At 53.1% G+C, this 56,971-nt stretch carries 57 protein-coding genes and 7 pseudogenes (1 of these 64 running past the window's edge); 26 read left to right on the plus strand and 38 right to left on the minus strand.

Features of this window, described 5'->3' with window-relative positions:
* Positions 1-146 (minus strand): annotated as a pseudogene (locus tag DW082_RS15110) (DNA-binding protein); the annotation flags it as partial.
* On the minus strand, positions 143-436 hold the full coding sequence (locus DW082_RS10040; protein ID WP_004319131.1) for a helix-turn-helix domain-containing protein: 294 nt from the start codon (positions 434-436) through the stop codon (positions 143-145). The pseudogene DW082_RS15110 and the gene DW082_RS10040, both read right to left, overlap by 4 nt.
* 542 nt (positions 437-978) lie before the next feature.
* On the opposite strand from DW082_RS10040, the gene DW082_RS10050 reads away from it, so the two are divergent.
* From DW082_RS10050 to DW082_RS10090, 9 genes and pseudogenes are all read left to right on the plus strand, one after another.
* Positions 979-1,230 (plus strand): hypothetical protein, encoded by a 252-nt coding sequence (locus DW082_RS10050; protein WP_004303766.1) that lies wholly within the window; start codon positions 979-981, stop codon positions 1,228-1,230.
* 12 nt (positions 1,231-1,242) lie between these two features.
* Complete coding sequence (locus DW082_RS10055) at positions 1,243-2,235, plus strand: hypothetical protein (protein WP_118032984.1); 993 nt, start codon at positions 1,243-1,245, stop codon at positions 2,233-2,235.
* A gap of 45 nt (positions 2,236-2,280) precedes the next feature.
* Positions 2,281-2,690 (plus strand): annotated as a pseudogene (locus tag DW082_RS10060) (PcfK-like family protein).
* Positions 2,691-2,692: 2 nt separating this feature from the next.
* Positions 2,693-3,976, plus strand: coding sequence for a PcfJ domain-containing protein (locus DW082_RS10065; RefSeq protein WP_009123635.1), 1,284 nt, complete (start codon positions 2,693-2,695; stop codon positions 3,974-3,976).
* A gap of 40 nt (positions 3,977-4,016) precedes the next feature.
* Positions 4,017-4,343, plus strand: a complete 327-nt coding sequence (locus DW082_RS10070; RefSeq protein ID WP_004295437.1) for a hypothetical protein — start codon at positions 4,017-4,019, stop codon at positions 4,341-4,343.
* A 42-nt stretch (positions 4,344-4,385) separates the two neighbouring features.
* Complete coding sequence (locus tag DW082_RS10075) at positions 4,386-4,703, plus strand: hypothetical protein (RefSeq protein ID WP_004295436.1); 318 nt, start codon at positions 4,386-4,388, stop codon at positions 4,701-4,703.
* 46 nt (positions 4,704-4,749) lie between these two features.
* On the plus strand, positions 4,750-5,016 hold the full coding sequence (locus tag DW082_RS10080; protein WP_004295438.1) for a DUF6956 domain-containing protein: 267 nt from the start codon (positions 4,750-4,752) through the stop codon (positions 5,014-5,016).
* 4 nt (positions 5,017-5,020) lie between these two features.
* Complete coding sequence (locus DW082_RS10085; RefSeq protein WP_004295439.1) at positions 5,021-5,200, plus strand: hypothetical protein; 180 nt, start codon at positions 5,021-5,023, stop codon at positions 5,198-5,200.
* On the plus strand, positions 5,184-5,387 hold the full coding sequence (locus DW082_RS10090) for a hypothetical protein (RefSeq protein WP_004295440.1): 204 nt from the start codon (positions 5,184-5,186) through the stop codon (positions 5,385-5,387). Before DW082_RS10085 ends, DW082_RS10090 begins: the two co-directional genes overlap by 17 nt.
* 69 nt (positions 5,388-5,456) lie before the next feature.
* On the opposite strand, the gene DW082_RS10095 is transcribed toward DW082_RS10090, so the two are convergent.
* The 22 genes and pseudogenes from DW082_RS10095 to DW082_RS10205 form a co-directional block, all read right to left on the minus strand.
* Positions 5,457-6,344 carry an IS3 family transposase gene (locus tag DW082_RS10095; protein WP_117615371.1) on the minus strand — a complete coding sequence of 296 codons (888 nt, stop codon included), beginning with the start codon at positions 6,342-6,344 and terminating at the stop codon, positions 5,457-5,459.
* Entirely contained in the window at positions 6,275-6,823 is a 549-nt protein-coding gene (locus DW082_RS10100) for a helix-turn-helix domain-containing protein (RefSeq protein ID WP_014775357.1), read from the minus strand. The genes DW082_RS10095 and DW082_RS10100 overlap by 70 nt, the downstream gene beginning before the upstream one ends.
* Before the next feature lie 46 nt (positions 6,824-6,869).
* Complete coding sequence (locus tag DW082_RS10105) at positions 6,870-7,256, minus strand: hypothetical protein (protein WP_004295441.1); 387 nt, start codon at positions 7,254-7,256, stop codon at positions 6,870-6,872.
* 361 nt (positions 7,257-7,617) lie between these two features.
* Positions 7,618-9,569 (minus strand): annotated as a pseudogene (locus tag DW082_RS10115) (DUF4116 domain-containing protein).
* A 63-nt stretch (positions 9,570-9,632) separates the two neighbouring features.
* On the minus strand, positions 9,633-10,076 hold the full coding sequence (locus tag DW082_RS10120) for a DUF3872 domain-containing protein (RefSeq protein WP_118458466.1): 444 nt from the start codon (positions 10,074-10,076) through the stop codon (positions 9,633-9,635).
* A 13-nt stretch (positions 10,077-10,089) separates the two neighbouring features.
* Complete coding sequence (locus DW082_RS10125; protein ID WP_118458468.1) at positions 10,090-10,674, minus strand: conjugal transfer protein TraO; 585 nt, start codon at positions 10,672-10,674, stop codon at positions 10,090-10,092.
* A 1-nt stretch (position 10,675) separates the two neighbouring features.
* Positions 10,676-11,596, minus strand: a complete 921-nt coding sequence (gene traN, locus DW082_RS10130) for a conjugative transposon protein TraN (RefSeq protein ID WP_004295447.1) — start codon at positions 11,594-11,596, stop codon at positions 10,676-10,678.
* Positions 11,597-11,668: 72 nt separating this feature from the next.
* The gene (traM, locus tag DW082_RS10135; RefSeq protein ID WP_017141464.1) at positions 11,669-12,949 is read right to left on the minus strand and encodes a conjugative transposon protein TraM; all 1,281 of its coding nucleotides are present in this window, start codon (positions 12,947-12,949) and stop codon (positions 11,669-11,671) included.
* Positions 12,924-13,223, minus strand: coding sequence for a TraL conjugative transposon family protein (locus DW082_RS10140; RefSeq protein ID WP_004295449.1), 300 nt, complete (start codon positions 13,221-13,223; stop codon positions 12,924-12,926). Before DW082_RS10140 ends, traM begins: the two co-directional genes overlap by 26 nt.
* Before the next feature lie 4 nt (positions 13,224-13,227).
* Positions 13,228-13,851: a conjugative transposon protein TraK gene (gene traK / locus DW082_RS10145; protein WP_004295450.1), complete on the minus strand. Its 624-nt coding sequence runs from the start codon at positions 13,849-13,851 to the stop codon at positions 13,228-13,230.
* Positions 13,852-13,862: 11 nt separating this feature from the next.
* Complete coding sequence (traJ, locus tag DW082_RS10150; RefSeq protein WP_029429443.1) at positions 13,863-14,945, minus strand: conjugative transposon protein TraJ; 1,083 nt, start codon at positions 14,943-14,945, stop codon at positions 13,863-13,865.
* Between the two features lie 19 nt (positions 14,946-14,964).
* Positions 14,965-15,585 (minus strand): DUF4141 domain-containing protein, encoded by a 621-nt coding sequence (locus DW082_RS10155; RefSeq protein ID WP_182424149.1) that lies wholly within the window; start codon positions 15,583-15,585, stop codon positions 14,965-14,967.
* 35 nt (positions 15,586-15,620) lie between these two features.
* Positions 15,621-15,935, minus strand: coding sequence for a DUF3876 domain-containing protein (locus DW082_RS10160; RefSeq protein WP_032558181.1), 315 nt, complete (start codon positions 15,933-15,935; stop codon positions 15,621-15,623).
* 14 nt (positions 15,936-15,949) lie between these two features.
* A pseudogene (locus DW082_RS10165) lies at positions 15,950-17,527 on the minus strand (TraG family conjugative transposon ATPase); the annotation flags it as partial.
* A 113-nt stretch (positions 17,528-17,640) separates the two neighbouring features.
* The gene (ltrA, locus tag DW082_RS10170) at positions 17,641-19,302 is read right to left on the minus strand and encodes a group II intron reverse transcriptase/maturase (protein ID WP_004319152.1); all 1,662 of its coding nucleotides are present in this window, start codon (positions 19,300-19,302) and stop codon (positions 17,641-17,643) included.
* Positions 19,303-19,903: 601 nt separating this feature from the next.
* Positions 19,904-20,824 (minus strand): annotated as a pseudogene (locus tag DW082_RS10175) (TraG family conjugative transposon ATPase); the annotation flags it as partial.
* Entirely contained in the window at positions 20,821-21,147 is a 327-nt protein-coding gene (locus DW082_RS10180) for a DUF4133 domain-containing protein (protein ID WP_029429442.1), read from the minus strand. The pseudogene DW082_RS10175 and the gene DW082_RS10180, both read right to left, overlap by 4 nt.
* A gap of 20 nt (positions 21,148-21,167) precedes the next feature.
* Positions 21,168-21,470, minus strand: coding sequence for a DUF4134 domain-containing protein (locus tag DW082_RS10185; protein ID WP_004319158.1), 303 nt, complete (start codon positions 21,468-21,470; stop codon positions 21,168-21,170).
* Between the two features lie 145 nt (positions 21,471-21,615).
* Positions 21,616-22,356, minus strand: a complete 741-nt coding sequence (locus DW082_RS10190; RefSeq protein WP_004303801.1) for a hypothetical protein — start codon at positions 22,354-22,356, stop codon at positions 21,616-21,618.
* Entirely contained in the window at positions 22,353-22,772 is a 420-nt protein-coding gene (locus tag DW082_RS10195) for a DUF3408 domain-containing protein (protein WP_004295458.1), read from the minus strand. The genes DW082_RS10190 and DW082_RS10195 overlap by 4 nt, the downstream gene beginning before the upstream one ends.
* 41 nt (positions 22,773-22,813) lie before the next feature.
* Positions 22,814-23,236, minus strand: coding sequence for a DUF3408 domain-containing protein (locus DW082_RS10200; protein WP_004295459.1), 423 nt, complete (start codon positions 23,234-23,236; stop codon positions 22,814-22,816).
* Between the two features lie 6 nt (positions 23,237-23,242).
* Positions 23,243-23,995, minus strand: coding sequence for a ParA family protein (locus tag DW082_RS10205; RefSeq protein WP_007559008.1), 753 nt, complete (start codon positions 23,993-23,995; stop codon positions 23,243-23,245).
* Between the two features lie 703 nt (positions 23,996-24,698).
* Between DW082_RS10205 and mobA the strand changes: the two genes are divergently transcribed.
* The 6 genes from mobA (at position 24,699) to DW082_RS10240 (ending at position 29,514) form a co-directional block, all read left to right on the plus strand.
* Positions 24,699-25,121 (plus strand): conjugal transfer protein MobA, encoded by a 423-nt coding sequence (gene mobA / locus DW082_RS10215; protein WP_004295462.1) that lies wholly within the window; start codon positions 24,699-24,701, stop codon positions 25,119-25,121.
* Positions 25,115-26,260, plus strand: coding sequence for a conjugal transfer protein MobB (mobB, locus tag DW082_RS10220; RefSeq protein ID WP_004295463.1), 1,146 nt, complete (start codon positions 25,115-25,117; stop codon positions 26,258-26,260). The genes mobA and mobB overlap by 7 nt, the downstream gene beginning before the upstream one ends.
* Positions 26,261-26,297: 37 nt before the next feature.
* The gene (gene mobC / locus DW082_RS10225; protein WP_007662663.1) at positions 26,298-28,307 is read left to right on the plus strand and encodes a conjugal transfer protein MobC; all 2,010 of its coding nucleotides are present in this window, start codon (positions 26,298-26,300) and stop codon (positions 28,305-28,307) included.
* A 142-nt stretch (positions 28,308-28,449) separates the two neighbouring features.
* Positions 28,450-28,731, plus strand: coding sequence for an Imm17 family immunity protein (locus tag DW082_RS10230; protein ID WP_009123648.1), 282 nt, complete (start codon positions 28,450-28,452; stop codon positions 28,729-28,731).
* Between the two features lie 4 nt (positions 28,732-28,735).
* Complete coding sequence (locus DW082_RS10235; RefSeq protein ID WP_004295258.1) at positions 28,736-29,131, plus strand: hypothetical protein; 396 nt, start codon at positions 28,736-28,738, stop codon at positions 29,129-29,131.
* Positions 29,128-29,514, plus strand: a complete 387-nt coding sequence (locus tag DW082_RS10240; protein WP_004319173.1) for a hypothetical protein — start codon at positions 29,128-29,130, stop codon at positions 29,512-29,514. Before DW082_RS10235 ends, DW082_RS10240 begins: the two co-directional genes overlap by 4 nt.
* A 28-nt stretch (positions 29,515-29,542) precedes the next feature.
* On the opposite strand, the gene DW082_RS10245 is transcribed toward DW082_RS10240, so the two are convergent.
* From DW082_RS10245 to DW082_RS10275, 8 genes and pseudogenes are all read right to left on the minus strand, one after another.
* On the minus strand, positions 29,543-30,133 hold the full coding sequence (locus tag DW082_RS10245) for a DUF4948 family protein (protein ID WP_004295259.1): 591 nt from the start codon (positions 30,131-30,133) through the stop codon (positions 29,543-29,545).
* Positions 30,134-30,157: 24 nt separating this feature from the next.
* Complete coding sequence (locus tag DW082_RS10250) at positions 30,158-31,108, minus strand: hypothetical protein (protein ID WP_007662662.1); 951 nt, start codon at positions 31,106-31,108, stop codon at positions 30,158-30,160.
* A gap of 55 nt (positions 31,109-31,163) precedes the next feature.
* The gene (locus DW082_RS10255; protein WP_118458472.1) at positions 31,164-32,024 is read right to left on the minus strand and encodes a hypothetical protein; all 861 of its coding nucleotides are present in this window, start codon (positions 32,022-32,024) and stop codon (positions 31,164-31,166) included.
* A gap of 46 nt (positions 32,025-32,070) precedes the next feature.
* Positions 32,071-32,583, minus strand: a complete 513-nt coding sequence (locus DW082_RS10260; protein ID WP_008763874.1) for an ankyrin repeat domain-containing protein — start codon at positions 32,581-32,583, stop codon at positions 32,071-32,073.
* A gap of 47 nt (positions 32,584-32,630) precedes the next feature.
* Positions 32,631-33,182, minus strand: a complete 552-nt coding sequence (locus tag DW082_RS10265; RefSeq protein ID WP_117508533.1) for an ankyrin repeat domain-containing protein — start codon at positions 33,180-33,182, stop codon at positions 32,631-32,633.
* Between the two features lie 73 nt (positions 33,183-33,255).
* On the minus strand, positions 33,256-33,702 hold the full coding sequence (locus DW082_RS10270) for a pentapeptide repeat-containing protein (protein ID WP_118032884.1): 447 nt from the start codon (positions 33,700-33,702) through the stop codon (positions 33,256-33,258).
* Positions 33,703-33,728: 26 nt separating this feature from the next.
* A complete protein-coding gene (locus tag DW082_RS14555; protein ID WP_182424150.1) occupies positions 33,729-33,893 on the minus strand; it encodes a hypothetical protein in 165 nt (54 codons plus the stop codon).
* A 66-nt stretch (positions 33,894-33,959) separates the two neighbouring features.
* A pseudogene (locus DW082_RS10275) lies at positions 33,960-35,077 on the minus strand (tyrosine-type recombinase/integrase).
* Between the two features lie 312 nt (positions 35,078-35,389).
* On the opposite strand from DW082_RS10275, the pseudogene DW082_RS10280 reads away from it, so the two are divergent.
* The 5 genes and pseudogenes from DW082_RS10280 (at position 35,390) to DW082_RS10300 (ending at position 45,882) form a co-directional block, all read left to right on the plus strand.
* A pseudogene (locus DW082_RS10280) lies at positions 35,390-36,846 on the plus strand (DUF3945 domain-containing protein).
* Between the two features lie 3 nt (positions 36,847-36,849).
* Positions 36,850-37,065: a hypothetical protein gene (locus DW082_RS10285; RefSeq protein WP_004319199.1), complete on the plus strand. Its 216-nt coding sequence runs from the start codon at positions 36,850-36,852 to the stop codon at positions 37,063-37,065.
* Between the two features lie 15 nt (positions 37,066-37,080).
* Positions 37,081-39,180, plus strand: a complete 2,100-nt coding sequence (locus DW082_RS10290; protein ID WP_118458474.1) for a type IA DNA topoisomerase — start codon at positions 37,081-37,083, stop codon at positions 39,178-39,180.
* A gap of 143 nt (positions 39,181-39,323) precedes the next feature.
* Positions 39,324-39,773: a DUF1896 family protein gene (locus DW082_RS10295; protein ID WP_004295482.1), complete on the plus strand. Its 450-nt coding sequence runs from the start codon at positions 39,324-39,326 to the stop codon at positions 39,771-39,773.
* Positions 39,760-45,882, plus strand: coding sequence for a helicase-related protein (locus tag DW082_RS10300; RefSeq protein WP_118458476.1), 6,123 nt, complete (start codon positions 39,760-39,762; stop codon positions 45,880-45,882). The genes DW082_RS10295 and DW082_RS10300 overlap by 14 nt, the downstream gene beginning before the upstream one ends.
* A 63-nt stretch (positions 45,883-45,945) precedes the next feature.
* On the opposite strand, the gene DW082_RS10305 is transcribed toward DW082_RS10300, so the two are convergent.
* From DW082_RS10305 to DW082_RS10330, 6 genes are all read right to left on the minus strand, one after another.
* Complete coding sequence (locus DW082_RS10305) at positions 45,946-46,959, minus strand: YhcG family protein (protein ID WP_004319206.1); 1,014 nt, start codon at positions 46,957-46,959, stop codon at positions 45,946-45,948.
* A gap of 135 nt (positions 46,960-47,094) precedes the next feature.
* Positions 47,095-47,421: a helix-turn-helix domain-containing protein gene (locus DW082_RS10310; RefSeq protein WP_004295487.1), complete on the minus strand. Its 327-nt coding sequence runs from the start codon at positions 47,419-47,421 to the stop codon at positions 47,095-47,097.
* Between the two features lie 3 nt (positions 47,422-47,424).
* On the minus strand, positions 47,425-47,736 hold the full coding sequence (locus DW082_RS10315) for a helix-turn-helix domain-containing protein (protein ID WP_117508529.1): 312 nt from the start codon (positions 47,734-47,736) through the stop codon (positions 47,425-47,427).
* A gap of 397 nt (positions 47,737-48,133) precedes the next feature.
* On the minus strand, positions 48,134-48,994 hold the full coding sequence (locus tag DW082_RS10320; RefSeq protein ID WP_004295489.1) for an RteC domain-containing protein: 861 nt from the start codon (positions 48,992-48,994) through the stop codon (positions 48,134-48,136).
* A 105-nt stretch (positions 48,995-49,099) separates the two neighbouring features.
* Positions 49,100-49,957 (minus strand): helix-turn-helix transcriptional regulator, encoded by an 858-nt coding sequence (locus DW082_RS10325; protein WP_004294809.1) that lies wholly within the window; start codon positions 49,955-49,957, stop codon positions 49,100-49,102.
* A gap of 403 nt (positions 49,958-50,360) precedes the next feature.
* Positions 50,361-52,403: a hypothetical protein gene (locus DW082_RS10330; RefSeq protein ID WP_118458478.1), complete on the minus strand. Its 2,043-nt coding sequence runs from the start codon at positions 52,401-52,403 to the stop codon at positions 50,361-50,363.
* A gap of 260 nt (positions 52,404-52,663) precedes the next feature.
* Between DW082_RS10330 and DW082_RS10335 the strand changes: the two genes are divergently transcribed.
* The 6 genes from DW082_RS10335 to rpsI all read left to right on the plus strand — a co-directional run.
* Positions 52,664-53,140 carry a pyridoxamine 5'-phosphate oxidase family protein gene (locus DW082_RS10335; protein WP_118458513.1) on the plus strand — a complete coding sequence of 159 codons (477 nt, stop codon included), beginning with the start codon at positions 52,664-52,666 and terminating at the stop codon, positions 53,138-53,140.
* Positions 53,141-53,153: 13 nt separating this feature from the next.
* Complete coding sequence (locus tag DW082_RS10340; protein WP_118458480.1) at positions 53,154-53,660, plus strand: flavin reductase family protein; 507 nt, start codon at positions 53,154-53,156, stop codon at positions 53,658-53,660.
* A gap of 171 nt (positions 53,661-53,831) precedes the next feature.
* Positions 53,832-54,701 carry a BACON domain-containing protein gene (locus DW082_RS10345; RefSeq protein WP_118458482.1) on the plus strand — a complete coding sequence of 290 codons (870 nt, stop codon included), beginning with the start codon at positions 53,832-53,834 and terminating at the stop codon, positions 54,699-54,701.
* An 11-nt stretch (positions 54,702-54,712) separates the two neighbouring features.
* Entirely contained in the window at positions 54,713-56,026 is a 1,314-nt protein-coding gene (locus DW082_RS10350) for a hypothetical protein (protein ID WP_118458484.1), read from the plus strand.
* 335 nt (positions 56,027-56,361) lie between these two features.
* Complete coding sequence (gene rplM, locus DW082_RS10355; RefSeq protein ID WP_055201734.1) at positions 56,362-56,817, plus strand: 50S ribosomal protein L13; 456 nt, start codon at positions 56,362-56,364, stop codon at positions 56,815-56,817.
* 5 nt (positions 56,818-56,822) lie between these two features.
* Positions 56,823-56,971, plus strand: the 5' portion of a protein-coding gene (gene rpsI, locus DW082_RS10360) for a 30S ribosomal protein S9 (protein WP_055203430.1). 238 nt of this gene lie beyond the right edge of the window; 149 of the gene's 387 nt are visible here — the first part of the coding sequence; the start codon lies at positions 56,823-56,825; the stop codon falls past the right edge of the window.

Here is a 56,971-nt window from a genome sequence, read left to right on the forward strand (position 1 = left end):
AATTCCTCGTCGGTGACGAACCGCTCTCCCTTGAGTGTCCGGCCTCCGGAGGATTCCAGTTTATCCAGTGCCTTGCCGGCCTTTTCCAAACGCCGGAAGAGATCCGCCACACGCGGATCGTGCTTGTCGATGAAATAATGGCTCATAACGCGGCGGTATTAGGATAGTGCGACGATTGCAGCAGTTTCCCGACATCTTCCGGTTTGTAGAAGATTTTGTGACGGATGCGGCTGAAAGGCAGCAACCCTTTCTCCCGGTAGGTTTGCAGGGTACGTTTCGATATACCCAGCACGTCACAGACATCCTGGTTGTCCAGCCATTTTTTCAAACTCACGTCCTCTTGCCTGCGGCATAACGCCTCGGCTTTTCTTTCAATGGCTTCCACGTGCCCTGCCAGCGCGTCGAAAGCCTTCACGTCCATACTTATTATTTCCATGTTCTGTTTCATTTTTTGTTTCCCGGATGCCCAAAAGTACACAAATGGACAGTATCTTGTTATCAGCCAGTGGTATATGGACGTATCCGTCTTAAAAGTGGCAGCGAGTGGCGCCACGTCCGGCGGAAACGATCCTCCGCCGATACGGGATCGGCACGCTCCGATACGCCAATCGCCCGTGAAAGGAAATGTTCGCGGGCGATTTATCATTCCATGCAGGGTGAGCCGTGAACCGACTTTCGCGAGCGTTCACGGCATATCGTTTTCTCCCCGTTTCTCTCCCATAACCTTTTCCTCTCTTTTTTTCATGCCGCGGAGCGCGGTATGGAAATCTGTTGTCAGTAGCAAAGGTAGTTACGGGGCTCACGCTGCTGCAAGATCGGGCCGCGGGGCGGTTTGCCGCAAAATCTTCCTCTTTCCCTGCGGGCGAGCGTATTTTCCGACAAAATCTTGCAGCAGCTATCCCCGACACCTTTTGATGCTACCGAAACAGATTCCATCCATACCGGCTCCGCTACGGCATAAAAAAAAAGTCAAAGGTTATGAGAAACGAAGAGAAAAATAAATGGAAACAGAAATCCTCCAACCTTCCACTTGGCATAAAGGCAAAGGTCGGGTTGGCGGTAAAGGTCGGGGCGGTGGCTTTGGGCTTCCACGTGTGGGGTATCGACTTTATTTGGGTCGTTTTGGGCTTCACGTTCTGTTATGACATCCTGCGGGGCATTTTCTCCTGCCTTGTTTCTCTCGTGGCTCTAACCGGCTTTTTCTATTTCCTATTCACTCACATCTTCTAAATTATTACAGGTATGACAAAGTACATTTCATTATTCGGAGCGACTACCACGGACACACGGGTGCAGGTAGTCAAGGAAAACCAGGTAATCATCGGTATCGGTGCGGGTGCGAGCAGAAAGCGTTACGTCGTTTACAAGGTGGAACACACCGCCCGTGGCTACGTGTACCACATGGTCGATACCGAAACAAAGGAAATCAGCCAAACGGACATTCTGCGACCCCTCTCGCAAACATTCGGTATCGGCAGGTACTACGACGACGTGAACCCCGAGTTCATGGACGCTTTCGAGGTGGCTTTGCTTGTGGGGCAGGCGGAAGAGCAAGCCACGGCGCAGGCCATCGCCGCCGCCAAAGAGAAAGCCGAGCATGACCGCATAGCGGAAATAGGGGCGCAGAGGTTACGCCGCATCATGCCCGAAGGGGTGCAGGGCGTAATCATCGCCGAACTCAACGAAACGGAATACACTGACCCCTCTTACGAGTGTTCGACCACCCGAAGCGTGCGTACCGTCATTCTCGGCTTTTCGGCCACCTCCCGCAACGGCTTCGGGGAGTTGAGAAAGGCGGCGGCCAATTTCCCGCAAACGGCGCACCTCTCCGAATACGACCCCAAGAACGAACACCGCTATCCCGTTTTCACGCTCGGCAAAAGTCCGAAATACGGGTGGAGTGTCTGCAAACTGACCCACTACACACGTGAAGGGTACATCGACAGGCTGGCATATATCGCAGGAAACGAGGAGAATATATGTCTGCCCGAGCCGAAAGACGAAAAACGGGCGGAACGCACTGAAACGAGCGTGCAAGGCGGGTTTATCATCGTGGACTATTCCGAGAAGGCGATAGCCGTATTCGGGGACACCAAGCCCGTCAAGGACGCCCTTCACGCACTCGGGGGACGCTTCAACGCACGGCTGACGCATGACGGGCAGAAGAAAGCGGGATGGATTTTCCAAAAGACCAAAGAGGACGAGGTGCGGCGGCTTCTCGGAAAGGACGAATAAATGTTGAACACGGGGCGGCTCGCCGCCCCACAATACCAAAAAATCATGGCACAAGGAACAGATTATTTCAAACTGACGATACAGAACTATCTCGACGCACGGGCACGGGAGGACGAACTTTTCGCACCCCGATACGCCAACCCGAAAAAGAACATTGACGATTGCTGCACTTTCATCATCAACCAAGTACGGCAGAGCGGTTGCAACGGGTTTGCGACGAGGAAATATACTCTATGGCACTCCACTATTACGACGAGGAGGACATCGACATCGGCAAACCCGTCAGTTGCAAGGTAGTGGTCAATCACACCGTTGAACTGACCGAGGAGGAAAAAGCCGAGGCACGGCGGAACGCCATACGGAAGGCCGAGAGCGAAGCCTACGCCAAGTTGGCGAAAGCCAAGTCCAAACCCAAGAAAATCGAAGATAACAAACTAATGCCCAGTCTATTTTAGTTATGAAACCGAGAACAAAATTCCAACAGAGCGTTGTGGCGGCAAGCAAACACCTGCCGCCGCTTACCCCCGCACAAATCGAATGGGGGTACAAGAACTGCATCGAGCATATCGGACGCCGCACGCCGAAAGGACTTATCACCTGCACCGAGTGCGGCCACACGTGGCAGAGCGAAAACGGAGAACTCACGGACAATCTGTTAGGGTGCGAGTGTCCGCACTGCCACACCACGCTGAAAGTGGAAACCACCCTGCGCCGCAAGTTCAACGATTACGAGTATTTGTGCATCGTAACCCGCTGCAAGGGTTTTCAAGTCCTGCGCTTCGTCTATATCGAGTGTTGGGCGAAAGTGGGACAGACACCCGTTTACACCCATATCGAAGCCGTACAGCGGTGGATTGCCCCCGACGGACGCTCCGCAACCTTCGCACGGCTGCGCCCGATGGGCTTCTTCGTTCACGGGTGGAGTTGGTCGAGCGCATTGGAACTGCGGGCGGAGAACGACGGGAAATACAACATCACGCCCACACGCATCTATCCCCGGCAACGGCTTATCCCCGAACTGCGCCGAAGCGGTTACGGCAAACAACTCCCCGATGTAACCCCTTTCGACCTTATCCACCTGCTGCTCTCGGAGAACAAGGCCGAAACGCTGCTTAAAGCGGGACAAACGGCACTCGTGCGATTTTTCGCCCGTTCCTCCCGCAATATCGCCGACTATTGGCCGGCCATCCGTATCGCCATCCGTAACGGGTACGCTATCGGGAAACCGACGGAATGGTGCGACTACATCGACCTGCTGCGATTTTTCGGGAAAGACCTGCATAACGCCCATTTCGTGTGTCCCGCAGACCTGCCCGCAGCGCATGACCTCTACATGGCAAAAAAACGGCGGCACATGCAAATGGAACGGCGGCAGGAGGAACGGCGCAAGGCGTTGGAACAGGAAGCCTCGTTTGTCGAAGCCAAAGGGCGGTTTTTCGGAGTGGAGTTTTCCGACGGGGAAATCTGCATCAAGGTATTGGACAGCGTTGAAGCCATACGGCAGGAGGGCGAGGCCATGCACCATTGCGTGTTTACCAACGAATACTATCTGAAAGCCGACTCGCTCATACTCTCGGCCACAATCGACGGCAAACGTATCGAAACGATAGAGGTGTCCCTAAAACGCATGGAGGTCGTGCAGAGCCGTGGCGTGTGTAACAAGAATACCCCATACCACGGGCAAATACTGAAACTGATGAAGGGGAACATGTCCCTTATACGGAAACGAATGACAGCATAAAAATCGGGGCGGCGAAAGCCGCCCGCAAAAACAAAATAGAATGAACCAAATAGCATATAAATTCGTGTCGTGGGACGTTCCCGCACTCGAAAGCCTTGCAGGCTCAAAAGCGTACATATTACGCAAACGGCTCAATGACGGGGGAACGCTCACCCGTGAGGAGAAAGACTGGATTACCCGTGAGGTAAACCATAACACCTATTTCAAGGACTCCATTCCGCTTTTAGGGTATCGTTTCAACTTTGTCGATGTACTGAAAACATTCGTGGTAAAGCAGTACGGGCATTACACGGAATACAAGGGCGTGGACAAGACGAGCATACGCTCCATGTTGTACGGCAGAGTGGAAAGGATTGTCGAATTATAAAATCGGGGCGGCGAAAGCCGCCCTACAAAAAAAAATATAACAATGAAAATCATCTATAAAAGCTACATGGCACGCCCGCTCAAACCCTTCGGGGAGTGGGATTGGGAAGTTCGGGAAGCAGTCAAGACGGCCCTTGCGCTCGTCGAGGGGAAAAACGGGTTCAAAACCCATTCCGAGATATGGCGAAGGTGCAACCTCGTCATTACCGTGGGACACAACATCTACACCACGAGTATCGAGATACGACCACCCGAGCAGGACGTGATACGCCGCAGGAGCAACTGGCATAACGGCTACGCCTACTACTGCAACGGCGTGTTCTGGGCGAACATGAGCAGGGTTAGAGTGGAACTTGTCTGATTAAAAAATTTCGGGGCGGCAAAAGCCGCCCGTAAAAAGCGAGAATATGAAAACGAATGAAGTAAACAAGGAAATCTCCTATGAAACGCTGCTCGTAACCTTCGGCGAGGGTATCGGGCGGCTCAACACCATGTTCGACGACCCGCAGGTGTGGGGCGTTGCCACGCTGAAGCAGTGGATCGACGGGTATGAAACTACGCGCTTCACCGAAATCGACGACCGAACGGCGGTTATCACATCCGAATACAACATGGACAGCGTGAAGGAATGGCTGCAAAAGAACACACCGATTATCAACCTGGAAAAACGATAAAATCATGCGCAAGTACAAATTATTCATCGGCTACCGGCTGCTGGGAGAGTTTTCCGGTATATGGGAAGCCAAAAATTTCGCCGCTGAAAGCGGCATGAGCGGAATTTTCTCGCTCGTGGGAGAAAATTACCGGGACAGTTGGTACGAACCAAAAAAACAGGACAAGAATGGAAACAAAGATTAAAGACATCACGGGAGCGGAAATAACCGTTACCGACTTAAAAGAGGCGGTACGCCAATGCCGGGAGTGCCTCGCAAGTCCCTACCTGATGCCCTCGGGGCATACCGTGGGGGAAAACCATGCCTACATGTTGCGGCAACTGCTCGCCCTGCAAAGGCGGAAACGGGAACACGGCAGGCAACGGCCGTGAAAATACGACGCGAAAAAAATCGGACGATAACTGAAGTGCACCCCAAATATTGGACGGATTAGTATTTGTTTAGATGGCATGAGTTCGGTATTGTACCGGGCTCATGTTGTTTAAGTATTTCTTTATCCGCTTGTTATTGTAGTAGTCGATATATTCTTCCAATTCTTTTCGGAAATGGTCTATGGATGAGAATTTTTGCAAATATAATAATTCGGACTTCAATAATCCAAAGAAACTTTCCATAGCAGCGTTATCCAGACAGTTACCCTTGCGCGACATGCTCTGTGTAATACCTTTCTGTCTTAAACGGAGCTGATACTGCTTCATCTGATACTGCCAGCCCTGGTCGGAATGCAAGACAATACCCGGAGAATCCGGTATTCTGGCAAACGCATCGTCCAGCATCTTCATGATCTGCATAAAGTTAGGGCGTTCAGCTATTTTATAGCTAATAATCTCCCGGTTATATAAGTCCATAATCGGCGATAGATATAACTTTACGCCGCAAACCGAAAATTCCGTAAGGTCAGTAACCCACTTCTGATTCGGTTTTTCGGCTGCAAAGTCGCGTTGCAGAAGATTGGGCGCTATCCGTCCGATCTGTCCTTTGTATGAACAGTATTTACGGAGCCTGACCTGACTTTTTATCCCGCAAATATTCATCAGCTTAAGTACGGTTTTGTGATTTATCGCATATCCGATCTTATTCATTTCAACGGTAATGCGCCGATAACCATAACGCCCCTTATGTTCGTGATATAACCTTATAATACTCTCTTTTTCGCGAGCATATTTATCGGGTTGTTTTGATTTTCTGAAGTGATAATAAAATGTGCTTCGCGCCATCCCTGCGGCTTTGAGCAATACTGAAAGCCGGCACTGCGGCCTTAGTCCTTCGATGGCTTGGGCTCTTTCCCGCTCTCGCGGACAATGCGCTCCTCGACTAAGGCCTGCAATTTTTTTAAGTAAGCATTCTCGGCACGAAGATACTCCAGTTCCTTAAGCAACTCTTCGTGCGGAGTCGTTTTGAGTTTGACTTTTTTAGTCTTCGATTTACTCATGGCCGGCCTCCTTCTTTGCGGTTTACGCCGCAGGCCTTCAGCACCTTGGTTTTGATAGAGCCGCTCCCATTGACGAATAACAAAAGGGCCCGGAATGCCGAAATGCACTGCTGTCTCCAGCAAAGATAGATGATTTTGGTGCATATGCTTCAAAACTGACAACTTAAATTCTGCACTGTAGCTACCGTGGCGCAGCTTAAGGCCGGCAAGGCCATGGCGCTCGAATAATGTTACCCACAAGTGAACTTGCGAGCGGCCACAGCCCAAGTGACATCCGGCTTCCCTAACCGAAAGTCCGCCTTCGAGTACCAGTTTTACGGCCTTTAAACGAATCTCATAATTATATTTCATAAAAAACACCCCAAAAGTGTCCAACTTTTGGGGTGCAGTACAAACAACCGTCCGATTTTTTTGTTTCCCGTCAATCGACCGCCGTATGGTCGCCCAGCTTCCCGTGCAGTTCACGCCCGATATGTCCGGCAATGCCACGGGGAGAAATTTCAGAGATTGAACCCCACCCGCCATGCGTGTATATGCACGTCTTGAGCGGTTCGGTACGGGAAAGGTAGAACAGATAGCCGTTGCGGAGCAGGATGCCCACAAACACCGAGCCGACCTCGATGTCGGCGATCTCGTCAAAACGTATCTTCCCGTCATTGTATAATACTGCCGTGCCATCCGCATCGGGAATGACGAACAGATCGTCTTCCATGACAATCCCGTGCAACTCGATTAGCGACCCCAGGCATTCACTCGCCGATACCCGGTCGTAATCACCCTTTACCTCATTTGTCGATTTCGTTTCCATATCGCTTTTCTTTAGGTTCAGACAAATACCATACGAAAAAGGCGTGAGAATACGTTAAATACCGGCATTGAGGTACAGCCAAGCACCCATCCACTCGATAGATAATTTCTCCCCACGCCGCTATCGCATACGCTTGACGCATATAGACACGACGATGAAGAAGAGAACTACCCATTATTTTGCGAGCGGATTAAAATTTGGCTGTTTTCAATGCCCCACCATAATGTGTTCCTTCCGTATGTAAATCGCCCGGCGGCACGCCGCCGGAGGATTCGATTGCAAATATAACGATTTCATTCGGGTATCGGCGACAACACGTGCGATTTTTAACAACCTTCCTGCCAAAGAACTACCCGCCGTCCTACAATTTCGGCCCCCGGGCGGGTTTGCGGGGCGCGACCTTCGGCTGCGCCTTCTTCTCCCTGGGCGGTTCGACGATCCGCAGTTTGAGTTTCTCCGTCTTACGGTCGTAACGCACCTCGCAGCAGTCAATCTCACCCGCAACCGACGTCCACACGTTGTTCACACGCACCGCGCCGCCCGAGTAGAGGGTCTTGTATTGTTCGTATTCGAGCGGCTGCCGCAATTTCGCGTCCACCTGACGGTGGAACGAGTAGATATTACGTCCCTTTGCTATTTCGTCGGGAACGTAAACCCGCAACTCGGGATGGGCGGCCTCGGCATAGAGGCACAGATCCGCCGTGCGAAGCTCCCTCGGAACCCACTGGATCATCCTCGGGTCGCCCCGCACGGCCGTATCGGCCACGAGCGGCGTGATGGCCCTCTGGGGAATGTCGTACAGCACCCCCGCATCCTTGCGAACGGCCTCCAACGCCACCTCCTCCGTTACAAGCCGGCGGTTCAGGTGCAGGACACTCATCAACCGGTGTATCTGCTGCGGGTCGTCCTGCTCGCGGAACACCTGCAAGACCAGGGCGGGGTCGCTCAACGCGCTGATAACCGAGAAATCGGTTTTGTCCTTCCCGTAGGTACGCTCGAAAGCCTCCCGGCTCATCTCCGGCGTCCGGGCTTCGCGGGGGACGCCTTTCAGGTTTTGCGGGTTCTCCCGCACCAGGCTCATGTATAGATCCGGGCTTTTCATGCTCTCGGGCAGGTGGGCGATGGCATAGGGACTGCGCCGTATGGCCTCCATGCACAACTCCGGCGTTTTCCACTTCTCGGGGACATATTGCAGGTAGCTCCCGTCGTGCCAGACGGCCCGGCGGCACATCTCCTCGTTCTTGGCGTGGTCGGGAAGGTTGTAGAACAGCTCCGGCTCCAGGGCGAAAATTTCCCGGGCCACCCTCGGCGTGAGGAACCAGGGGTTCATGTTCTCCAAAAAATCGAGGTCTTATCGTAATTCGTGCAATAGAACCCCAACACTTTCAGGTGTATCTCCTCGAAGGGGATATAGCGGAGGACACGCAGGTCGTCGGTACGGGCCAACGCCCGGTTGCAGACCTCCGGCGTGAGCTGTTCGGGGTTGAAAAAGCGGATGGCCAGGGGATCGCGCTCCAGCGCCATCCCGCACAGACGGTCGGTTTTCAGATGTTTCGGAACGTACTCCAGTGCCAGGTAGTTCGAGGACACGGCGGCCTCGCAGACCCGTTCCGTGCGTAATTCCTCCGGCACTTCATGGAGCAGGATGCCGTCCCCGCTGACGGCACGCAGGCAGACTGCCTCCGTGCGCAGTTCCACCGGCACGAGCGAAAGGCAGGACGCGTCCATCCCCACGCCGTGAAGGGCCAGTTCCCCGGTCATGACCTCCGGGGCAATGGAGGCGAAAATCTCGAACTTGTCCACGAACGACATCCCGAATTTTTTCAGCCCTTCCAGGCATATATCGGGATACGGAATGTAAGGGAGTATCTTGTAATCGGCACTGTCCACCGCTTTCAACGCCGCACGGCATATTTGCGGCGTCCTCAATTCCCCGGGGACGGCCTCCAGCACCAGACCGTTGCGCTTCACGGCCGCCATGCACAGTTCGGGGGTCTTCAACCCCTCCGGAACGTAATACAGCGCGTAGCTGTTGCTATCGACGGCGGCACGGCACATTTTCGGTGTCTTCAGACGGTCAGGGACGAATTTCAGTGTTTCGCCCCGGTGGCCGGCCGCGGCAAGACAAAGTTCCGGCGTTTTCATCGCTTCGGGAACGAACTCGATGTTGAAAGCCGATTTCTTGATGGCGAAACGGCAGACTTCCGCCGTTTTCCGATCCTCGGGCAGCGTCTCGAAAAGGTTCTCGCGCCACGGGTTCTCGTACACCCCCGTATCGAGATAGGCTATATCTATTCTCTCTTGCTCTGTCATGGTTTTCAGTATTTATGGAAAGCGCCCGGGTGACGGGCGCTTCTCTTGGTTAGACATATTCCGTTATCGTTCCGTTTCCTCCGTCCCGTTCTCGCTCTGGAACGTGAAGGAGGTCTTCACGACCTGACCCGTGTTGTCCTCGACATAGACGTCGATGGTCTGCTGGTCATCGCTGCGCGATGTGTAATAGAGGCGGAACACCTCACGGTCGAGCGGATAGCGGTCGTTGGGCAGGAACACCGTACCGTCGTCCATCCTCAACTCACCGCGCCCGTCGGGCTGGAAATAGCGGATCGTGTAACGCGCGCCGTCATATCTCCCCTCCCGCACGAGCGTGCAGCGGATTTCAGCGGTTTCACCAACGGAGATTCGCTTCTGAACGGGCATCGTTTCCAGAGAGAACGTGTACGCCTGCTGTATATCCAGCCCGTTGTCGCAGGATGCGCATAAAAGACCCAGGGCGGCGATCCAGACCGCCATGGCCAATATCTTTTTCATCTTTTTCATGTCGCTTGCAAGTTTAATGGATTATGAATTTCACGCCCAGGCCGAACTGCGCGTGGAAATGTCCCGTTGTAGTGCCCCATAGGATACGCTCACGCCCCGTCAGCGAGAGGATAATCCTGTCGGTCAGGTACGCATCGACCTCCAGCGTGACGGCCCCGCCATAGAGGAAACGGTCGCGGTGGCGGAGCGTAGAGCCGTCATAGAGCTGCCTTTCGCCCCGGTTCACACTCTCGTAACCGGCCAGCGCCGAGCCGCCGAGGTAGAAGAAAAAAGTCCTGGACGGGTCGGCGAGGAACTTGTAATAGTAACCGCCCTCGGCAGTGAACTGCGCCACAGGGATACGTTCCGACTTGTAGGGGTAATAACGGTTCAGGAACTCCGCGCCGAACACCCACTTGTCGGCATTCTTCGCGTAGCGGCTCATGGCCAGCCCGAACCAGTAGCCCGTTTCGCTGCGGCTGTCCCGGGTATAGAAGCCGTCGGTCATGCCTCCCCGTATTTCCAGCCCGCGCATGGCGGGCAGGGCACGCTGGGCGTGCGCCCCGTCCGAAAGGAGGAGGCATAACCCCAGCGTGAGAATGAATATCGCCCGTTTCATATCACTTTACCTTTAACTCGTTGATAACACGTGCGCGCACCAGGTCGGCATTCTCCACCGTGAAAGTCTGGTGTCGCCCGCCCTGCTGCTCGTGCAGTTCCACGACCAGCTGCTTGTCGTCGGCCAGCGTGAACTTCGGGAGCGTGAAGACCATGCGCTCGGTACGCTTGCCGCCGATGACCTGCACGTTGTTGTACGCACGCACGGGCCATACGACCTGCTCCTGGATGGCCGTGCGTTTGGCCACCTTCTTGTCCGTAATCTTGAACGTCAGGTAGTCCACGTTGAAAGGCACGTTGGAGGAGTTTTTCAGTTGGAGGTGGAAATAAAGCAGGTCGTTATGCACGTAGATACCTTTGAGGAGGTATTGTACCCCGAAACGCTTGCAACCGATATGCTTGATCTCGCGGCGGTCATTCTTGTAAATGGACTGCATGATCAGTTTGACCAGCAGCGGAGATTCGCATCCCAACTCCTGCAAATAGATGTCCAGCGCATTATTGGGGCGGTTTACCGCCTCCCCGCCATGCAGGAAGTCCGCCATCTCGACCGACAGTTTCACCGGCTCGTCGGCATACTTGACATTGAAGCTGTAATAGGCCCCGTCCTCGGTAATGACCGAAAGGTTGCTCTCGCGCGAGAAATCACGCAGGGCCGCCTTTACACGCAGCACGTTTTCCGTGCCGTCGGCTTTCGCCGCCAGAAGATCCGAAGACCCCAGATCGACGTAACGGATGGCCGAGGGGAAAATCACATGAACGGTCTTGCTGAACGTCACCTCCAGCGCGTAGGGCGGGATAACCCGGTTGAAGGTCAGCGGACGGGTAAGACCGTCGTACAAATCGCCCGTGGAGGGCTTTTCCTGCGCGTGGGCAGCGAACATGCACCCGATAAAAGCGAGTGCCAGAAGAATCTTTTTCATACTCGATAATTTTTTGATTGTTGATAAAAATGGATTTTTTCAGTGGTGTACGGAAGTACGTCGTTTGTACCCTTATTGAAGGGGCGGGAGCAGCAGGACGCTGTAACCGGCCTTGAGCGTGACCTTGACCGAGCGCATCTTCTTGCTCACGTATTGCGACACGCCCTGGATGGCGCTGCGCCCCAGGTCGGAGAGCAGTTGCGAACCGGCATCGTCCGTGATCGTGATACTGCTGCCCATGCCCGCACCCATATTGGCGGCGATCTCCTTCACGGCATTGAGTTCTTCCGACCCCGGCACGGGAATACCCTCGTTGCCGTTCGTGTCATAGACCGACAGATCGACCGGAACGACCGCCCCGCCGTGCTGGACAGCGCTGACCTTGACCGTCAGCCGTTCGCCGTTGATCCTCGCCGCCCCCGTTACGGGCGTACCCGAGGGGATGAGCAGCTCTCCCGCCATCATCGGTTCCAGCAGCCGGAAAGTAACCTCCCCGCCATCGGTGAGCGTCACGGTTTGCTGCACGGCGGCACGGATACTGTTGCGCTCGGGCTCGCGAAGGTCGCTCCCCACCGTGTTGAAACCCCAGTTCCGGGGCTTGACGAACTCACGGGCGAAGACCGAATCGGGCAGCGGGGCGGCGAGCAGCGACACGATGTTACGGCGCACCTGGCGCACGGGCTGCACGGAAGCCTTGCCGGAAACGGAGGCTTTCTGACGCGGGGCTTCAGGGGCTTGACCGCCATTCATGTAGCGGGCGGCGATCTCGTAGGACTTCTCCAGCAGCGCCACCTGCTCCTCCTGGGCCGTTTTCTGCGCCTGCTGTTCTTCCAGGCGGCGTTCCAGTTCCTCGATGCGGGCCTGCATCTCGCGCTCTTCCCCCGTTTCACCGGCGGTGTCCTCGTAGAAACTGCCTAACTGGCGGTTGATGTCGGCATAGGCGGCACGGGAAGTCCGGAAAGCTCCCGACGAACCGCCGGCAGGGCCGGAAGACTTATCCGGCACGGCAGCGGGCATGACGGGCTCTTCCTCCTCGTCCTCCATCCCGAACGCGAAATCCTGCAAGGAGCGCATCTTTTCCCGCTCCCTGCGCCGCATCTCCTCCTGCACGTAGGCATCACGCTTGTCCGAGAGGATACCCTCCGATTCCGGGGTCGGCAGCTCCGTGTTGAAACCCGCCGAAGGCTCCTCCCGTTCTTTTTCGCCGGGGGAGAAGATCAGCCACATGCACCCGGCAAAGGCCAGGAAAAAGAGCGGGAAGACCACCATCTTCTTCCGCATCTGTATCTGCCGGGGCGTGAGTTCCTTTTTCCCCGCCTCCGGCTGTTTATTCTGTTTTTCGTTCGTCGTCATAATTGAAATCTTTTAGATGTTTTACACTGTCGGCCTCCTGTCGTTGTCTTAATTCCAGTTCCAGCCGCTCGATATGCCGTATCTGCATCCGTTCCCCGGCTCCCTTGCCGAAGCGGTAGATGGAAGACACGGTAAAGTAGAGCGACAAGACGGAAAAGAACAAGAGCAGCGTGAGGATCACGATAATCCGCTTATCGGGCGAGAGCGCCCCGCAAGCGCGGCGCAGGTGGTCTTCGACCCACTCCCCGAAAGCCTTTATTCTCTTCTTTGCCATAACCTTATCTTTTTAATGTACGTAAATCGCGGTTCTCCAGAATCTCGAATTTCTCCATGATGAAACCCTGCGGGTTATTGTCCGAACGCCCCGAGTTGATCAGCTCGCAGCGCGTGACCAGCGAACGCTCGGTGATGTTGCTCTCGCGGACAATCATTTGCCGGGCATAGGTCATGGCCCGGTAGGGATAGGCGTTGAAGTCGCACACCACGGAGTCCACCTCGATACGCTGGCTGATGTTCCCCGACACCACACGGTTGTAGTAACCTTTCTCCTGCATGTCCTGGTAATAGGCGAAGGCGCTCTTATCGACCAGGAACAGCGCGCGGTTGATGTTGCTCTCGATGGCCGCACGGTCGGGCGAGAGGGTGAAGAACAACTCGTGAAAACGCCGGATATGTTCGCGCGCCTCCACGGGGCGGTTCTGGCTCAAATCCTGCGAGAGCGCCAGCATCAGCGACTTGCCCCCGTCCAGGACGTAGATCTTCTCGCGCTGCTTTTCGGCGAAACGGAAGCTCGCGACCACGCTGAACACGGATACCAGCGCGCACAGGCAGAGGAACACGATACCGAAAAGCCGAATCTGCCTGAAACTTGTTTCGATGTTTTTTAATGACTTGAATTCCATTGTCCAAATTGTTATGAATGATTATTGTTACCTTGTGTTGCCAGGTTGCGCCCGTTGGGGGCACTGCCCGAAGCCGGGCCGCCAACGCCGCCGTTACCGGAGGAGGAACCGCCACCGCCGCGACGCCCGAACGTGCGGCCGATCATGTTGCCGGCGATACCGCCAGCGACACCCGTGGCGAATGCCCCGGCCTTGTTGATACCGCCCATAGCCCCGCCGGCTCCGCCCGACTGGATCACCCACTCGGCAACGGTGGGGATCGTGAAATAGCCTATGATACCTATAATCAAAAAGATAATATAGACACCGCTGCCGCTGTCGGGAATGTAGTTGGGGTCTTGCAGGGCCAGGACGTCCGCCTGGAGCATCAACGTCTGGATCTTGGCCAGCACCGCGGAGAACAGGTCGGCGATGGGAAGCCAAAGGTACACGCTGATATAGCGGGAAATCCAGCTCGCGAGCGTCGAGTGAAAGCCGTCGTAAATGGAGAGGGCGAACGACAAGGGCCCCAGAATCGACAGCACGACTAAAAAGAATGTCCGCAGCGTGTCGATAGTAAGCCCCGCGGCGTTGAACAACAACTCGAAGAAGTCCCGGACAAGCTGCCGGAAACCGGCCTTGATGTCGTACCACGTGCGTTCGGCCCACATGCTGATAATCTCGCCCAAATCCGTGATACCCATATCCGCAAGCCGTTGTTCATACACCTCGTCGTCCACTAACCAAGCCTTGCCCTCGCGCCTGCGGGCCTCGGCTTCCAAATCGTCCTTCTGTTGCTGGTATGCCTGCAAATCCAATGTCTGCCCCTCCAGTATGGCGTGCGTGCCCTGCACCACGGGCGACATCACGGCGTTGATCGTCCCCAGAACCACGGTGGGAAAGAACATCACGCACAAGCCGATGGCGAAAGGCCGCAGGAGCGGGAACACGTCGATAGGCTCCGCATTGGCCAGTGCCTTCCATACCCGGTAAGCCACGTAAAAGAGCGCACCCAGGCCGGCGATACCTTTCGCCACCCCGATCATGTCGCCGCATAGCGGCATCATCTCCTGATACAGGTTCCGGAGAACCTGGTGTAAATTGTCGAAATCCATGACTGCCTCCGTTTTCAGGTTACCAATATCTGTCGTTCGGGTTCCCGTAAAGTGCCAGCACCCGGTGCGCGTCGCTCTTTTCGCGGCTGCGGATGAAGGACACGGAGATGGTCTTGCGCGTGTAATAGCACGTGAGGTTGCGGTACTCCAGCATCTTCGTGTAAACCTGATCCACCACGTCCATCCGCTCCTTGTCCGAGAGCGAGAGGCCGTTGCCGCCGGTTATGACCGTCTTGAGTTCCGTCACCAGCGCGCCGCCCTCCTCCAGCAGCCGGGCGTAACCCGCCGAGATCGCCGCCAGCTCGTCCACCGTGAAGTTCGGGTCTGAAACCATACGGTTGAATCCCGAGGTGTAGATTTCCGTGATCTCGCTGACCATTTCGAGTGTCAGCTTCACCTTCCGGGCATCCTTGATGATGTTATGCACCGATTTGAGGGCGTCGTAGTAAGCCTTGCTCTGGTTATAAATCTTGATACTCTCTTGCAGCGACTTGACCATGTTGGTCGCCGTGGTCGAGCTTTGAACCGCGCTCTTGATGTTCTGAACGAGGTTCGACGGGTCGATGACCGTCCACTGCGCTTTTGCCTGGTACGTGAAGCAAAGAAGCCCCACGAACAGCGTTAAAATCAATCGTTTCATCCTTTTCATTATTTAATTCGTGAATACTTGGGCGGTCATTCCGACGCCCGGTAATAATCCCCGTAGGCGGAGAGCTGGAGCACCTCGCGCCCCGCATCGTAGGCCAGGGCGACATACCCGTAGAGGTCGAAGTAACGGATACCTCCCCAATACTTCCTCACGGGACGGGAGAAGCGTGTCCCGTCCTTGTAGGACACCTCCACGTAAAAACCGCCGCCCCGGCGTCCCGGGTTGCGGTAGATGCGAACCCGGGGAGAACCCGAGCGGCTTTCCCACTCGCCCGCCACCTCGTACAGCGCGAAGTCCAAATGCGCCGCCGTGGGGTCTGATCCGATACACTTGCGATACATGGCCTGCCCTCCCTTTAACGTTTGCCCTCGGCGAGCTGCCTGATCGCCAGTTCCATATCACCGCCCAGCTCCCCGGCAAGCCGCTGTACCTCCACTTTCTCCGTTTCCTCGGTCGTGTAGGCCAGGTACTCCGGGACGCTGACCTCCGTGGCATAGACCGCCGACTGAACGCCGCCCAGACCGATCCAGACCTCCTTGTATTTACGGGAAGGGTCGTTGGACTGGTTGATCGAGAGAATCTGCGCCTTCTCCTTGTCGGTCAGCCCCAACAAGGACTGAATCGCGTCGAAACGGTTCATGAACTTGCGCTGGTCGAGCAGGATCTTGCAGTCCGAGTTGTTGATGATCGCCTCCTTGACCACCGGGCTGGAAATGATGTCCTCGACCTCCTGCGTCACAACGATGGCCTCACCGTAGTATTTGCGGACTGTTTTATACATATAACGCAGATATTCAGCCATATTGGCCGTAGAGAGCGCCTTCCAGGCCTCCTCGACGATGAGCTGTTTGCGTACCCCCTTGAGCCGTCTCATCTTGTTTATGAAAGCCTCCATGATGATAATGGTGACCACGGGAAAAAGCTCCTTGTTTTCCTTGATGGAATCCACCTCGAAGACCACGAAGCGCTTCGAGAGCAGGTCGATGTTGGCCCGGGAGTTCAGAAGGAAGTCGTAGCGTCCGCCCTTATAATACTGCCGCAGGGTGATGAGCATGTTGTCGATGTTGAAATCCTCGCGGCTGACCCGGATCTCCCGCTCCTCCAGCTCGCGGCGGTAGTCGTCCCGCAGGTACTCGTAGAAACTGTCAAAACACGGCACGATATTCCGGTCGGCGCGGATACGCTCGATATAGGCGTTCACGGCACTGCCCAGCTCGCCGCTCTCGGTCTTCGTGATCTTGTCGTCCTCGGTTTTCCAGAGTGTCAGCAGCAGCGTCTTGATGCTGTCCTTCTTCTCCACGTCGAAATAGTAGTCGTCGGTGTAGAACGGGTTGAAACTGATGGGATGTTCCTCGGTATAGGTAAAATACACGCCGTCCTCACCTTTGGTCTTACGCCGGATCAGCTCGCAAAGACCCTGGTAGCTGTTACCGGTATCCACCAGCACGACATGCGTGCCCTGCTCCCAGTATTGGCGAACTAAATGATTCATAAAGAACGACTTGCCTGACCCCGAGCCGCCTAACACGAATTTATTCCTATTCGTAATGATCCCTTTTTTCATCGGTTCGTCCGAGATGTCCAGGTGTAGGGGCCTGCCGCTTATGCGGTCGCACAGCTTGATGCCGAAAGGGCTGGACGAGGATTTATAGTTGGTTTCCTCCGTGAAGAAACAGACCGCGGGCTCGATGAACGTGTAGAACGATTCCTCGGCGGGGAAATCCCCCGCGTTGCCCGGCATACCCGCCCAGTAGAGCGTGGCGGCGTCCACGGTGTTGTGGCGCGGGCGGCACTCCATCAGAGCGAGCTGGCTGCCCACATCATTGCGGATATGCCGGAGCTCCTGCACGTCGTCCGACCAGGCCAGCACGTTGAAATGGGCCCGGACGGATTGAAGACCGAACGAGTGCGCCTCGTTGAGATACTGGTCGATGTCGAGTAGGTCAGCCCCCTTACGGGAGCTTTCCCCTCTAAGAACCGTACGTGAGAGTTTCCCCTCATACGGCTCAAGCAATTCAAAACTTTTATTTGTAACTAAAAGCCGGCTCATAGTAACTTCCATTTATTTCTGTTAGTAATTCGGCTGCAATGATCATGTATTAGGACTTTCGCCTTTCTACTGCTCCCTGTCATTTCAGTAATTTTCCAGGGAGTTTCCCGTGTGATGTGCTTGCCACACACAGGGCAACATTGCATTTGCTGATTCCACAGGCGATAGATATATTGCTTGCCGTCTAAGTGTGCAAGCATTCTTCGGGTCTTGTATTGATCGAAGAAATCTTTCCAATCGGCATCATATGGGTTGGCCTCACTGCGGATTTTGATATGTCGCTTTATTTTCGTATCCGACAATCTCACAAGAGTGTGGTATTTATCCACTTTCCTGTTTTCAAGCGGTACGGCAAAAGTCCAGCTTCTACCTCTTACAGTGTGATAATACTTGTTGGCAATCCATCGTTTACCTTTTTTGGGATGTCTTCTGCGAGACCATCGCCATAGTTTGTTGAAAATTTGTGCATCTGTTTTACGGAAAGTTTCCGATGCAGAACACCCCTTGTAGTAGTTCGCCCATCCTCTAATGACTGGGTTTAGCAATCGTATCAAAGATTGTTGCTTAGAAGACTTGTTCTTGTCCACTATTTCACGAACCTTATCTAAAAATCTCTTTCGACTCTTCTTGGATGGTTTTGTGATAAACTTGCCTTTATATTTTCTGATATTGAACCCAAGAAAATCAAACCCTTCTTCTATATGAGTTATCTTAGTCTTTTCTTCTGATAAGGTAAGCCCTCTTGCTTGAAGAAACTCAATGACTAATGGTTTAACATGGTTCTCCAACAACTCCTTACTCTCTCCTGTGATAATAAAATCATCCGCGTAGCGAACAAGATTTATCATAGGAGTATAGTAATTTTTCTTCGAGCGGTTTATCGGAAAGCTATCGGCAAGCAGTTTTTCCAGTCCGTCCAAAGTCATATTTGCAAGAGTTGGGGAGATGATGCCGCCTTGAGGAGTTCCCTCCTCTGTCGGAAAAAGTTGCTTGTTGAAAATAAATCCACTTTTCAACCATTTACGGAGCAAAACTTTATCCATAGGGATATTGTCAAGCAACCATTCATGACTGATATGGTCGAAACAACCTTTGATATCACCTTCTAAGATCCATTGTGGGGATGTCGTCCTTGCCAGGTCATTGAAGCATTGTTGAACGGCATCTGCCGTGCTCCTTTCTTTTCTGAAACCATAAGAATTGGCATCAGCCGTTGTTTCAGCTACGGGAGCCAGTGCCATCAGATACAATGCCTGCATAGCCCGGTCTTTCATAGTTGGTATACCCAATGGTCTTAATTTCCCGTTACTCTTTCTGATATGTACTCGTCTCAGAGGTTGGGGTGTATAACCTCTCCTTTTCAGTTCGGTTATTGCACACACTTTAGCATCTGGCGTTTTCCATGTTACCATATCGACGCCAGCCGTTTTACTCCCATTATTGGAAGTTACACGTCTTACCGCTAATGCTTTAGCGTAAAACGAGTGGGTCAGTGTCCACTGCAAGGCTTTGACCTTGTTGTGGCGACCCTCTTTTTGAGCCTTTACAATACGCGCTTGTAGCTTTTGAACCGCAGCTTCGCATTTGAGCCAATTTATACTGTCCCATTTGCTCTGCGTTTGGTCAGTCGATGCACACGATTTTTTAATTTCGTTCATTTGCTTTTCTCCTTTTAAAAGTTCTAAAAGTTTCTTGTAAAGAATCACCTACCGCAGAAGTCAGCCTGCTTTCGCAGCGGGATGATGTTTCAATCCCTATTCACCCCATTACAGGGTGGCATTCGCTTTTTCTGCAATCCTATACCCGCACTCCATTCGGCATTCCTTACGGTCTGCTTACCTGTCATTGGCAGGAGAAATACGGGCTTACTACGTTCCGTGCAAGTAACTTATAAGTGGGTTAGGTTCTGTCTATTACACCGGCAGTACTCTGTTCGTGTATTCCCAGAATGGAGAGGAATAACCGACTGCTTCCCTTTTGGGCTGAAGCCTATCAGTATCTTTGGCTTCTTCAACCTTACGACGTTTAGACGACAGTTCGCTTACGCTAACCATACCACCCAAGCCAAGCTCCCTGACTGTATGATACTAACAGCCATTGTCTTTCCCTCACGGTTCTGACTGCTCCTTTCGGAAGGGCTACCTTGTCTGGACAGCTTTGATACAGTATATTACTATTGGTGCATCTGTCCATAGGCTACCGTTGACGAAACAACGGGTTAAATCTAAGTTTAACAATTACTTACACAGCGACGTATCGCACCCACTCCTTGTTTATCTGGTTCCCGCGGGAGTAGCGGGAAAGGGACTGCATGTTGCGCGCACGTTTCTCGAACATACGCAGGTTTTCGTCGCTGTCTTCCAGGAACACGTACTGGTTGTAAAGGTGGTCGCAGGAAAGCAGAAGCCCCACGGGGGCCGCGAACGAGAGCAGGCAGTCCGAACGGTCGGTGGAAAGACGCTCGTAACGGGTGTCCGTACCCACGTGCCCCGGCAGGTCTTCCGTGTCCGAGAGCGTGTGCAGGCACACCCGTTTGTTACCCACGCGCAGAACCTCGGCCCCCAGCTCGATGTCCTGAAGAGAAGTCGTCTCCGAGAGCGAGAGGGAAAAGTACCGTTCCAGCAGGCCCGGACAATCCGCCGTACCCGTGATCTCGTCCCCAGTGAGGCGGACAAGGGTCAGGAAACCCGAATCGTTCAGAATACGCTCGAACTGTTCCGCCGCCTCCAGGAATTTTGTCGCCGATTCCCGGTTTACCTCTTTGGGAATGATGTTGCCCCGGCAGAGGGTCGAGAAGTCTGAACGCATGTGCATACGCTCCCTCGTCGTTTTCGTCAGGTAGAGGAAGCAGGCGTGGGTCAGGAACGGACGCTCGTTGAAATGCCGCTCGTAACTGCGGGAGAGGAAACTCATGTCCCCCTCGCCCGTGGCCGGGCGGTAACGCTCGCGGATGAACCAGTCCTGCTTGTGTACCACGCTGTATTCGGGCAAGACCTTCAGGGCCTTGCACCAGGCGGCGTGGATCGCCTCGTACTCGGCGGACGTGACGGTGAACAGCTCCGGGAGTTCGACCCGATAGACGACCGTTATGTCCGCGTCCTTGCTGATGATACAACCGCCTTCCACGGCCAGGAGCGGGAACTTGCTTTCCAGCGTGGTGGCTTTCAAGAGGTTTCTCATACGCGGCCCCCCTTTCTTTTCAGCAACCGGCGCAGGGACTTGCGGTTGAGCAGGTAGCGGGGATGCCGGCGCGCGGCGAGCAGCTTCATCAGCCCGTGTTCCCCGTAACGGGTGTTCAGGCGGAAGGTAAGCCAGACCAGCACCGAAGCCGCCGCAACGCCGAAAGCGATACATACCCACTGATCGACCCCTGCCATGTAGAGGATGACGAACACCACGAAGACGGCCAGCAGGCCGCCCGCGAAGATGAAGAGGTACTGCGCCTTCAGGCCCCGGAACTCCACGCTCTTGCCGATTCCCTTGTTGATTCCATATTCCATAATTATTTGCATGACAGGTTGGACTACAAGAAGAAAGAGCGTAGGATCGTCGCGGCGACAATCAGGAAAATACACGCGCCGAACCAGCTCGCGGCGGTCTTCGACGTGTCGGGGTCGCCGCTCGAAAACTTGTTATAGACCTTGATGCCCCCGATAAGGCCGACCACAGCCCCCACAGCGTACACGAGTTTCGTGCCGGGGTCGAAGTAGCTGGTTACCATGTTGGTAGCCTCCGTAATGCCGGCGATGCCGTTGCCCTGCGCGAAAGCGGAGGAGATGGCGGCAAAGAGAAATGCCGCCGGAAGAAGAATCTTGTTCTTTCTCATAACTCGATAATGTTTGAATTGTGGCGCGGGGATGGATAGGCCCCGCACCGGGTTAAACTTCTTGATTCGGATTTTTTCAGTGGTTCGCGGGTAACCTCATGCGCTACCCGTAGTCTTTTTCTTTCATCGTGATGTCATTATGGGGTTAAACAAACTCACGGACGTCGAAACCCGTGGGAACCGAACCCTGCGGAGATGGGCTTTCCGCAGACCTCTCGGACATACGCCGGTGAAAAGCCGAGAGGTAGGTGTCGATCAGGGATTTTACCCTGTCGTTCCCGTCGGGGCGGCCCGAAACGATGACCTCGAACATGTCGGTCTGTTTCAGGCCCAGGAGGACACGTCCCGTTTCCTCCCTTTGCTCGTCTGTTGAAGGTGGATCGTGTACCACGTGGCGGTAGGCTTCGCCCATCTGTTCAAAACTAACCCCCTGGGCAAGCGAGCGGCCCAAAAGGGGCAGCTCTTCGGTGTCGTCTTCATCCTCGTCATAATCCGGCTCCTCCGCGTCCGCATCCGGGAAAGATTCATCGTACAGCGGAAAGTCGATTTCCAGAGGTTCGTTAGGCTCCCCCTCGGGAGCGACACCGAACACTTCATCCAGGTCTTCCGGCGGAATCTGCCGGGGGTGTTCGGGTACATTCGTGGGCACAAATATATCGGCTTTTTCCGTAACTTTTTCAGTTTCAGATTCTACGGCAGCTTGTGGCCGGGAGTGGCGCGGGTCGAGGACAAAGCGGCTCCTGCCGATGATCTCCTGTCGGCAGGGAGTGTCTTCGGCAACGATCCCGTCTGCCGGTTCGTTGCGTTCCATCCGCCGCAGGCGGAAAAACGCCCACAAGGCATACCCCACGGCAAAGAGGGGCAGCAGCCACAACGCCCCGTTCATCGCTCCTCCGCTTTGGGTTGCCGGGAGGCCACGGCCTCACGCTCCTCGAAAAGCCGCTCGATGGTTTCCCGGTTATCGTCCAGGTGCGCCTTGAGAACCTTGTCCACGTAGGCCGTGATCGTCACGTCGCCACGACCGATGACACGGGTGATCTCGCGGATACGCTCGTGATACGACGGACGTATCTTCACGTGCTTGTTACCGGCGAAAGGCAGCCGTAGCAGGCAGATGTAACGGGCCAGGTACTCGGCCTCGGGGGTGGGGACAGTCCCCACGGCGACCTCCCCCGAAGGGCCGTCGGGGACGATAAGGGTTTTCATCCTGCGCCGGTAGCGGCACACGCGGAAGATGAAGGGCACGGCGACGCAAAGGACGGCCGCCAGGATAACAGATAAAATAATTGCTTTGTCTGACATGATGGATTGTTTTTAATAGGTTGTAAATATTGGGTTCATAACTAAAAAATATCGGAGTTCCGTTTCTTGTAGAGTTCCGAAATTTCCTCCTGATAGGTAGCGAAATGCTGCTCCAGCACATTGTCCAGGTAGCTATACAGCGAGAGTTCGTTCTTACCGATAACCTGCACTATCCGGGTTATACGCTCGTGAAACTCCTTGCGGATATACACCGTTTTGCCGCTTCGGGTATTGGAGGGGGCGTTCCGGATAAAAAGACGCTCGTAATCCTGGCCTTTCCCTCTTCGGCGGCGTCCCTCCTCTTTCGTAGCCGACGAGGAGGCGGCCTCGCCGGACGGTTCCGATAGAGCCGATGCCTCCTCCTCTTTTTCCGGCGTGTAAGGATGTAATGGCCGGTTTCGGCTTTTGGCCTGGCTGATGATGAAGGAAGCGTCCAAACCGTCGTCATGTTCTTTTCCGCTCATAAGATCCTACTTTAACAGTTCGATCAATTCATCCACGAGTTTATCCAGGTTGCTGCCCCGGATCAAAGAACGGTCTGCCGGGAAGAGCGTGGAGCGGAAGACAGAGCGACGGCTGGCGTTCTGCTCACGACGAAAACGCTTGGTGTCAGGCAGGAAGGTCTTCAGAACAGGAAGATCCAGCTCTTTCATTACCGCCTCGTAAACCTGATATAACTCTGTTTTTTCACGTCCGTCCACCATGTTCCATAGCATATACAGCCCTTTCATCCGGGACTTCTCGCGGCCCATGATATGCTCTTTTACCACAACCGCGTAATTCAGGGTGCTTTCCATGACAACCCGGTCGGCACTGATCGGGGCGACGAGATAATCCATTCCGGCCAGGGAATGAATCAGATCCTCGTTATTGATCGTACCGGGAAGGTCGAAGAACACATAATCGAAATCACCTTGCGGCAGGAGGTAGTCGGCATCGGCCAACGCCTCTTTCGTGTTGCTTTCCACGACGGGATAGGCTTTCTTTTGAAGCCGGGTGAATTGTTCGTAAGCTAACCTCTTGTAATGTTCGTCTTCGAGGGCAAGCTTCAGGTCACGTTCCCGCATCTCCACGATGGAGTGTTGGGGATAATCGCAGTCGATGACCGCGACATTGAAACCCTTTACATAGTGCAGGTAAGAGGCTGCCAGCACCGTGAGGGTGGTTTTACCCGCTCCGCCTTTCTGGGTGGAGAAGGCCACGAATTTCGTTTTCTCTTTCATTGTTCCATGCGTTTTTAGTTATACAATCGGGTAATCGTTCATCTCTTCACGTATCCGGGCAAGTGACGGCATGAGATTTTATGCAGGTATGCCGGCACGCATATATGCTGGTGCGCTGGCAGGCTGTTACGCCGGTATGCCGGTGCATGGGCGCGTGTCCGATTTTATACTCATGCGCAACCGCATTTGCTTATCCGGACAAAGACCCGCTTTTTCCTCTGCACACGGTGTTTTCTGCATCCGTCCGCACGTGTGCGGACAGGAGGATGTGTCATTGCCCGTATCCGTTCTCACGTGCAAAGTAAACCCTTAAAAACACGGGTTGTATGCTCTTTTTCCGCTATGGCCGCGTGTGGCATCAAAGTGGACGCAAGTGGCGTAATCACTTGTAGTACAAGCGATTGAATAGGTCGGTATCTTTGCCTCGTGAACGATCCCGACGCTAATGAAGCCGTCCTTGCCCCGTTTTACGGCGGCTCTTTCAATGTTCTGTCCGCGAGCGGGCAGAAGGTATTTGCAAAGGGCAAATAGCAAGCTGTGTTTTCTGCTGCACGATTCTCGTTTTGCAGCAGAAAACAGCTTGCCCGCAAGGGGGAGAAAGCACCTCCGGAGTCGGTGCTTTTCAGAAGGGCGGCAAGCCGCGAAGGGATCGGAATTTTCAGGAACCGGTGGGGCCCTGGCCTCTCCTTAAAATTTCGATGCGATGGAAAAGAACAGAAAGCCCCGAGGGGGCAAAGGGGGACGACCCGCGAAAAACGACCCGGCCGTTTACCGCTTTTCGGTAAACTTTTCAGCCGTGGAACATGCCCGTTTCCTCGACCTTTACGAGCAGTCCGGGCTATTGTCCAAAGCCGCTTTTATCAAAGCGAGAGTGTTCAACGAGGCGTTCCGGGTGGTAAAGACCGACCGGGGAACGCTCGAATACGTGGCGAAGCTGACCGCTTTCCACGCCCAATTCCGTGCCGTGGGAACGAATTATAACCAGGTGGTGAAGGAGCTGCACGCGCATTTTTCCGAGAAGAAAACACTCGCGCTGCTCTATAAACTGGAGAGAGCGACACGTGAACTGGCGGCCGTCGGGCAGCAGGTCGTGTCGCTCTCCGAAGAGTTCAAACAGCGATGGTAGCCAATATCACCACCGGAAAAGACGTGTACGGCGCGCTGGCGTACAACCAGGAGAAAGTCGATCGGGGCGACGGGAAGGTGCTGCTGACCCACATCGTGAGGGAGCCGGCGGATGGGCGCTTCAACGTGGCCGCGACGGCAGAAGACCTCCTGCGCTGGATGCCCTCGCACTACCGGACGGAAAAACCCGTCGTGCACGTGTCGCTCAACCCGGCTCCCGAAGACCGCCTCGACGACGGGCAACTCGCGGAGATAGCCGGGGCCTACATGGAGCGCATGGGCTGGGGAGGACAACCTTATATCGTATTCAAGCATACCGACATCGGACGGGAGCATATCCATATCGTGTCGGTGCAGGTGGCCCAGGACGGGCGCAAGATAAACGACAGCAGGCGCAACGAACGCAGCGTGGCCGTTACCGAGGAACTGGAACGGGAGTACGGACTGCATCCCGCCAAAGGGAGAAGGCGGGAGAAAGGGCAAGGGATCGTCCCCGCCGATTACACGCGGGGCGACCTGAAACGCCAGGTGGCAGCGGTAATAAAACCGGCCGTGGCGACATACCGCTTCCAGACCCTCGGCGAGTTCCGGGCATTGCTGTCCCTATATAATATAGGTATAGAGGAAGTCCGGGGAGAGCGGAACGGAACCCCCTACCGGGGATTGCTCTACACGCTGCTGGACGAGAACGGGGACAAGGCAGTGGCCGCGCCGCTCAAATCCTCACTGTTCGGTAAAGAGGTCGGGTATGACGGGCTGGAACGGCACATGGAGCGCAGCGCCGAACGGTTCGGGAAGGACGACACGAGGAGGCAAATCCGTGGCCGGGTCGATAAAGCGCTTCGGGGAGAACCCACGGAGGAAGAACTGCGCGAACGCCTGCGGGGAGCCCGGGTGGATCTCTACATACGACGCAACGAAAACGGCCGCATCGTGGGTGTGACCTTCATTGACCACGAAACACGGACGGTCGTGAACGGATCACGGCTGGGAAAGGCATACTCGGCCAACGCCTTCGAGCTGCGCTTCGGCGGGAAACGGAATCCCGGGGAAAACACGAGGGGCTTGTCCCCGAAACAAGCGCCTGCCGGACGGGACGGGCAACGGAAGCGGAATACCTCACGACGGAGGAAAGTATAACATCTCAATTATCATTCATTTATTAAATTTTACGGTTATGCAACAGGAAGACGACCTTCGGGGTCTTGCAAAAACAATGGATTTCATGCGGGCATTGAGTATCTTGTTCGTGGTTATCAACATCTACTGGTTCTGTTACGGGCAGATACGGGAATGGGGAATCAATATCGGCGTGGTCGATAGGATTCTGCTGAACTTCGACCGCACCGCGGGGCTGTTCCGGAATATACTATGGACGAAACTTTTCGCCGTCGTGTTCCTCGCCCTTTCATGCCTCGGGACAAAAGGAGTAAAAGAGGAGAAAATTACCTGGCGGAAAATCACGGCATCGCTGGCCACGGGAGGCGTGCTGTTCTTCTTCAACTGGTGGCTGCTGGACTTGCCGCTGACGGCAACGGCGAACGCGGCTTTCTACATACTGACCCTATCGGCCGGGTATATCTGCCTCTTGATGGGCGGCGTGTGGATGTCCCGCCTGCTGAAGAACAATCTCATGGATGACCCTTTCAACAACGAGAACGAATCATTCCAGCAGGAAACACGCCTGATCGAGAACGAGTACTCCATAAATCTGCCGACGAAATTTTACTATAACAAACAGTGGAACAACGGGTTCGCCAACGTCGTAAACCCGCAAAGGGCTTGCATCTGCATGGGAAGCCCGGGCAGCGGGAAGAGTTATTGTGTTGTAAACCAGTTCATTAAACAGCAAATCGAAAAGGGCTATACCCAATACATCTATGACTACAAGTTTCCCGATCTTTCGGAAATCGCTTACAACCACCTGCTGAATCACCAGAAAGGTTACAAGAAAATCCCGACTTTCTACGTCATAAATTTCGACGACCCGCGCCGCTCGCACCGCTGTAACCCCATTCACCCGGACTTCATGACCGATATTTCGGACGCCTACGAGAGCGCCTATACCATCATGCTCAACCTGAACCGAAGTTGGGTGCAGAAGCAGGGCGATTTTTTTGTGGAAAGCCCCATTATCCTTTTCGCGGCCGTGATCTGGTTCCTGCGCATCTACGACAACGGGCGGTATTGTACCTTCCCGCACGCCATCGAGTTCCTGAACAAGCGGTACGAGGATATTTTCCCGATTCTGACATCCTACCCGGAACTCGAAAACTACCTCAGCCCCTTTATGGATGCCTGGCTCGGAGGCGCTCAAGACCAGCTCCAGGGCCAGATAGCATCGGCCAAAATTCCGCTTTCCCGCATGATTTCGCCCCAGCTATATTGGGTCATGTCGGGCGACGATTTCACGCTCGACATCAACAACCCGGACGATCCCAAGATACTCTGCGTGGGGAACAATCCCGACAGGCAAAACATTTACGGAGCGGCTTTGGGATTGTATAATTCCCGGATTGTCAAGCTCATAAATAAGAAAGGCCAGCTCAAATCGGGCATCATCATCGACGAGTTGCCGACAATCTACTTCAAGGGACTCGACAACCTGATCGCCACGGCCAGAAGCAACAAGGTCGCCGTGCTGCTGTGCTTCCAGGATTTTTCACAGTTGAAGAGGGACTACGGGGACAAGGAGGCCGCCGTCGTGATGAACACGGTGGGCAACATCTTCTCCGGGCAGGTCGTAGGTGAAACGGCCAAAACACTCTCGGAACGGTTCGGTAAGGTATTGCAGAAGCGGCAGAGCATGACGTTGAGCCGCAGCGACAAATCGACATCCATATCCACGCAGCTGGACAGCCTGATCCCGGCCTCGAAGATCTCGACGCTCACGCAGGGAATGTTCGTCGGGGCCGTGGCGGACAATTTCGACGAACGTATCGAGCAGAAGATTTTCCACTGCGAGATTGTCGTGGACAACGAAAAAGTGAAAGCGGAAACGGCCCGGTACAAGAAGATACCACAAATTACCGACTTCACGGATGAGAATGGGACGGATCACATGAAACAGGTCGTGCAGGAAAACTACGAACGTATCAAGGCAGAGGCCGGCCGCATCGTCGCCGAGGAGCTGGAACGTATCAAGAACGACCCGGTGCTTTGCAAGCTCCTGCCGGAACAGAACTAAATGAACACAAACACCCTCCGTTACCTTAACGGGGGCTGTTTCCTGGTTTTATAACCGCACAGCTGGTGTTTTGGAGCATAAAGTAGTGATTATGTGAACGGAAAACATTATTTTTGTGTTCGGAATCCTTTTAATTATAAGTATGACAGTTACCGATATATACGAAGCAATGAACAGCAAGGCGGAAACGTTTTTCGAGTGGTTGCAGGCTCACCCGCAATACGGGTTGCTGTTTGGTGTCGGGTTGCTTGCCCTATGGCTTGCAGGGTTGCTGTTCCGTTGGAAATGGGCGTGTCATTGGCAGTTTAACAGCAAACTGTGGTTATTTGACGATTGCAAGCCTGAAACACGCCGCAGGGTTCAGATTGTGTTGGTCAGCGTTCTGATTATACTTATATTGGTTGGTTTCTTTGTATGGAGATAACGGTATGGAAAAGGACAATCGCAAATACCGGATCTGCTTCATCGACTATATGTGGTATGTAGCCGAGATATGGCACGAAAGGGAGCGTACCAATCTCAACGGACGTATGCTACTGTTTTGGTGCTGGCTCTTCGTCCTACTCATACCGCTTGGGTTTCCGCCGATATTGCGCCTTTTCGGCTGGATGATTGGTTTGGCCATAGTGATTCCTCTCTGCTTTCTTCCCGATTTATTCTGCAAGCTACGCTATACAGCCGGACGGCGTGAAGCGCTCCGTGAACATTACGGGAAGATGAAACATCCCGGCAGGAAGCTCGCCAAAATAGTTCTTATCGCTATCGCCCTGATCGTGGCAAATGTAGCGCTGATGTTCCACCTCGGATTTATACATTGGGCATGATGAAACGGCAGGAGAATAAGCAACGGTTTTATCTCTGGGATTACCTCTGGTGGATGGGGGAGAAATGGAAGCAGGCAAGACGAACAGGCAGGGTCGATGGCGAAATGATGCTCTCGATTTATATCTTCGCTCTTTTGATATTCCCTATGATGACTGTTACTATCCGGCTTTTTCCAGGTGTGTCGGCATTGTTGCCATGTGTCGTTTTTAGCATTGTCACATTTGCCGTTATGTCGCTCGTCAGCAGGATTTACAAATGGCGAGGCAAAGCAGTGATGTCTCACTATGCCAAGTGCAGGTTTAACGAACTCCTTGCGGTTCTGTTATTTTTCCTTGCGATGGCCATTATCTGCTTTATGATGTATCTTCTTGACAAAAAGTGATACATACTTTGATACGGACTCCGGGCCGTTATATCGAATGGTCTAACTCGATGTACCAGTTTCCCTTGATGGGCTTGTAAAGCGTGGTGTCGTTGTACGTCCTGCGGTAGATCTCGTTCAGGTCGCCATGTTCGGTGATACGGATATTCCGACGGCTTCTCAATCCGGGATCGTAAACGAAACTCTTGGACGTTCCGGCATCCACGATGCCGTGGGAGTAGTACGGCATAACGAGGCTCACATATACCGAATCTGCCGTTCCCCATTCCCTGCGATCAACAAGGATAAAACCGCATCCAATCTCTGATAACAGGGAGTCGAGTAGGATTCGCTCCGGCTTCAACAGTCCATATACCGGGATGTCTTGTTCATCATTCGTTTCATGGGATGTATCGCTTTGCTCCATTGAATCAAGTATAATAACCTCTTCCGGAGAAAGCGGCGGGTAGTGAAAACTACCTTCTGAACTCTCTGCCATGATTTCGTACACCTTACGGAACGCCACCTCGTGCGTGGTGAAATGGCGTATCATTTCCTCGTCCGACGGCGGCATGGGAGGCTCTCCGCAGCTTACGGCAAGCAGGATTACAAATAACAGGATTATGACTGGTGTTCTCATTTTCTAATGTTTAATGTTCTGTGGCTAACCAATCTTGTTTAGGGAGTTGAGCCATTTGTTAATAGCATCCAATCTGTTATTCTGTTTAATGGTATCTTCATTTCTACATAATTTGATTTGCCGAATAACAGAGTTCTGCATAATTGAATCGGATTTGAAAAGCAGTTCTAAAACGGCTTCATAACATTTGGAATATCTGGACAATTCATCCAATATATTTGCGTCTTTTAGAATATACAGGTTGAAATTGTACACAAATGACTTGTAACTGAAAATCTCCGACTGTAATGCTGCTGCATCAAGACAAGTATAAAACAATTCCTTATCGTGCTGATATAGCCACATATAATCAGATGGGTTCAGGTTGTAGTGCAATAAAGTTTCCGAACGGACAAATGGAAGCCCCGTATTTGAGCCTACCAGATAACGGTATGTCTCATTGACTATTGACTCAACTATTTCAATGGATTCTGATTGTTTGTCCGATTCCCGTATTTCTGTAAATGTATCGGCAATAAGAACTTCCACATCCTGCGATTTGTAATATATACCGTTTTTTTGCCAGCGGAATCTACGGATATATTCTTCAGAAGTCGGACAACAGAACAGTAAAGTATTTAACAATCGGTTCAGATATATTCGCTTATCTGGAATATGACAACGGTGTAACCCTATTATGGAGCCATAAGCGTATAGCTTTCCAAACTCGTTTTCCTCCGAATTTGAATTTTTAGGCATGTAATACAACCGCACAATATTGGAAATGAAATAATATATATCAAGATATTTCAATGTATCAGCCGATTCTCCATATTTGTTAAGTAAATGCCGCTCCAGTTTCTCGCCATACCATAAGTAGCCATCGGGATTTATTTGAAACAACCGATGAAACTTAGGTCTTGATAATGAAAAGTTCTTGTTTCTACTTTTCATTCGTTCCAGTAAGGCGACAATAATTCTATTCGTTATATCCATAGCTGTAATGTTCGGCAGCGTTCCGCTTTAAGCGGTAGTGCTGCGTGTTAGCAACTTATTTCCAAAATTTTTCAAGCTCTTTATATTCTCCAAACCAATACTGAAAAGCGACTTTATCAATACCATTTGTGCCCCTCCAAAAATCCACTGGATAATTCCAATCCGAACGACCGCTACTTCTGGGTGGACATCCTCCGTAATATTCATAAAAAGCTCCTTTATATTTTTCAGTATGGAGAATGCCAAGATACCCCATTATTTCCAACAAATTTTGTAAAGCGAGTTCTGCACAAAATTCAGCATCAATACATTTTCCTTCTTTCTTCCAATGCTTGAAAAATTCTTTTTTCTTCAATAATTTGAACACATCACGAATTCCGTCTGATTTCTGCACAGATATAATAGTTTCAAAGACTTCTTTAAGAATATACAGTCCTTCATTTTGAAGCCCTTGATTGTGAAGAGAACTTTGGCTCTCTTTATTTTCTTGCCATAAGCACTGCAACATCTCATAAATATTATCATCACAAGGTCCAATAAGAGGGTCGTAAGGATATTCCTCCAGATTACGCTCAAATTGGCAAGAACATAAAATACAATGTTGAAGATTAGTTTGGTTAACGATTTCTGCTTGCTGTTCTTTGGGCATATCTTCAAAAGCAATTACATTCCGTTCTAAAACTGGTTTCTTATATTCTTTTGCTATTAACCTATCATCCTTGAATCTATCTCCAGTCTTAGGTATATTCAAATACGAGTAAGAATGTACATGAAAAGTTTTCATTTTAGACAATACTTGAAGTCCAAAATGAATCTGTCCATTCACTAACGTTTGCAGAAATAGCTCCGTAAGCCGTTTCTTGTCAGATGAAGCTGCTTCTTTAACTAATAACTCTATGGCTTCGTTATGTGTCATTGTTATTTTTTTACAAGTTGCTAATGTTTGGCAGCGTGCCGCTTGTTCAGTCGGTTTGCTGTTTGTTATCGTTGTTAAAGAATCTTCTTACATCATAATTTGCGATAGTTCTTGCCAATGATTTAGGAGATACTCCATAGTTATTTTTTATATCGGGATTAGCCCCATTTTTCAAAAGTTGTTCGATAAAGAAGCCATCTCCACGGTATCGCATAACGGCTTCCCATAAAGGAGTATTCCCATTTACATTTTGTATATCCAAATCTGCATTGCTATTCAGGAGTATTTCAAAAATATCTTGTAGCTGACACTGAACAGAAAGATATAATGCAGTCCGTCCGTCTTTTCTTTTATCATTTATATCCAATCCTTTTTTTATAAATTCGGATATAATCACACCTGCTGGATGTACAATACTATCATAGTTCATTATATAATAATGAAGTAGATTACTGCCATATTTGTCTTTACTTTTTATGTCATAATCTATTAGAGTCTGCATGAACTTATTTGAGTTATCACTCAATAATTCAAGTTTCATATCTTCTATTGTTTTCATTTTTTTTATTCTAATGTTGACAACGATAATGTCCGGCAGCGTTCCGCTTATTCAGTCGGTTTGCTGTTTGTTAACATCCCATTCTCTATTTCAATAATAATTGGTTTCACATTCAACTTGCGTCCTCCTTTAGTTATACTACCCGAAGCGTATTTTTGAAGTAGATCATAAAATGATACGCCATTGTTGTCGCATGAAAATGGGTTTACACCAGCACGTATAAATCTTATCATTAATTCACAATCTTCGGGATGATATTGTAATGCTATCCGAAGTGCATTTCTTCCTTGATTATCCGTTATATTTTTATCAACGCTTGGATTATCAAGTAAAGAAACTATCATTTCTATATTATATGCCCAAATTGCTGCAAATAAAGGGGATGCCCCACTCGCATCTTGATGATTTAAATTTGCGCCTAATTCTATAAGTTTATAAGCAAAATCATTTTTCCCTTCAGCTATGCAATTCATTAAAAAACTCCTGCCATTTCTATCCACGCTATTTAGCCCATACTTTTCAAGGAAAGACAGAATCTTTGAAAAGTCATTCTGAAACAATAGTGGATATAATTGTTTATCATCAAAATAATTAGTCATTTTCTCATGCTTTTAATTGGGATGTTAATGTTTGGTGGCTAACCGACCTTTTCAGGGGAGGTTGAGCCGCTTGTTATCGTCGGCTTGAAATATTATATTCAGGAATCATTTCCGGAATTTTCATTTTCTCATACTGCTCTATTTTAGGTTTATTTCCTTCAAATTTAATTCCTCGCAAATCACAACTGATAAATCTTGTTCTTGTAAAATTGCAATTATAGAATTTTGAGGCTCTAAACTCTACATTTTTAAATTCAGCACCGGTGAAATCACAATTATAAAATTTTGTCCGCCTGCCACCATATTCATATCCATATGTTGTAATACCAAATTTAGCATCAATAAAGCAACAATTCTCAAAAATGGCATCATTAGCATTAATTACCAACTTAGATTTTCGAAAATTACATTCTTTGAAAATTGATTTATCCATTAAACAACCGTCAAATTTCGTTCTGAAAAAATCAACATTGTACAAAGAACTTTCAACAACAGAACAAGAAAGAAATGAATAAGACATGTTGATTGTTTCAAATTTTGATTGTTTCAGTATGCTTTACGCAACTGAATAACTGATGATTTGCAACTAAGTTCTATACCCGATAGATCTAAGTTTGACATTTCGATGTTGCTTTGGGTAAATTGCTCTAAAACAGGGCTAATTTGCTCCAGAAATATTGGATCAGACCATTTTTCTTTAATCTTATTCATTTCCTTCTATTTACTTGACGATAACGTTATACTATCAGCCGATTTGGCTGTTATTTTCTTTAAGTATCAGACCTCGTCTTCCTCCATCAACAGATCGTCCAACGGGCTTTTGATATTGCTTTTGAAAGTGTCGGCTATGTGGACATACCTTTCCGTTGTCTTGATGTTGTTATGTCCCATAAGCTCTTTCACAATCTTGATGTCGGTTCCTTGCTCCAGCAAGTGGGTGGCGAACGAATGGCGCAGCAGGTGCGGATAAATCCGTTTCGTGATTCCCGCTTCCCGGGCCGCTGCCTTCAGCCGTTTCGACACGATACTCTCGGTGAAAGGTTCGCCCGGTCTGTGTTCAAAAAGCCACACTTTCGGTTTGTATAGTCTGTTATATTCCGTCAGCTTTTTCATCAACGGTTTTGATAGCAGGGTGTAGCGGTCTTTTTTTCCTTTACCCTGCCGCACCCGTATCAGGGAGCGGGATTCGTTGATGTCGCCGGGTTTCAGTTCCAGCAGTTCGCTGATGCGCAATCCTGCGGAATAGAGTATGGAGAACATGCAGAAGAAGCGCAGGTCTGTCACCGTCGCGTCGAGTATCTTCTTTATTTCCTCCTTGCTCAACACGTCGGGCAGCGTCTTCTCCCGTTTGGCACGGTTCACCTTGTAACACCGCCGTTCCTGACCGAGAACTTTCTCGTAATAGAACTTGATGGCGTTGATACGCTGGTTTTGCTGGCAGGAGGATATGTTTTTCTCGTGGATGAGATACAGCAGGTAGTCGTTTATCTCGCCGGGGGTAACCGTTTCAATCTTACGCCCCTCGAAATGCTGTTGGAAATCGCGGAAATAGGAGGTATATACCTTACGGTATGGTCACTGTAACGCACTTGCTGAAGTTTTTCCAGATAGCCTTCCGGCAGTGGCGGCCGTTTGTCTTCCTCTTTACGGGGGGCGGTTTCCTTGATGGCAGAATAGTCTATAAACGCCATTTTCACATAGCGGTCGAAGAACTCGGCAAGCACGAAATCTTCTGCCGGCAGATAAGCCCTGCCGCCGACAAGCAGTACGTTTTCTTCCTTCGACAGCGACAAGCGGATGTCATTGTCATTACCGAAAGTCACTTCGACAAATTCTCTCCCGTTTCTTATCACCGGAGAAAGTTTGATCTTGGTTTTTGGGGTATATATTTCCATGCCTCACGTTTTGTCGGATATTGAAACCCGTTTTCGCAAATTTATAAAAAAACACGGGTTATCCATGCGCTTTATTGACATTTAACAATAGATCCCGACTACCTGACAATAAGGTGAGGAGCCACGAAAATACCCTCTGCCAAATCCGTCCTTCCCGGCACTCCGTTTCTCCGATTTCCTCTGCCCTGCGCCACAAGCGGCCACTTCTGTGCCCGATGCTTCCATAGCCTTTCCAACTCTTTTACGTTCAGCCGGTTCCCCTTACTTTCGTTCCCGCATCGCTATTGGTGCTAACTAAAAACACTCGTAATTATGGACGAAAACGTAAAGAACGACGCTAAACAAGTCATGCTCGTTCAGAATGCCGACGACGGACGACTGCAAGCCGTTACCGGCGTGGATCGGGACGGCAATATCCAGACCGCCGACCCCACGGATCAGAATGTGGCGAGCCTGCTGAACGTGAACACGCAGGATTCAGCCCTCGAAGCCTTCTTCAAAAAGTTCATGGAACAGGCCCAGAACCCCGTCCACACGGGTATCTTCGTCATGACGGAGAATGCCCTGAACAAACTTATCCGCATCGACTTCGACCCGGAGATTCTGGAAAATTACCGTATCGACCCCTCCGAACGGCTTCAGACGCAGGAGCAGCGGCAGTTCGAGCCGCTGGACGTCACGAAGATAGACCTGGCGGATATGGAGAAGAAAGGTATCCGCATGGAGGACATCGAGCCGCACCTGAAAGCCATGTCTTACGGACATAAATCCAACGGGCTGGTGGAGATGAACCCCGAACTGGAGAACGGGATGCGTGTTTCCACCAAAGGGCGCGTGTCGCTCGAAGAGCAGGCGGACGGCTCGCTGCGCGTCGTGCCGCATTACTGGCAGGAACGGCCCGACCTCGACGCCCCCTTCCACGGGGTGCTGCTCGACGAGGAGGCGAAAACGAACCTGATGAACACCCGCCACGCCGGGAAAGTGATCGACCTGGAGCTGGAGCCGGGCAAGCTCACGCCCTGCTACGTGTCGATAGACAAATGGACGAACACGCTGGAACCCATGCCCGTTTCGTTACTCGAAAAACGTGCCCGCATCAAGGAGGCCGACCTCTCGGAAGGCAAGCAGATGGATTTCTACGGCGGCGGCAAGGTGTTGCTCGAAGGATATACCACCGCGCGGGTTATAAGCGGGATGCCTATATCCAAATCGACGCGGCCGAACGTAACTATTCCTTTACCTACGACGGTTTGGATCGCAACCGCTACGCCCAGGAGAACAAGGAGATTTACCGCCAGAAGGCCGCCGAGAAAAACGGACGGCAGGAAACTACGGCCTCCGAACGACAGCCCACGCTCACGATTCACCGGACAATCCTCAAAGCCTCCGTGCCCAAAGAGGCTTATGACCAGTGGACGGAAGCGGTGAATGATCCCTCCAAGCGGGCGGATGTCAAGGCTTTCTACATCAAGGGCATGGTCAAGGACGGGCAGGGTGAGCCGTTCAACGCCTGGGTCAAGCCCAACTTCGAGCGTAACAAGATGGACTTCTTCCGCTGGAATCCCGACCGTGCGAAACGGCAGGGAGCGGAGGTCAAACCCGCCGTTGAAAGCCGTACCCAGGTCGCCGTCAATTCCGAGGGCAAGACCGTCGAAGCGGTCAAAGGTGTGAAAGAGCCGCTCAAGCAGGGACAGCAGGAAGCCACCCCGACGCAGAAGAAAAATTACCGCAGCAGCAAAAAGAGCAACTCCAAAGGTGTCAAGGTATAACGTATGAAATGGTTCTACATGCAGGCCGGAGCCATGCCGCTCCTGATCGCGGCGCTGGCCGCCTTGTACCTCCGGCCGGGTAAACGCAGCCCCCCGGAGGAGGCGGACGACGGACGGCAGTATTACGACGGGAACGGCAACCATGTCTATTACGACCGCCGGCTGATCGCCCGTCCGGAAAAAGAGAAAGAAGAAGAACTACAAGAAAACAACCACTGAAAAATCCGAATCATCATGCAAGTAATTATCGCAGAAAAGCCCTCGGTGGCGCGTGAGATCGCCGCCATCGTGGGAGCCACGAACCGTAAAGACGGTTTTATCGAGGGAAACGGCTACGCCGTAACCTGGGCCTTCGGCCACCTGGTCGGGCTGGCAATGCCCCAACAGTACGGCATCGCGGGTTTCCGCCGGGAAAACCTGCCTATCCTGCCATCATCGTTCATCCTCCTGCCCCGGCAGGTTCGGGAGGGTAAAGAGTATAAGGCCGACCCGGGTGTCGTGAAGCAGCTCGGTATTCTCCGGGAATTGTTCGGCATGGCCGAGCGCATCATCGTCGCGACCGACGCGGGGCGTGAAGGGGAGCTGATCTTCCGCTACATCTACTCTTACCTGGAATGCCGCACCCCTTTCGTGCGGTTATGGATCAGCAGCCTGACCGACCGGGCCATCCGCGAGGGGTTACAACACCTCCGCCCTGGCAACGAATACGACAACCTTTACCTCTCGGCCAAAGCCCGCAGCGAAGCCGACTGGATCGTCGGTATCAACGCCTCGCAAGCGCTTGCCGTGGCTGCCGGGCGGGGCGTCTGGTCGCTCGGACGGGTGCAGACCCCCACGCTGGCGATCATCTGCTCCCGTTACCTGGAGAACAAGGCGTTCAAGCCCGCCACCTATTTCCGGCTGAAGCTCTCCACGGCAAAGGAGGGCACGGAGTTCACCGTCCTCTCCACGGAGAAATTCGACGGCAGGGAGAAGGCGGAAGCAGCCCGCGCCGAGGTTATCGGCGCCCGAACGGTACGCGTCGTGAACGTGGAGCGCAAGGAGGCCAGGGAACAGCCGCCTCTCTTGTACGACCTGACGACACTCCAGAAAGAGGCCAACAGCCGGTATGGTTTTTCGGCAGAAAAAACGCTCGACATCGCCCAGTCGCTTTACGAGAAGAAGTTCATCACTTATCCCCGTACCGGCTCACGCTATATATCGGAAGATGTGGCCGAGGAGATTCCGGCACTCATCGGGAACATGACACGCTATCCCCGTTTCGCGGAATACGCGGGCAGGATGGATACCGCATCTCTCTCCCGCCGAAGCGTGGACAACGAAAAGATCGCCGACCACCACGCGCTGCTTCCCACCGAGAACCTCCCTTCCGAACTGGATGCCGACCACCGCATCATCTATGAGATGGTCGCGGGGCGGATGCTCGAAACCTTTTCCGGGGCCTGCGTGAAAGAAAACACTTCCCTTACCCTGCAAAGCGCGGGGCATGATTTCACGGCCCGCGGCAGTATCATGGTCAAGACGGGCTGGCGGGCCGTCCTGAATGAACCTGTCGAGGAGAAAGAGGAGGACATGACCCTCCTTCCCGACATCGTGCAAGGCGACGAGCTGCCCGTCAAAGGATGCGGCACGGAACAGAAACAGACCCGGCCGCGCCCCCTTCACACGGAATCGAGCCTGCTGGCGGCGATGGAAACCGCCGGACGCGAACTGTCCGACGAGGCCGAACGCGAGGCGATGAAGGATGCCGGCATCGGCACGCCCGCCACCCGTGCCGCCATCATCGAAACGCTCTTTGCCCGCGAGTATGTCAGGCGAGAGAAAAAGTCGCTTGTACCCACGGACAAGGGACTGGCCGTGTATGCCGTGGTCAGGGACAAGAAGATCGCCGATGTCGCCATGACGGGCGGCTGGGAACTGGCCCTCTCGAAGATCGCCACCGGGGAGATGGACGCCCCGACGTTCCATCGCGGTATCGAGGTCTTCGCCTCGCAAATCGCCAAAGAACTGCTGGAAGCAAGAATCGACGGCGCGGAGAGTGACACAGCCTGCCCGCGTTGCGGCAGGCCCGTGGTGTTCTATCCCAAACTCGCCAAGTGCCAGAATCCCGATTGCGGCCTGACCGTATGGAGAACCGTGGCCCGCAAGGAGCTGACCGACAAGCAGCTCGCGGAACTGCTGACCAAAGGCAAAACCGGCACGATCCGGGGATTCGTCAAAAACGGCGGCGGGACGTTCGACGCGGCCCTCACGCTCGATGACCAGTTCAAGACCTCGTTCGTTTTCGAGCCGCGCGATACTCCCAGGCAGGGAAAGAGGAACAAACGGAAATAATCGTTACCTTTGCCACTGGAAAAGACCTGTCATAACGAGATACGCTTGTTTGATAAGGATTTTTTCAGTGGTCGGCGCTTCGGGTGGGAACCCGGGGCGCCTTTCTCTTCCCCGATTATCAACGACCACTAAAAATTCTTATCATGCCAGACAAGCAACACCATACCCCCACGGGGGAATTGTCCTATTACGGACTTTCGTTACTATCCTACCTCAAGGACAGCCACCCGGAACTCATCGCCGAAAGTGAGTTCATCGCCGAGCGGGCCGACAGCGCCGCCCAAGCGTACAGCGAGGCGATCCGTTCGGGCTGCAACCACATCGAGGCCGAAGAAATTGCCCGCGAGGAACTCTGCCGCGGACTGCACTTTTCACCCTACAACACGCTGGTAAACATCCTCTGGAGGGAATTCGAGGCGGAGATTCCCGAGGATACCGCCCGGCAGGCGGCTCTACGCCTGCTGCCCCTCTGCCGCGGGGTGCTGGAGAAGTACGACCTCACGGACGACTTCGCCGACACGCCCGACTACGAACTGTTCTATACCGAACTGACGGGAACCGTCCAAATACTTCTCGAAGATGGCATTCAATAAGAAAACCCACCTCCGCCAGAATATCGACGCGCTGAAGACGGCCTTCACGCTCGACAGGGAACGGCGGGCGCCGACTCCCGAAGAAGAAAGGACACTCGGCGCATACAGCGGCTTCGGCGCCATCAAGGAAGTGCTGGAAAACCCCACCGGGAAACCGGACAAGGACGGCATGGCAACGCTCGTGGCCGAGTTGCACGAGGTCATCAGGGCGAACACCCCCGACGAACGGGAATACAAGCGCTACATGGACGGGATCAAGAACTCCGTCCTGACGGCTTTTTACACGCCCCCGAAAGTGGCAGACGCCATCGTGGAGGCGATATGGGACACGCGGATCGTCCCCAAACGTATTCTTGACCCCAGTGCGGGAACGGGGGTTTTCGTCAGTGCCGTGGATTTCCACGCCCCCTATGCGGAGATCACCTGCTTCGAGAAAGACCCCGCCACGGGGTTGATCCTGAAGCACCTGCACCCCGAAAAACGGGTGCGGGTACAGGGATTCGAGCGCATCGAACCCAAATACGCCGGTTACTACGACGTGGCCGTGAGCAACATCCCTTTCGGGGACGTGGCGCTCTTCGACCCGTTCTTCTCCACCCATACCGACCCCGTGCGGCGGCAAGGCACACGGGCGCTGCACAACTATTTTTTCATGAAGTCCGTCGATATGGTACGCGAGGGCGGCCTGGTGGCATTCATCACCTCGCAGGGAGTATTGAACGCCGAGCAGGGACGCCCCGTGCGCGAGTGGCTGATGAACCGCTGCGAGCCCGTATCGGCCATCCGGCTGCCGAACAACCTCTTTACAGAACACGCGGGGACGGAGGTCGGCAGCGACCTGGTTATCCTGCAAAAGAAAGCCGCCACGGGGGAACTGTCCGAACGGCAGCGGGATTTCATCGAATCCCGCAAGCTGTCGAACGGCATCCGGATAAACAACCTTTTCCAGTCGTTCGACAGGGTGATCCATACCGAGGCCAAAGTAGGCAAAGACCCCTACGGCAAACCGGCGATGGAGTTCACCCACGCGGAGGGCGTGGACGGCATCGACCGGGAGATGCGGCGTATGCTCTCGGAGGATTTCAACCGGCATTTCAACGAGAGTTATTGCCTGGAACATGCTCCGGAACAGACACCCGGTACACCGGAGCGGGAATTGTCCCGTCCCCGTCAGGCGGAACGCCAGCGTGCCGAAAGACACGAGCCCCGCCTTGCCGGAGAAATCGTCAAGGAGATTATCGCCGATGCCCGTAACCTTCAGCAGCAGCGGGAAGAGGAGGAAAAACGCCGCGTCGTCGCCGAAATGGCGGCGCAGGGCTACCATGTCGATACCGAAACCGGGGAGATTACCCGAATCGAAAACAAACCCGGACAAGTGTCACCGGATTCTGCTGCCACACCCGCCGGAGAACCGACCGGAGAGGATCTGGCCGACTTCGGGGCCTGGTCGAAAGAGCGGGAGAATCGCTTGTGGGAGCAGCACCCGCCGAAACCCGAAGATTTCGGCATGGCAGATACTCCCGTGCAGCACGTGGGCGGAATAACGGAACCGAAACCGCGGGAGGGCTTCGCCGGGTCGCTTTTCGACACGGTGGAAACGGCGGCTCCCGTACCTGCCACCCAAGCTGCCGAACCGGTAAATGTGCAGCAGGAACCGTTGCTGACGCTCTACGATCTGTTCGGCTTCAGCGCCGAGGAGCGGCGGCAGGCAGAACTCGGTATATCCAAGAAAAGGAACAGCCGCCGGGGAGCAAAGCGGAAGACGCCCCGACAACCCTCATTATTCGCCCCGGCCTCCTCTCCGGAGGAACAGAAGAGCGAAATGCCGAAAACGACGCCACCGGAGCGTGATCCCGAAGACTTGTATGCCTCCCTGAACTGGGAGGACAACCCGCCGATCAACGGCTTTTACGAGATGATGATGTCGCTTACCCCGGAACGGAGGGCGGAATTGCGCCGACAAAGCGCCCGGCTGCAGGAAACCCCGGAACAGCGGGAACGGCAGGCGGTACACCCCCCGACGGAAGCCCCGAAAGGCAAACGGAAACAAGCCGCCGGTACGCCGAGAACGGGCGGCCTGTTCGACACGCCGGACAATCCAGAGGAGGAAGAACCCGGTAAAGAAATGCCGCAGATACGGGAGGCGGATATGAAACCCCGACCGTTCGAGGGGGAGGTCGCCCCCTATTTCCGCGAGGGAACACTCGTCACGGACGGACAAAACCGGGTCGGCTACCTGCGGGAGACTGAATCCCTGCAACCCATGTTCCACCCGCTGGAACTCACGCCTGCACAACGGACGAAAGCCTCCATGTATATCGAGATACGCGATGCCTATTACCACCTTTATAACAACGAGGCGGAAACGCTGACGGCGAACCCCGCCCTGCGGGAGATGCTCAACCGGCTTTACGACAATTTCACCGAACGCTTCGGACGGCTCAATGACAAACGCAACCTCGACCTGATCAAGATGGACGCGCGGGGGACGGAGATTCTGTCGCTGGAGCGTTACATCGACGGCAAGGCACGCAAAGCCGACATCTTCGAGCGTCCCGTGGCCTTCAATCCCGATGAGATCACGCACGCCGACGACGCTTCGGAGGCCCTTGTGGCCAGCCTGAACAAGTACGGCCGGGTGGAACCGCACTACATGGCCTCGCTCACGGGAACTACCGTGGAGGGAATACTCGGGGAACTGAAAGGACGTATCTATTACAACCCGGAAACGGACGGCTACGAGGTTGCCGACAAGTTCATCGCCGGCAATGTCATCGGGAAAGCCGAACGGATCGAGGCGTTCCTGCGGGAGAATCCCGACCACGCCCCGGCCCGGGAATCGCTGGAGGCTCTGCGCGAGGCGACACCCAAACCCATCGCTTTCGACGACCTGGACTTCAACCTGGGCGAACGGTGGATTCCAAAAGGTATTTACGAGCGTTTCGCCTCCTCGCTCTTCGATACGGAGGTGAAGATCACCTTCGCCTCCAACCTGGACGAGTACGGCGTGAAGGCGGAAGCGACGAACGTGAAGATCACGGAGCAGTATGCCGTCAGCGCGCAGACCCGTAAGTACAACGGCCTGCACCTTTTGAAACACGCCCTGCAAAACACTTCGCCCGACATCACCAAGACCGTCCTCAAATGGGTGGACGGAGAACGGCGGGAGGTCAAAGTGCGTGACGGGGAGGCCATACAGCTCGCCAACAGCAAGATAGATGAGATCCGGGGTGCTTTCCCCGAATGGCTGCGCGAGCAGTCGTCCGACTTCAAAGACCGCCTGACAGACCTCTATAACCGTACTTTCAACTGTTACGTGCGCCCGAAGTACGACGGGACGCACCAGGAATTCCCCGACCTCGACCTCAAGGGGCTGGGAATCGACAAACTGTATGACAGCCAGAAGGACGCGATATGGATGGACAAACTGCTCGGCGGCGGGATAATCGACCACGAGGTGGGCGGCGGAAAGACCCTCATCATGTGCTGCGGGGCCTACGAGAAGAAACGCCTCGGGCTGGCCAATAAACCCATGATTATCGGGCTGAAAGCCAACATCCATGAAATAGCCCGGACGTTCTGCACCGCTTACCCGATGGCCAAAGTCCTCTACCCGGGCAAGGAGGATTTCACGCCCCGGAAGCGTGAGCGCATCTTCCGGGAGATACGCAACAACGACTGGGACGCCGTGATCCTCTCGCACGAACAGTTCGGCATGATACCCCAGTCCCCGGAGATACAGCAGGAGATATTGCAGGCCGAGCTGGACTGTGTGGAGGAGAACCTCGAAGTGCTCAAAGCACAAGGCAGGGACGTTTCCCGCGCCATGATGAAAGGGTGTCAGAAACGCAAGGCCAACCTGGAAGCCAAGTTGCAGAAGGTGGCGCACGCGCTGGAAACACGCAAGGACGACGCCGTGGACTTCCGCCTCATGGGTATCGACCACCTCTACGTGGACGAGAGCCACAAATTCAAGAACCTGACTTTCACGACCCGGCATGACCGGGTGGCGGGCCTCGGAAATCCCGAGGGGTCGCAGCGGGCGCTCAACATGCTTTTCGCGCTGCGTACCATACAGCAGCGCACGGGCCGCGACCTGGGGGCGACGTTCCTCTCGGGAACGACCATCTCCAACTCGCTCACGGAACTGTACCTGCTTTTCAAGTACCTGCGCCCGAAGGAACTGGAGCGTCAGAATATCCGCACCTTCGATGCCTGGGCGGCCATATTTGCCAAGAAAACCATCGACTACGAGTTTTCCGTGACCAACGAGGTCGTGCAGAAAGAACGGTTCCGATATTTCATCAAGGTTCCCGAACTGGCCATGTTCTACTCCGAGATTACAGATTACCGCTCGGCGGAGGATATAGGGATCGACCGACCGCAAAAGAACGAGATATTGCACAATATCCCGCCGACACCCCAGCAGACGGAGTTCATAGAACGGCTGGTGCAATTCGCCAAATCGGGCGATGCCACGCTCCTGGGCCGCCTGCCGCTCTCGGAGCGGGAGGAAAAGGCGAAAATGCTCATTGCCACAGACTACGCCCGCAAGATGTCGCTCGATATGCGTATGATAGACCCCGAACTATACAGCGACCACGTGGACAACAAGGCGAGCCACTGCGCCCGTATGATTGCCGGTTACTACCGCCGTTTCGAGGCGTACAAAGGTACGCAGTTCGTATTCTCCGACCTGGGAACCTACAAACCCGGAGCGGGGTGGAACGTCTATTCCGAGATACGGCGTAAACTCGCGGAGGATTACGGCATACCCCAAAGCGAGGTGCGGTTCATCCAGGAGGCGACCTCGGAAAAAGCGCGCAAGGAGATGATCGCCGGTATGAACGCCGGAAAAATCCGCGTACTCTTCGGATCGACCGAGATGCTCGGGACGGGAGTGAACGCGCAGAAACGCTGCGTGGCGATACACCACCTGGACTGCCCCTGGCGTCCCAGCGACCTGGAGCAGCGCGACGGGCGGGGAATACGCACCGGGAACGAGATCGCCAAACTCCATGCCGACAACAAGGTGGACGTGATATTATACGCCGTCGAGAAGTCGCTCGACGCCTACAAGTTCGGGCTGTTGCACAACAAGCAACTGTTCATCCGCCAGCTCAAGACCAACAACATGGGAAGCCGTACCATCGACGAGGGGGCCATCGACGAGAAAAGCGGCATGAATTTTTCCGAGTATGTAGCCGTCCTCTCGGGAAATACAGACCTGCTGGACAAGGCCCGCCTGGAGAAGAAGATCGCCACGCTCGAAAGCGAACGCCAGGCATTCGTGCGCGGCAAATCATCGAGCCGCTACAAGCTGGAGCAGATCACGGAGAAGATAGAGAAGAACAACGACCTGATACGGCGTATCGGCAAGGATCTGGAACACTTCAAGGCCCGCGTCGAGTTCAACGAGGACGGCTCGTACCGCAATCCCGTGAAACTGAACGGGCTGGAAACCTCCGACCCCAAGCTCATCGGGAAACAGCTCAACCGTATCGCCGAAACGGCACGCACGCTCGACAGGCTCGAACCCATCGGGAGCCTCTACGGGTTCGAACTGCTCGTCCAGAGCGAAACGACCGGGAAAGACGGGCTCGACCTGGTGCAGAACCGTTTTTATGTCCGGGGTGAAGGGGATTATCTATACCAGTATAACTACGGGAATATCGCCTCCGACCCGCGACTGGCGGCGATGAACTTCATCCACGCGCTCGCGACCATCGAGCCGACACTGGAAAAATTCCGGAAAAAGAACGAGGAACTGGAGAAAGATATTCCCGTCCTGCGGGAAGTGGTGGAAAGTTCCTGGCGCAAGGAGCCCGAACTGACGGCCCTGAAAACTGACCTGACGGAAATAGACCGCAGGATACAGCAAAGCCTCAAACCGATAGAAGAGAGCGAGGGAAAGGAGGCGGAGGAGGATAACGACGTGTGCCGGGAACGGCATGACACGGCGGAAGAGCTCCCGAAGGAAGACAACACGGCGGCCCGTATTCCTTCCCGGCTGCGGCAGATTGCCGACGCCTCCGGGGGGCGCATCGTGATCGCGGGCGTGGGCAGCCCGCCGGAGAACGGCCCCGCAAAGAAAGGGATTAAGATGTAAGCGAAAAGCCGACGGAAGTACAGATTTCCGTCGGCTTTTTTCATATGCCCATGAGCGTTGTTGTCACACTTCCTGCAAGAGTGTTTGCAGCTCCTCCTGCGTGGGAAGATAGGTCATGTACTGGGCGGCGAAGACCTGCTTTTCATCTTCGGGCAGCGTATAACGGACGACCGCGTCGTTTTTCTCCGCGCAGAGGACGATACCCACCGGAGGGTTATCCCCGGGATTCATCAACTCACGGGTGTAGTAATTGACATACATCTGCATCTGCCCCAAATCCTGATGGGTCAGCTCCCCGGATTTAAGGTCTATTAAAACGAAACAGCGGGCCAGGTAATTGTAAAAGACCAGGTCGATGTAGAAATGCTTGTCGTCGAAGGAGATACGCTTCTGTCGCGCGACGAAGGCGAAGCCTTTCCCGAGTTCGAGCATCAAGCGCTGCAAGCGGCTGATGAGCAGTTGCTCCAGATCGGTTTCCAGAAAATGCTCTCCCTGGGGGATACCGAGAAACTCCAGGATATACGGGTCGCGGATGATCTCTTTGGGTTCGACACGCCCGGGTTCGGTACGGGAAATCTCCTCTTTCACGGCTTTCTTGTCTCGGCTGGCCAGCAAGCGGTCATAGAAAAGCGTGTTGATTTGGCGGTCGAGCTGCCGGACACTCCAGTTTTCCTTGACGCACTCGTGCAGGTAAAAATCACGGGCGGCATCGCCCGACACCTTGAGAAGCGTGCGGCAATGCGACCAGCTCAATTTATCACACAGCGTGTGATATTTCGGGTAGCACTGGTAAAACTGCCTCATGTACCGCAGGTTGGTGGCCGTGAACCCGTTTCCGAACTCCGCCACGAGCCGCCTGGAAAGGGTGTTGATGACAGCCTTGCCATATCCGGCACGGCCGGTTCCCTGCTGCTCGTACTCCACTATGTATTTCCCTACCTGCCAGTAAGCCCTCACGAGGGTCGAATTGACATGATGTATCACCTTCGCGCGCGCTTCCTGCAAGATATGGCGCACGTTATGCAGTAGCTCTTCCTCCCCTTTGTCGGCAGGATATATTTTATCTGTTTCTTTCATTGTTCATTATTATATAGGCTTCCAAGTGCAAACATACTGATTTTACGGCAAATATCGAACGGTTGTACCGCCTTGTCGTGCCTTATTCCATGTATCTCCGCGTTTTTCCATGACGCCGGACTCTCGGGACAGGGCCTAACCGGAACCGGCAGGACGATCCTTTTTCAGCTTGCGGAAATTACTGAAGTTACGCTCGATGAACCGCAGGACGTCCGATTCCCGGTAGAAGGTCTTGTGATAGATCATCTCGTAAGGCAGCTCTCCCGAGGTGCGGTAACGCTGGAGTGTGCGCTTGCTGATATTGAGCATACGGCACAGGTCGTAATTGTCCAGAAGACGCTCCCCGTCAGGCAGGATGGAAAGCGGTTGCTCCACGTCCCCCGCGCACAGCTTCTCAATACGTTCCAGCCGTTCCGAGAGCCGCTGCATCCATCCGTCGAAATATTCCTTATCCAGAAACATGGCCTACTCCTTTGGTCGGTTTTTGCGCCGCACGGAACGCTCCTTCAGCACACGGCGGATTTCCGTGAGGGAATAATACAGCTTCCGGTTGATGGCCGAATAGGTGATCACGTGATCCGAGCGGAGGCGTTGAAGGGTACGCCCGCTGATGCCCAGGTAACGGCAGACCTGCTCGCCGTCCATCCATTCGTCGTTTATATACTCCTTATTCCATGCACGCCCCTTTTCAGGGAGAGAGGCGATTGCAGCCTCTATTTTCTCTATACGCCCGACAAGCTCGTTATAGGCTCGCGAACTGATCACTATGATTTTCATACTCCTTTGTTTTTTAGTCTGTTACAAAGGTCGGCTTATATGGACAGCTTAAAACGATGTCGGTACGACTTTTTTTTGATAATTTGCAGTGAACTGATTCTCAACGGTTCATGCGGTGAAGAAGGCAGTGTTTTTTACCGAAATCCGCGGCCCGTACTCGGTATTTTTATTGGCAGAAATGCGATAGCATACTGTGATTCAACGCTTAACGGTGTTCTAATCCGGACGGGGCTACAACGGAACACCCGTATCGGCTCCTTATACGGGTGCAAATACGGGCGTTCGGGAAAGTTCCTTTCGAGAGTTACGGGGGAAAACCGACCTCGGTTCTTTTGTTATATACAACGCTGATTATCAGTGCTTCTATAAGAAATAGAGTGCTTTACCGGTTCATGTTCTACTCGGAATTGCCGTTTTTCTTGTTTCGCTTCCACGTCTGCATACGTTTAAGCAGGGCCTCTTTCGCCTTGTCAAGCCACGGTGTCGGGTTGTTTCGGATTTTCATATCGCAGAATGTCCTCGAAAGGTTCATGTCGAGGTGTACGTTGAAAGCGTTGGAAATGTAGCTGGCAAGTTGCGTGAGTGGCACATTGCCGAAACAGCCTTTACTGTCGAGCAGGTAAATAAGTTCCGTCAGATCCGTCTTCGAGTCCTGCCATGTCGGACGCACGTCAGGCAATGGCAGAACCATGTTCCGGAGGTTCGTGCTCTCCAGTGATTCCAATTCGCCCATAAGATAAACCGACAACATATCGTTGGCCAGGATTTTCGCCACCTTGAAATCCGCGTTTGTCGAAAACTGCGGGTCGAGTTCATAGTAGAAGGTTTCCAGGTATTGCTCCGTGTCGGTCTGCCCGCGCAGGAAATAGAGGCTGTCCAGGTGTGTAGCGCCGCTGCGGAAATAGCGGATAAAGTCGAGGCGTTTCTGCGTGTACGCGTTGATGGCCCGAACATGGGCGTCCAGGTACTCCCGTTGTGCCTCGATACTTCCTACCGGACGGTTCATCTCGATATTGTAGAGCTTGCGGTAATAGATCAGACGGCAAAAAAGACGAGGTTTGATTTCTTTGAAGAACTTTATTTCCTCGTCATCGTTTTGAAAACGGTAGCCGATGATATATTGTTTCAAACGGTCGAACGCTTCTCCCAGGACACGTGACGCTTCAAGCGACTTTTTCAACACGTCGGTATCCCGCGATTCGATACGTTCGATACTCCGCAGGACTTCGCTGTTTAATTTTTCTATAAATGCAATCATAATCCGTCTTGTTACTTTCGCGTATAAAGTTAGCGAATCGAAAAACCGGCGGATTACGATTTTTATCTTTCTCTTCGTTTTTTTATCACGGAGCCGATTTTAATGTCAGATCCGACCTTCCTGGCGGATGGAAGTGGGATTGCTCCCCATATTCCGCTTGCAAAAGTCCGTAAAGTGGGATTGGGCGGAGAAACCGCACATGTAGGCTATTTCCTGCAACGTGTAGTGTGTCGTCCGCAACAACTCCCCGATACGTTCGATACGGCGCTGACGTAACCACGAGGAGGCCGAGCAGCCGAAAACCCGCTGGAAACGCCGGCGGAAGGTAATCGTGCTGGAATACCCGCAAACCCCGGCGAGTTCCGTGACGTTATCCGAGGCAAGATAATTCGATTTGACACGGGAGATGAACTCGTAATCGTCCCCCAGGTGCAACAGCTCCTCGAACTCCCCGACATCGGCGGGAGTGAGATGTTCATAAGAGGCGTCGAGCATTTTCAGCATGACAGCAGCGTTACATTCAACGGGCATACCCAATGTCTTACGGGCTTCACGCAGGTAATTCTTGAACCGCAGCCGCAGCGTGTCGTGATGCGGGTAGGAACACTCGGACAGAATGGTGCAAACCGTCCGCAGTTCATCGACACAACAGTAGCCGAAATACCACGTTACAAGACGCTCGACGTAATGGACGACATGAAATTCCTCCGAAAGCATCAGAAGAAGCAGGAACGGGGTGAAATCCTGGTATTCCCTCGTTATGGGACGGGGTGCTTCGTCAAGCAAGGAGGCGATGTCCCGCATCAGCAGAGAATCTCCCGAGTACGCTTTTATTTGTTCGGAACTGCGGGCATAATCCCGGTAACGCGATATGACCGCCGACAAAGCATTGAACTTCACGGCGTGAACGCCTTCTATAAAGGAAGGGCGAAGACTGTTGTAAATGGATAAGTCGGTTTGCATAAGTCATTTCTATAAAACGGAGCCGCATCCCCTTGTTGCCAAAACTCCGCAAGTCGTTACTTATGAACCGCTTGGAACACGGTACGAATCCTAATTACAAATATATCGTATCCGACAATCCGGAACAAATATCAGCAGGCAAAAATGAAAATAAACCTCGTTATTTTTGATTTTTACCTGCAATAATATTATATTTGCAAACAAATAAGAGTTGTTTGACAGCATGAGAAATATAGTGTATCAAAGCACTTTACCAATTTCTTATCCGTTGCCTATTCTCATGCGAGTTTCTTTTAATCTATTTGTAGTCAATTAAATACCTTCAGACTACATCAAATATAACAAATATAATGATACTTGAAAGAAAAGCCCCCGCTTTTTTGAGGCGGGAGCTTTTTTCCGTCTATCTGCTCCAGATGCAGCGGTAGTTGAACCGGCGGTTCGGAGCCGTGTCCCCGTTCAGGCACAGCGAGATCGGATCGTTCAGGTCGGCCGGGTTGTCGCTCCACTTGAAATCGAACACGAAACGGTCGCCGCCGAGTCCGAGCAATTCGCGCGGAACGGAAACTTCCAGTTGGTTGCCTGCGTAGCGCATCGGCAGATCGGCCACTTCCGTCCAGTCGCCTTTGGCGCTGTCGTAACGCATCAGCGTGGTGGTCTGATCGTTTTTGATCCGCTTGTTGATCAGGTAATCGTATCCGTACCATCCCGTTGACGGATCGTTGTCCGCGTCGATCAGCAGCAACATCCAATTGTTGTCGGTGCACGGGGTCAGCGCGTCGGCCGTTTCGGCGTAGAACGCCACCTGCTTCTTGTCGACGGCCACTTTGGCGGTGATGATGTCGTTGCGTCCCGAATTGTTGACGTAATGGATTCCCGCGTAACCTTTGGCGTCGCGGTGGAAAACGTCGCCCTTGGTATCGCGGTATTCGGTGGTAGCCCCCGCCCAGTCGTCGAACCGGCCGTCGATCTTAGTTTTTACGTAGCCGGCCAGTTCCGGGATCGGACGGATTCCTTTGTAGCGGCGGATGTTCTGCGCCATTTGCATGTAATAGTTATCCGTGTATCCGCCTTTCATCGGCTGGATGCCCCGGTTGAATTCCATGTTGTACTGGTCGACGAAGAAGAACGGGCTGTCGCGGTTCAGCCAGACGGTGGTCTTGCCTTTGCCCGGATGGTATTTCCCGGCGGTCCATTCGTTCCAGTCGTTGATATACAGGAATTCGGGGTTGGCCTGCAGGGCGTCCTCCCAGCGTTCCTGGAAATAGATTCCGTAGTTCACCGGGTCTTTTACGGTTTTCCCGAGCCAGGGCACATAGGCCGATTTGGGCATGTCGTGTTCGTCCAGCTCCGGCTCGCCGTACTTTTTCGACCACGATTTGCCGACTCCCATGCGTTCGCCTTCGATCATCGTGACCGGATGCTGGGCCGGCGTGACGGCGGCCTGTTCGCGTTTGCCCTTATGGGTCGAGAGCAGTTCCTCGGGTTTCATATCTTTGATCCGGGGATCGGCCATGTTGTATCCGAAGCTCCAGTTGTCCTCGGTTCCGATGAAACGCTCGTTGGCCCATTCGTAGTAGCCCCACCACATCGTGCGCAGCGTGAAGAAGTTTTTCACGTCGTCGGAATAATCCGTATAATATTTAGCGGTATAGTACGGGTCTCCGTAATGCGGATTGTTTTTGTTGGTCACGGCGTCTTCGTCGTAGTGCAGATTCGGGTGCGGCGTATCCTGTCCGTTGGCGTCGTATTTCGGGGTGCCGTTATAGAGCAGCAGCGGTTTGCCGTCCCAGTAGAACCACAGGTCGGGGTATTGGTTTTTCTCGTAGATGCGTTCGTAGAGATCCTGCACGACGGTGATGACCGGGCCGTTGAACGCCCAGAAACAGAATTTGGGCACTTTGTTGCCTTCGGCCTTCATCTTTTCCATCGTTTTGAAGATCACGTCCCATTCGTCCCAGTAGCGCACCGCGTTGGTGACGTCCATGATCATCACGTCCACGCCGGCGTCTGCCAGCATCGAGATGTCCTTGCGGATCACCCATTCGTCCTGGCTGAGGAAGTAACCCATTTCCGGTTCGGCGTAGTGGTACGAACCTTCCGTCCACAACGGATTGTCGGCCTGCAGGCGCGCGTTCGGATCTTTTTCGAGGATTTTGGTCACGTCGGCCGTGTAAGGGCTTTTCAGTCCAGCCAGTCCCTGGGTATGCCAGGTGATGTAGAAGATGCCGACGATGCGGCGCTGGTCGTTTTTCACGGCTCCGACCTCTTCGTAAGAAGGCATCGTGCGTCCCACGGCGTCGGTGGCTACCCAGGTGTCGGGATAGATGTCCCGGTATCCGGCGGTGTCGGCGGCGCTTTGCTGCGCGGGATTACCCGCCGCGAGCAGCCCCGGGGCCAGCAACAATGCCGGAAGCGACAGCAATTTGTAGATGTTTTTTTTCATCTTGCGGTTAAGTTATCGGTTAATAATATCAAAATAGGCAGATTCGACCTGCCGGCGTTTCCGCGCTTTAAAGATAATGATTTATTGCGAGTGCGAAAAACGGAAGATGCAGATCGGCGTTTTTTGCGATTTCCGGGACGGATTTTTTGGGGATTCTTCAAAAAAATTCCCCCAAAGATATCGGATTTAGAACAAGTATGTTTAAACTTGCACAAACAAGGAAGCCGGATGTTTCATTAAATGTCGGATTTATGGGAGGATTGTTTAGAGAAATCAGAAGAAAAGACCGTGTTTGGGACGACGGGCGGGCCTGGGAATTGCTGGTCCGAGGCGAATACGGTTTTCTGTCGCTGTGCGGAACGAACGGTTACGGTTACGGAATCCCGATCAGCTATGCGCTGTCGGGAAAAAGCGTCTATTTTCATTGCGCGCCCGAAGGGTACAAACTGGAGTGCGTCCGGGCGAACAATCGGGCGTGTTTCTGCGTCGTCGGGCATACCCGGATCATTCCGGAAGGGTTCACTACCGAGTACCGGAGCGTGATGGCGTTCGGAACGGTCGCCTGCTCGCTGCCCGAATCGGAACGGCTGTCGGCCCTCGATCTGCTGGTGGATAAATACAGCGCCGATTTTAAGGATATCGCGGCTAAATATATCGCCGGATCGTTTCACCGGACCGAGATTCTGAGGCTGGATATCGAGCACCTGTCCGGAAAACATAAAGAACTGCATAAATAAAATCTGATCGTCTATGGAAAAAATCGATCCCGCCTGGATTACCGAAAATTTTATTTCGCTGATCGGCAGAGAATGGATGCTCGTCACGGCTGGCGATGCGTCCCGTTTCAACACCATGACCGCCTCGTGGGGCGGGGTGGGGTATCTGTGGAATAAGCCCGTGGTGTTCGTATTCGTTCGTCCGGAACGGTATACGTTCGAATTTATCGAACGCTGCGACTGTTTTACGCTGTCGTTCTTGTGCGAGGAGTACCGGGAAGCGTATAAAGTTTGCGGTTCCCGTTCCGGGCGCGATACCGATAAAGTGAAGGAAGCGGGGCTCGTCCCGTTCGTTACGCCGTTGGGAAACGTCACCTTCGAGCAGTCCCGCCTGACGCTGGAGTGCCGGAAACTGTACACCGGGATAACCGCCGAGGAGCGGTTTATCGATAAGAGTATTTACCGGAAGTGGTACGGAGGGTCCCAGGGCGGAGACCATCGGTTGTACGTGGCCGAGATCGTGGACTGTTGGATCAAGTAAGCCGTCCGTCCGCTGTTTTCGCCGGCTTCGCACGAATCCCCGTTCCCGGAAAAAGTGTTGTTTTTACGCTTATTTGTTTGGTTTATTAAATAAAAAAAGATAAATTTACAGACAGAAACGAATTGTTTAACCAAAAGTCAACTTTAACGATTAAAAAACTACTTGATTATTATGAAAAAACTTTTGTATGCGGCTTTATTCGTCTTGGGGGCTACGGCTTTCTGGCAATGTGACGATCCTGAATGGGAATCTGCGGCGATCGGAACGTGGGGCGCGCCTGAAGTGTCCTTCCCGATTGCAGGCGGGTCCACAGCAGTGAAATTTACGGCGACCAAAGGATGGTCCATTTCCATCGACTATCCGGAAGGGGCGATTCAAAAAGATTGGTGCACCGTATCTCCGATGAGCGGCGGCGCAGGAGACAATGAAATTACCATTACGGCTGCCCAGAACGAGACTTTCGAGGATCGTACGGTCGACGTCGTGGTGCATTCCGGTTCCGCTTCGAAGGTTTACAAGGTTACGATGCCGTCGAAGAACGAACTGGCGGCCGAGGTTCACGAGTTCAAGGATCTGTCTTATGAAGAGCAGATCATCGAAGTGCCGTTGGTCAGCAACGTCGAGTACAAGGTGAATATCTCGCCGGAAGCGCAGGAGTGGATTTCGCAGGTGGAATCGAAGGCCGAGCCGGTGAAAGACACGCTCTATTTCAAGATCGAAACTTACCGGACGGGGCTTCTCCCGCGCGAAACGAGCATTACGCTGACCAACACGGCGCTGGGGGCTTACGAGCAGATCGATATTTCGCAGAATCCCGGCCCGACCCTTGTCGTAGATCCGGCGCTTTCCGAAATCGACGGGAAGAAACAGGAGGTGACCGTTTCGCTGGTATCGAGCGCTGCGTGGAAATTGACGCAGGAGGAAGCGACTGCTTGGTGTAAGTTGACCGGGACCGGTCCGGAAGGAGAAAAAGGCGAATATGAGTTGGTCTTCTCGGTTGAGGAAGCGCTTACCAAGCACGTACCGCCGTATTCACGCTGACGGCCGACACGATGGTGCGAACCATTACGATCCAACAGACCGAACTGGGCGTTGAAAACGGAGCCTTTATTTATAAAGGGGATGCAGCGACGTATTCCAATCCTTCGGTATTCGAAAAGAGCGGCAACCTGATAGGGCTTTATACTTATCCTTATAAGTTGAGCGCTTCGCAGGCTGAATTGTGGGCTGCCAACTCAGGCGTTACTGGCGGAGAGTTCAGAAAGGGAACCTTATACGTGCATTTCGTGCTGGATCTGCCTGCTAGCAATATGAAGCAGTCTATCCGTGGGGAAGGTTGGGGAAGTACTAGCAAAATGGTCTTCAAACTGTACCGTTGGGATACCGATTACAACACGACGCTGGCCGGCGATCCGATCATTACCAATACGATTCCGTACACCGAAGGTAAGCACTACGATATGCTGCCGAGCGGCAAGACCGTAGCTCCGGGCGAATATATGCTTTCGCTGGAAGCTACCGATACCGATATCAATAACCCGCAATACTGGTCGTGGGGTAAGGCGAATGACAAGTTTGTCAAAGGAGCTTGGTGCGGAAAAGAGGAAATGACTGCTAATTTCCCCGAATTCTATTGCGTTTACGACACGAAGGTGAACGGTTCGGGACAGGTGGCCTGCAAAACTTCCACCGACCTGGGCAAAACGTGGAAAGATCAGGCCGACGAATCTTTCGCGGCTCTCAGCAAGAAATGGCTCGGCGATTATACGGTCGCTTCCAATTTCAATTTCACGACGTTCGACGGATATTATTACGTGACTTTCGATAAGGCCGGTGATAAGGGTATTTGCGTAACCCGGTGCAAAATAGCCGGCGGCGATTGGGAATCGTGGAACGGTTCGGGCTGGTCGGCCGACGGAAAAACTGCCGTATGGACGAGCTCGACCCCCGTTTCGCTGGTCGGGAAAGACGGAGCCGTGTACGCTTATTATATGGACGGCGACAATGTGGTGTCGGTTAAATACGCCGGCGGCGACAACTGGCCGGCTTCCGGACAGCAGAGCGTAGGCTATGCGTTCACCGAAGACGCTCCTGCCGAAATCGACGTGAAATACCATGCGGGCAGCAGCGAATATGTTGCGACTTACGTGACCGCCGACCGCGAAATCGGGACGCTCACGTCGACCGACGGCGTTCGGTTTACCGTAGCCGATCCGCTGCCGGTAGATTCGTACTACCTGTGGGCCGGCGCTTCCGGCGTGCGTTATGCCGTCGATGCGGCTACCGGTACGGTGAAGGCGAAATCTTACATCTCCTATAAACGCGGAGAAGGTACGAAAGGATTGTATGCGTTCCCCGAGAAATAGCATACGTTCGTAATTCCTAACGAAGAGGAGGTTGTCCATCGGGATAATCTCCTCTTCCCTTTTATTCGGATCGCCTGCCGGGGAAATTTCGAAAAAACGGGTACGCTTTTGGTGCGATTCCGTAGGGTGCGCCCCTGTTCAAGCCTGCGCCGGACGGGGAAAATCCGTGCATAAAAACGAACGGGACGAATCCTCAGCGGCGGAAATCGGGCAATCGCCCGGAAGAAATGCGAATATTTTTTTGTTTTCGGAAAAATCACTATCTTTGCAAGCCCGTAAAAGCGGGCACGGATCACATAATTAAACAAGTATTAATTTTTTAAACCTTAAAAACAGTGGAGTCACTAAGCTACAAGACAATCTCCGCCAACGCTGCGACCGTCACCAAGGAATGGGTTTTGATCGACGCAACGAACGCGGTATTGGGACGTCTTGCCGCCCAGGTAGCCAAAATCCTGCGCGGAAAAGACAAGCCGAGTTTCACTCCTCACGTTGACTGCGGTGACAATGTCATCATCATCAACGCCGAGAAGGTGAGACTGACCGGGAAGAAGCTCACGGACAAGGAGTATGTCCGTCATTCGGGCTATCCGGGAGGCATTCGGTTGACCACGCCTGCCGAATATCTCAAAAAAAATCCCGAATTCATTATCGAGAAAGCCGTGAAAGGCATGTTGCCCCGCACGCGTCTGGGGGCTGCGCAGATGCGCAACCTGAAGGTGTATGCAGGCGGCGAGCATCCGCACGCCGCTCAAGCTCCGAGAACAATCAATTTAAACGAGATTAAGTAATGAGTATGGAAGTTGTAAACAGCGTTGGACGTAGAAAAGCTGCTGTAGCTCGCGTTTACGTGAAACCCGGAAAAGGCAACATTACGATCAATTCGAAGCCGCTGGCTACCTATTTTCCGTTGGAAATTTTCCAGTATGTCGTAAAACAGCCGTT

The sequence above is a fragment of the Alistipes sp. AF48-12 genome (assembly GCF_003477565.1).
Taxonomy (GTDB): domain Bacteria; phylum Bacteroidota; class Bacteroidia; order Bacteroidales; family Rikenellaceae; genus Alistipes_A; species Alistipes_A hominis.

What these genes read in the sequence shown, in the direction of transcription:
- DW082_RS10235 (WP_004295258.1), top strand. Translation starts at nt 28,736, where the DNA reads ATGGAAAAGGACAATCGCAAATACCGGATCTGCTTCATCGACTATATG.
- mobC (WP_007662663.1), top strand. Translation starts at nt 26,298, where the DNA reads ATGCAACAGGAAGACGACCTTCGGGGTCTTGCAAAAACAATGGATTTC.
- DW082_RS10310 (WP_004295487.1), bottom strand. Translation starts at nt 47,421, where the DNA reads ATGTTTCTGGATAAGGAATATTTCGACGGATGGATGCAGCGGCTCTCG.
- DW082_RS10295 (WP_004295482.1), top strand. Translation starts at nt 39,324, where the DNA reads ATGCCAGACAAGCAACACCATACCCCCACGGGGGAATTGTCCTATTAC.
- DW082_RS10205 (WP_007559008.1), bottom strand. Translation starts at nt 23,995, where the DNA reads ATGAAAGAGAAAACGAAATTCGTGGCCTTCTCCACCCAGAAAGGCGGA.
- DW082_RS10320 (WP_004295489.1), bottom strand. Translation starts at nt 48,994, where the DNA reads ATGATTGCATTTATAGAAAAATTAAACAGCGAAGTCCTGCGGAGTATC.
- DW082_RS10315 (WP_117508529.1), bottom strand. Translation starts at nt 47,736, where the DNA reads ATGAAAATCATAGTGATCAGTTCGCGAGCCTATAACGAGCTTGTCGGG.
- DW082_RS10055 (WP_118032984.1), top strand. Translation starts at nt 1,243, where the DNA reads ATGACAAAGTACATTTCATTATTCGGAGCGACTACCACGGACACACGG.
- DW082_RS10195 (WP_004295458.1), bottom strand. Translation starts at nt 22,772, where the DNA reads ATGTCAGACAAAGCAATTATTTTATCTGTTATCCTGGCGGCCGTCCTT.
- DW082_RS10270 (WP_118032884.1), bottom strand. Translation starts at nt 33,702, where the DNA reads ATGTCTTATTCATTTCTTTCTTGTTCTGTTGTTGAAAGTTCTTTGTAC.
- DW082_RS10255 (WP_118458472.1), bottom strand. Translation starts at nt 32,024, where the DNA reads ATGACACATAACGAAGCCATAGAGTTATTAGTTAAAGAAGCAGCTTCA.
- DW082_RS10040 (WP_004319131.1), bottom strand. Translation starts at nt 436, where the DNA reads ATGGAAATAATAAGTATGGACGTGAAGGCTTTCGACGCGCTGGCAGGG.
- DW082_RS10340 (WP_118458480.1), top strand. Translation starts at nt 53,154, where the DNA reads ATGGAAAAAATCGATCCCGCCTGGATTACCGAAAATTTTATTTCGCTG.
- DW082_RS10290 (WP_118458474.1), top strand. Translation starts at nt 37,081, where the DNA reads ATGCAAGTAATTATCGCAGAAAAGCCCTCGGTGGCGCGTGAGATCGCC.
- DW082_RS10120 (WP_118458466.1), bottom strand. Translation starts at nt 10,076, where the DNA reads ATGAAAAAGATGAAAAAGATATTGGCCATGGCGGTCTGGATCGCCGCC.
- DW082_RS10230 (WP_009123648.1), top strand. Translation starts at nt 28,450, where the DNA reads ATGACAGTTACCGATATATACGAAGCAATGAACAGCAAGGCGGAAACG.
- DW082_RS10240 (WP_004319173.1), top strand. Translation starts at nt 29,128, where the DNA reads ATGATGAAACGGCAGGAGAATAAGCAACGGTTTTATCTCTGGGATTAC.
- traN (WP_004295447.1), bottom strand. Translation starts at nt 11,596, where the DNA reads ATGAAAAAGATTCTTCTGGCACTCGCTTTTATCGGGTGCATGTTCGCT.
- DW082_RS10080 (WP_004295438.1), top strand. Translation starts at nt 4,750, where the DNA reads ATGAAAACGAATGAAGTAAACAAGGAAATCTCCTATGAAACGCTGCTC.
- DW082_RS10105 (WP_004295441.1), bottom strand. Translation starts at nt 7,256, where the DNA reads ATGGAAACGAAATCGACAAATGAGGTAAAGGGTGATTACGACCGGGTA.
- DW082_RS10285 (WP_004319199.1), top strand. Translation starts at nt 36,850, where the DNA reads ATGAAATGGTTCTACATGCAGGCCGGAGCCATGCCGCTCCTGATCGCG.
- DW082_RS10250 (WP_007662662.1), bottom strand. Translation starts at nt 31,108, where the DNA reads ATGGATATAACGAATAGAATTATTGTCGCCTTACTGGAACGAATGAAA.
- DW082_RS10070 (WP_004295437.1), top strand. Translation starts at nt 4,017, where the DNA reads ATGAACCAAATAGCATATAAATTCGTGTCGTGGGACGTTCCCGCACTC.
- DW082_RS10305 (WP_004319206.1), bottom strand. Translation starts at nt 46,959, where the DNA reads ATGAAAGAAACAGATAAAATATATCCTGCCGACAAAGGGGAGGAAGAG.
- DW082_RS10085 (WP_004295439.1), top strand. Translation starts at nt 5,021, where the DNA reads ATGCGCAAGTACAAATTATTCATCGGCTACCGGCTGCTGGGAGAGTTT.
- DW082_RS10265 (WP_117508533.1), bottom strand. Translation starts at nt 33,182, where the DNA reads ATGACTAATTATTTTGATGATAAACAATTATATCCACTATTGTTTCAG.
- mobB (WP_004295463.1), top strand. Translation starts at nt 25,115, where the DNA reads ATGGTAGCCAATATCACCACCGGAAAAGACGTGTACGGCGCGCTGGCG.
- DW082_RS10260 (WP_008763874.1), bottom strand. Translation starts at nt 32,583, where the DNA reads ATGAAAACAATAGAAGATATGAAACTTGAATTATTGAGTGATAACTCA.
- DW082_RS10090 (WP_004295440.1), top strand. Translation starts at nt 5,184, where the DNA reads ATGGAAACAAAGATTAAAGACATCACGGGAGCGGAAATAACCGTTACC.
- DW082_RS10065 (WP_009123635.1), top strand. Translation starts at nt 2,693, where the DNA reads ATGAAACCGAGAACAAAATTCCAACAGAGCGTTGTGGCGGCAAGCAAA.
- DW082_RS10140 (WP_004295449.1), bottom strand. Translation starts at nt 13,223, where the DNA reads ATGGCAAAGAAGAGAATAAAGGCTTTCGGGGAGTGGGTCGAAGACCAC.
- DW082_RS10190 (WP_004303801.1), bottom strand. Translation starts at nt 22,356, where the DNA reads ATGAACGGGGCGTTGTGGCTGCTGCCCCTCTTTGCCGTGGGGTATGCC.
- DW082_RS10075 (WP_004295436.1), top strand. Translation starts at nt 4,386, where the DNA reads ATGAAAATCATCTATAAAAGCTACATGGCACGCCCGCTCAAACCCTTC.
- DW082_RS10185 (WP_004319158.1), bottom strand. Translation starts at nt 21,470, where the DNA reads ATGAGAAAGAACAAGATTCTTCTTCCGGCGGCATTTCTCTTTGCCGCC.
- DW082_RS10330 (WP_118458478.1), bottom strand. Translation starts at nt 52,403, where the DNA reads ATGAAAAAAAACATCTACAAATTGCTGTCGCTTCCGGCATTGTTGCTG.
- DW082_RS10125 (WP_118458468.1), bottom strand. Translation starts at nt 10,674, where the DNA reads ATGAAACGGGCGATATTCATTCTCACGCTGGGGTTATGCCTCCTCCTT.
- DW082_RS10300 (WP_118458476.1), top strand. Translation starts at nt 39,760, where the DNA reads ATGGCATTCAATAAGAAAACCCACCTCCGCCAGAATATCGACGCGCTG.
- DW082_RS10155 (WP_182424149.1), bottom strand. Translation starts at nt 15,585, where the DNA reads ATGAAACGATTGATTTTAACGCTGTTCGTGGGGCTTCTTTGCTTCACG.
- DW082_RS10245 (WP_004295259.1), bottom strand. Translation starts at nt 30,133, where the DNA reads ATGAGAACACCAGTCATAATCCTGTTATTTGTAATCCTGCTTGCCGTA.
- DW082_RS10160 (WP_032558181.1), bottom strand. Translation starts at nt 15,935, where the DNA reads ATGTATCGCAAGTGTATCGGATCAGACCCCACGGCGGCGCATTTGGAC.
- DW082_RS10050 (WP_004303766.1), top strand. Translation starts at nt 979, where the DNA reads ATGAGAAACGAAGAGAAAAATAAATGGAAACAGAAATCCTCCAACCTT.
- mobA (WP_004295462.1), top strand. Translation starts at nt 24,699, where the DNA reads ATGGAAAAGAACAGAAAGCCCCGAGGGGGCAAAGGGGGACGACCCGCG.
- DW082_RS10200 (WP_004295459.1), bottom strand. Translation starts at nt 23,236, where the DNA reads ATGAGCGGAAAAGAACATGACGACGGTTTGGACGCTTCCTTCATCATC.
- traK (WP_004295450.1), bottom strand. Translation starts at nt 13,851, where the DNA reads ATGGAATTCAAGTCATTAAAAAACATCGAAACAAGTTTCAGGCAGATT.
- ltrA (WP_004319152.1), bottom strand. Translation starts at nt 19,302, where the DNA reads ATGAACGAAATTAAAAAATCGTGTGCATCGACTGACCAAACGCAGAGC.
- DW082_RS10345 (WP_118458482.1), top strand. Translation starts at nt 53,832, where the DNA reads ATGAAAAAACTTTTGTATGCGGCTTTATTCGTCTTGGGGGCTACGGCT.
- DW082_RS10350 (WP_118458484.1), top strand. Translation starts at nt 54,713, where the DNA reads ATGGTGCGAACCATTACGATCCAACAGACCGAACTGGGCGTTGAAAAC.
- DW082_RS14555 (WP_182424150.1), bottom strand. Translation starts at nt 33,893, where the DNA reads ATGAATAAGATTAAAGAAAAATGGTCTGATCCAATATTTCTGGAGCAA.
- traM (WP_017141464.1), bottom strand. Translation starts at nt 12,949, where the DNA reads ATGACGACGAACGAAAAACAGAATAAACAGCCGGAGGCGGGGAAAAAG.
- DW082_RS10325 (WP_004294809.1), bottom strand. Translation starts at nt 49,957, where the DNA reads ATGCAAACCGACTTATCCATTTACAACAGTCTTCGCCCTTCCTTTATA.
- traJ (WP_029429443.1), bottom strand. Translation starts at nt 14,945, where the DNA reads ATGGATTTCGACAATTTACACCAGGTTCTCCGGAACCTGTATCAGGAG.